This window comes from Pedobacter miscanthi (assembly GCF_003315595.1).
Taxonomy (GTDB): Bacteria; Bacteroidota; Bacteroidia; order Sphingobacteriales; family Sphingobacteriaceae; genus Pedobacter; species Pedobacter miscanthi.
In genome coordinates this window covers 346029-399662 of record NZ_QNQU01000003.1, presented here as the reverse complement: position 1 = coordinate 399662, position 53634 = coordinate 346029, and the positions used below count along the sequence as shown (strand labels likewise).

Here is a 53634-nt window from a genome sequence, read left to right as displayed (position 1 = left end):
TCCAAAGCCACTTGAAAAGAGTTTTATTCATAGGAGGTTTAAGGTGGATAGGGCTGTTGTTACGATTAATGGCTTTGGGATAATGCCAGAACAGCCCCTTGTAAATAAACCCGACAGAGCGGGTAGCCCGCATCCCGATTTTTCATCGGGAGAGGACTACAAGCGATGGCGGGACTGCAGGCCCCTATGAAAAGCGGCACGCAAATTTTCCAAAAGAAGAAATTCATTCTAACTGCTTTAGTATCCCAAAGTCTGCCCGTATACCTACGCTTTTAAACTTCGTAGGCTACATACGAATAATATATATAAATACTATAGAATTAATATATTTTAATAATTTTGCAGCGTCTTAACTTATTTTCATGAAGAAATCTATTGCCAGCATAGTTGCTGAGGCAAACGAGAGTGGCGAAGGAACCTTAAAAAGAACTTTAGGCCCCATAAACCTTATTTTAATCGGTGTTGGCCTAACACTTGGCGCGGGTTTATTTTCCATTACGGGTTTGGCAGCAGCCAACCATTCGGGCCCTGCAGTAACCTTATCTTTTGTAATTGCGGCTTTAGGCTGTGGTTTTGCAGCACTGTGTTATGCAGAATTTGCATCGATGATTCCGGTTGCGGGTAGTGCCTATACCTATTCGTATGCTACCATGGGCGAACTTTTTGCATGGATTATCGGCTGGGATCTGGTTTTGGAATATTCTGTTGGCTGCGCTACTGTAGCCATCAGCTGGTCGCAATATTTAACCAAATTTTTAGCCAGTTTACACATTTACCTCCCTCCGCAGTTAACCTTATCCCCTTTCGAAACCGCTAAACTGGCCGATGGCTCTACCATTCATGGTATCATCAATATTCCGGCAGCGCTTGTGGTGGTACTAATGACGGCGATATTGATCCGTGGTACAAAAGGATCGGCCATTGTAAACGGGATTATTGTATTTCTGAAAGTTGGCGTAGTATTGGTTTTTATTGCTTTAGGCTGGCAATATATTGATCCGGCAAATTATCATCCCTATATCCCCGAAAATACCGGAACCTTTGGTCAGTTTGGATGGAGCGGTGTATTACGTGGTGCAGGATTGGTATTTTTTGTATTTATCGGTTTTGATGCTGTTGCGGCATCTGCGCAGGAAACCAAAAAACCAGCCCGGGATTTACCTATTGGTATTATCGGCTCTTTAGTGGTTTGTACTGTTTTATTTGGACTTTTTGGCCACGTGATGACAGGTTTGGCCAATTATAAAGAATTTGCCAACAGCGGTGCCCCGGTAGCCATAGCCATCGAAAAAACACCTTATGCATGGCTAAGTCAGGCGATTATTTTAGCCATTTTAATTGGTTATACATCAGTAATTTTAATTGATTTAATGGCACAATCGAGGATGTTTTACTCGATTAGTAAAGATGGTTTATTGCCTAAAATGTTTTCTGACGTACACACTAAATTTAAAACACCCTACAAATCGAATATCATTCTTTGTTTATTCATTGGTCTTTTCGCGGCTTTTGTACCCATGAATGTGGTTGGCGAAATGACCAGTATCGGAACTTTACTGGCATTTTTAATGGTATGTGTAGGCATCCTGATTTTAAGAAAAACCGATCCCGAAGCGAAACGTCCTTTCAGGGTTCCATTGGTGCCATTAATCCCGATTCTGGGAATTTTAACCTGTATTGCCATGATGGTATTTTTACCCTGGGAAACCTGGTTAAGACTTGCCGTATGGTTAATTATCGGTTTGGCCATTTATTTTTGGTACGGCAAAAAGAACAGTAAACTCAGGGAAAAAGAAATGGCAGGACACAACGAGTAAAATCAACCATTGTATACCAGGGGTGATCAAGTTGTATTGAATATCAAACAACCTGATCACCCTTTTTATTTACCGTCAGTATTTTACAACCGTATAAATATCAATTAATTAAGAAAAAATATAAGTTATTAACAATTTAACATTTTTCCTGGTTTTTGGCCTGGGATTTGTCTTAGAAAAACTGACCCTATTAAAACATTATCCCATGATTATTAAATTAGACACATCGGTTTTCAGGCTTACCAAGCACAAAACAGAAACGGTAAAAAAAGTTGCAGTACCACTTACCAGAGAACAATGGATTACCGCCGATAGAATTGTAATAATTGCCATGTTTATTGCTACAATTGCTGGTGCAATTTTATTTTAAATTTCCGATGGTTAATCAAAAATCTTCAGAAATTAATTCCTTATTGATCATCACTGCAGCCATGGTTCCAGACGCTGTAATAATAGATAACGACCTGAATAAGGTTGTACAATCTCCTGCGGCATAAACGCCTTTGGCAGTGGTTTGCTGCTGCTCATTTACTTTTATTATTTTCAGATCGGTTAATTCAAAACCTAATTGTTTATCAAAGTTTAAATGCTGTGTGATTTCGGGTTTAACATAAATTGCTTTTAGGGCTAATTTTTTTCCATTTTTAAAAACAACATTTTCAAGGTAACCATCCCGATGTTCGAATTCAACCACTTCATCTTCAACAATGGTTATCGATTTAGATCTTAATTTTTCGGTCTGCACATCCGTTAATTCCGATTTCCCGTTGGTTAAAATGGTTAAATCTTTATTCAGCAGCTGTATATTTTTCGACATTTCGAATGCATGCTCTCCATTCATCAATAAAGCTACTTTTTCATTTTTCACTTCAAAACCATGGCAATAAGGGCAGTGTATGGCAGAAATGGCCCAACATGCAGCTAAACCTTTAATATCAGGCAATGTATCTTTTAAACCTGTGGCCAATAATAATTTTCGGGAGGTAAAATGCTCGCTATTTTCCAAATCTACACTAAACCCCTGCTCTGTTTGTTTTGCTGAGATAGCTTTTCCTTCTACAAACTTTACGGTTGGGTATTTTAAAACTTCGGCTTTTGCAGCAGCCGAAATATCGGCAGGCCTATCGCCGTCGTGTGTTAAAAAATTATGAGAATGTGGGGTTTGTTTATTGCAGGGTTCGCTGGCATCGATTACCAGAACATTCCTGGTTGAGCGACCCAAAGTTAAAGCAGCCGATAAACCTGCGTAGCTGCCACCAATTATAATTACATCAAAATCCATATCCTTATTTTTTAAAACAAAGATCTGAATTCAATTTTTAAATGCAACATAGATGCATTAAATGAATGTCATTTTATTTTTTGAAAATAAAAGCTTTAATGAAACTTCCATAATACGACCGTGCTTCGATTATCTTATAATCATTTTTTAAGAAATACGGAACCATATCAATCAGGTGATTCGCCTCTACCATACCTAAAATCTTAAAAAAACTGTACATCGATTGGAGTAACACCCATTTCCACCATTTTCCGTTTTTTTTATTTAGAGAAAAATCGACCAGAAACCATAATCCATCTTTTTTCAGGTAGCGGTTTAATTGTTCAAAAACTTTAGCTGCCTGCTCTTCAACGAAGTTATCAAAAAGGAAAGGAGTTAAAATTACATCAAAGTTTTTGTCAGTTTTGAAATCCTCAATGCCCAGGTTTATAAAATCGACATGGTTGCCCTGATAATTTCGTTTTTGGGAAAGTGCGATCATTTTAGCTGAAATCTCAACATAAACAATCTTCAATCCGCTTACATGAACCTTAGCTAATTCTTCTAAAATCCAACCCGTACCTCCACCAGCAATTAAAACTGTACTATTTTCGGGAATATACCCAAGCTGGTTCACCTGCGCATTAACCTGCGACCTAAAAAACACCAGGCGACTTAACGTATCGTAATGATTGGCTATTTTATCGTAGTTGTTGTTCATTTTTGGTTAATCGGTTAATTGTTGAAATTGGTTAATTGAACCGTGCCATTGTCTGGTTAATTGGTTAACTGTACAAATTGGTTAATCGTACCGTGCAAGAGCTTAAAATGGTTAATCGGTTAACTGTTTAAATTGGTTAATTAAACATAGTCATCAATTAACCAGTTAACCGATTTAAACAATTAACCAATATAGTTTAAACAATTAACCAATATAGTTTAAACAGTTAACCCCTAATGCACAAACTGCATTCCTATAATTCCACATATTGCCTTAAATAATATCAATCCATCAATAACCATCAGGTAGTAGAGGATGTTTTTTCTCCGGTGCATGGAATAAGCAATATAAATGGTCATTATAAACGGAAGTACATTAAATAAAACCTGAGGTAAACCAAAACCTTTGTAGCTGGCAAATATTCCCAGGGAAATTAAACCAATAATTAACAAAGGGATTAGTATGCTAAAAATTGTTTTACGTAAGCCATATCGTACCACGAATGTCCGCAGGTGTTTATTGGCATCGGTCGGGTAGTCTTTAATATCGAAAATGATGGCATTTACGGTACAGAACATCCAGTTTTTAATAAATAACCACGTCCATAATACCGAATCATGATAGCCTACACCAGTTTCAATTTTAAGCATAATCAGCGGGAGCACGTTGGCACAACAGGCCCATACAAAACCGATTACAAAAGCCTTTAGCCAGCCGGTGTTGCGGAGATTAAATTTTAAAAAAGACCTGGGGAGTAAACCATAATACAAGCCGCCTGCTACAATAATAATTACTATGGCAATCCAATAAGTTAAAGGAAGTGCCAGAATATGCTGATAGTTCTGCCATAGCAGATTAACAGCCAGCAGCATGCAGGTAATAAAAAGTAATGCCTGACTCCAGTTAATAAATGTTTTGTGTTTAAAATACCACTGGTTGCGTGGATTAGTGCTGGAAGGTGCAGTAGAAACTTTATTGTATGCGTAAGTGTAATAAATGGTTGGTGCCAAAAACAACAGCAGGTAGTAATTTAAGGAGTTAAAAGGCAACCTCAACTGAAAGGTGGCTTCGAGGGTTAAAGCCACCGCCAGAATGCCCACAAAGTAGTTTCCAAAGAAAATAAACCTGATTATTTTATTGAGCATTCGCTACCGTTTTTCAGCAGGCAATTTCGGATATATAATTGAATATGATAAATAATAAAACCGATTTTCTGCTATCTTAGGGTCAGCAATAAATTGACCAATAAAATTATAATCCTAAAAATAACAACGATATGGAAGATTCAAAAAACTTAACTCCAGATACAGATATTACACCAAAGGTGACTGGTATAGGAGGTATTTTCTTTTTTTCAGACAACCCGAAAGAGACAAAAGATTGGTATGCCAAAAATTTAGGGGTTGAAGTTAACGCATGGGGTTCGGTGAGTTTCGACTCTCGGAATATCAATAACCCTGATGAAGTTGAAACACTTCAATGGAGCCCGTTTAAAAAAGGTGATGAATATTTTTCTCCATCAAAAAAGGAATTCATGATCAATTACCGCGTTCAAAACCTGGAAGCACTATTGGAGAAACTAAGAGAAAACGGGGTAACCATTCTTGACGAAATTGCCACTTATGATTTTGGTAAGTTTATCCATATTATGGATGCAGAAGGCAATAAAATTGAGTTATGGGAGCCAAAATAGTTTTTTTGATTGATAAAAGGCTGTCATCCTTAGCTCAGCGAAGGATCTTTATAAGTAAACTTATTCGTGCGTCACCCTGAATTCATTTCAGGGTCTTTATAGCATAAAAGATGCTGAAATAAATTCAGCATGACGATCGCATTGTAGCACGAGCCTAAATACTTATTCTGGTTATTATTTGAATTTGTCCTATAAACAAAAAAGCCTTCCAGTAAACTGAAAGGCTTTAAGTATGGGAAATGATCCCGATCAGAATCGGGACGATCCCGGTGTAAACAAAATACGATAATTCAGCTATCCAATTAATTTTTCTATCATCGTTCTGCTTTTCCAGTTTTTAATTTGCTTTTCCCTAAGTATTGCATCTTTTTTAGTTTCAAAAAGCTGAAACCAAACTATACACCAATCGCCCGTGTGTCCGGTAAAACCAGCATGATTTGTATTGTGTTTTTTTAACCGTTCTTTTAAGTTAATAGTGGATCCGATATAATATTTGTCACGGATTTTCGAATATAAAATGTAGGTGTAAAACATCTCGAACAATTGTTAATTATTGTGGGACGTTTTATTTTTTTAGAAATCTAATTTGCATAGCGATTTCTGTATCAAAGGGTATGCTTGGTGTAAACCAAATACCTCTAATTATCTATATCAAGATAGTTATTTTATTTGACAGAACAAATAGTATTGCAAAAACTTTTTAAGACAAATGCTTTGGAAACGATCCCGATCAGAATCGGGACGACCCCCTGGTGTAAACGAGTCCTACTTAAATTTCAACCATAAAAAAAGCCTTCCAGTAAACTGAAAGGCTTTAGTGGGAAATGATCCCGATCTAAATCGGGACGCCCCCCGGTGTAAACGAGGCATACTTAAATTTCAACCATAAAAAAAGCCTCTCAAGTAAACTGAAAGGCTTTAGTGGGAAATGATCCCGATCTAAATCGGGACGACCCCGGTGTAAACGAGGCCTACTTAAATTTCAACCATAAAAAAGCCTTCCAGTAAACTGAAAGGCTTTAGTGGGAAATGATCCCGATCTAAATCGGGCCGCCCCCCGGTGTAAACGAGGCATACGTAAATTTCAACCATAAAAAAAGCCTCTCAAGTACACTGAAAGGCTTTAGTGGGAAATGATCCCGATCTAAATCGGGACGCCCCCCCGGTGTAAACGAGGCCTACTTAAATTTCAACCATAAAAAAAGCCTTCCAGTAAACTGAAAGGCTTTAAGTGTGGGAAATGATCCCAATCAGAATCAGGACGCCCCCCGGTGTAAACGAGGCCCACTTAAATTTCAACCATAAAAAAAGCCTTCCAGTAAACTGAAAGGCTTTAAGTGTGGGAAATGATCCCGATCTAAATCGGGACGACCCTCTGTGTAAACGAGGCCTACTTAAATTTCAACCATAAAAAAAAAGCCTTACAGTAAACTGAAAGGCTTTAGATGTGGGAAATGAGGGGTTCGAACCCCCGACCCCCTCGGTGTAAACGAGGTGCTCTGAACCAGCTGAGCTAATTTCCCTATTGTTATGTTTTAAAAAGTTTGATAAAAAAGCCTTCCAGTAAACTGAAAGGCTTTGGTGGGAAATGAGGGGTTCGAACCCCCGACCCCCTCGGTGTAAACGAGGTGCTCTGAACCAGCTGAGCTAATTTCCCTATTGTTATGTTTTAAAAAGTTTGATAAAAAAGCCTTCCAGTAAACTGAAAGGCTTTGGTGGGAAATGAGGGGTTCGAACCCCCGACCCCCTCGGTGTAAACGAGGTGCTCTGAACCAGCTGAGCTAATTTCCCTTTATCTTTTAAGTAATCAACTCACTTTTTCGATCCGACCCTCCCGACTGTAATGTCGGGATGCTCTGAACCAGCTGAGCTAATTTCCCTTTTATATTTTGTCAAACTTAATGCCCCATCCTCCGTTTGGGAATGCAAATATAGCGCTATAAAACTGTTCTGCAAATCTTTTTTTCTTTTTTTTCAACTTAACAAAGTTTCAAGGATTTTATGTGATTGCACCACCCCAAACGAAGCTGTATGTAAGGTATAGAAAACCAATACCTTATCTAACAGAAAGCGTCGCTGCGTATTGTTTAATTTTATTTCAGAAATTTTTTCGAGGGGGGATTCAAAAAGTGAAATAAAGCCAAGGGCATCATCCAGGTTAAGGTAATTGGGATGGATTGGTACACGTGAACTAAATTCTCCTTCCTGCAAATCGAAATAAATCTGATCGTTCCGTCTTTTACCGTTTGGCGAAAAGCCTAAAAAGCGTGTCAATTTTAACAAAAAGGATAAATGAAAGTTGGGATTGATCTCTTCTACTTCATCAAACCAGGCTATGGAGTTAAAAATATAATCGAATAAACTTTCATCAGCCGATTGCTGCCTGATGCTTTTATACAAAACCTCGTTTAAAAAAATAACTATACTGGTTTTGATTACATCGTATGGGATACTTTTAAAAACCGGTGTTTGCCGTACCTCGGATATCCGCTGAATATTCGTATTTGCCTTATGATAAACCACCATATCAAGCAAATGGAGCGATTGCAGCATGTTCATTTTAATTTTGGCTTTCGGCTTCTTAACTCCATTAATCAGATAAGATTGCATTCCGAATTTATCGGTAAGTACCTGTACCACCACACTGCTTTCGCTATAATCGGTGGTCTTTAAAACAATGCCCCTCACTTTATGCAACATACTGTTAAAACAATTTTTTCAAAAGTATGTTATTTGTGCAAATTTAATTGTGCAAAAAGTAATCGCGTTTTACAAATAAGATTAGTTTTGCCATTAAAATTATTATTAAACTAAGCTGCACATGTGGGTTAAGCTATCGAGATTTATTCTTCAGAACCGTATCGCAATCATCGTATTTTTTGTTTTAGGAACCATTTTTATGGCTTATCAGGCCAAAAATGTTAAACTCTCCTATACGGGGAGCAAAATCCTGCCCGTTACCGATAGCGCATTTGTAAAATATAACCTCTTTAAAAAGACTTTCGGCGAAGATGGAAGTGTGATGGTAGTAGGAATCCAGTCGCCTGATATTTTTAAAAAAGAGATTTATAATCAATGGGTTCAGCTTTCTAACGAAATCCAGAAATTAAAGGGAATTAAGCAGGTTTTATCTTCCGGACGGATTTTTCAGCTGGAAAAAGATACCGTGAACCAAAAATTTGTTTTAAAGCCGTTACCAGGCGGTTTGGTTAAAACTGATGCCGAAATGGACTCAATTAAGAATACCATTTATGGCAATCCATTTTTCGAAGGATTAGTCTATAACCGTCAGAATGCTACTTTAATGGCCATTACTTTCGATACCAAAATCTTAAACACAGCAGAACGTAATCCGATACTAAAAGAAATCGAAGCCAAGGCAAAAGCTTTCCAGGCATCTAGTAAAATTCAGGTACATATTTCGGGCCTGCCTTATATCCGCACCGCCGTAAGTAAACTGGTTAGCAACGAGTTTGTACTCTTTTTAGGTTTATCGATACTGGTTTCAGCACTAATTTTATTGTTTTTCTTCAAGAAATTTTACGCGGTGTTCTTCCCTATTCTTGTAGTGGTAATGGGCGTAATCTGGAGTATCGGCACATTGGTGTTATTTGGTTTTGAACTGACCATTTTAACAGGACTAATTCCACCGCTTATTGTAATTATTGGTATCCCTAACAGTATTTTATTGTTGAACAAATACCAGAATGAACTTAGAAAAGACGGCGATAAACAGCGTGCCTTAAGCGTAACCATAGAAAGAATTGCCATCACCACGCTAATTGCGAATATTACTGCAGCTATCGGATTCGGGGTATTGTATTTTACCGGAAGTGAACTTTTAATGCAATTTGGCAGCGTAGCTTCCATTAACGTAATGGTTACCTGGTTAATGTGTTTATGTTTAATCCCGATTATCTTTAGCTACCTGCCAGCGCCAAAACTTAAACCGCAAACACATATAGACGAAGGTTTTCTGCATAAATTATTGGTTAAAACCGATACGCTTGTACAACATAAAAGTGGATTGATTTATATCGGAACAATCATTATCTCCATCATTGCTTTTATTGGGGTAATGAAGATTAACGTTAACGGATACGTGGTTGACGACCTTCCGAAAAACTCTGAAATTTTAACGGATTTAAAGTTCTTTGAGAAAAATTTTGAAGGCATTTTACCGCTGGAAGTTAGTGTTGATACCAAGAAAAAGAACGGCGTTTTCAATTTAACCAATCTGAAAAGAATGGAAAAACTGGAGAAAATGATTTCGGCCTATCCTGAGTTCTCGCGCTCCATTTCGGTAAACATGGGATTGAAATATGCTACCCAAGCCTTTTATAACAATGATTCTACATTTTTCCGTTTGCCGGATAATTTAGAAAAGAATTTTATTCTGGCATACATTGCCAACGGCGGAAAAGGAAATGCCAGTTTGTTAACCAATTTTATCAGTAAGGGCAACCAGAGTACAAGGATCAGTTTTCAAATGGCTGACGTTGGCTCTAAACGTTTGGATGCAATTATGCTCGAGTTAAAACCGCGTATCGATAGTATTTTGCCTCCATCTAAGTTTGATGTAGAACTGACCGGATCGAGCATTATCTTTTCGAAGGGGACAGACTATATGTTAAAACACCTGGTAGAAAGTATTGCATTGGCCATTATTTTAATTTCATTATTAAGGTTAATGCAGTTTAAAAGCCTGGGCATTATGTTTATTTCTCTATTGCCCAACATTGTGCCGTTAATCATTACGGCAGGAATTATGGGTTATTTCGGTATTTCATTAAAACCTTCTACCATCTTAATTTTCACCATTGCCTTTGGATTGGCATCCGATCAGACGATCTATTTCCTCACCAGATATCAGCAGGAATTAAACCTGACCAATTTTAGCGTTCCGAAGGTAATTACAGATACGATTACCGAAACAGGGGTAAGTATGACACATATTGCGCTTATTCTATTTTTTGGCTTCGGGATTTTTACCGCTTCTACTTTCGGCGGAACAGTAGTACTGGGATTGCTCCTATCGATCACTTTATTGGTGGCTTTGATTTTCAATCTTACATTATTGCCGGCATTGGTATTGTGGTTAGATAAAAAGAAAGTAAGAAAAATAATTTCTGATGAGGAATCGGCGAAAAATGCCGGGGAGTTTGACCATTAATTGAGTTGGGAGTTTTAGACGCAAAAACTAAATGCGATATGATTTATAGCCTTGGGTTTAAACCCAAGGCTATTTTTACAAAACAACCAATCCTACATTCCAACCTATCCAGCCTGTATACCTCGGATCTTTAAAGGTAAAATCGCGGTGTTTTTCCTGCAACAATCCAAAATCACCGATTTTGGTGTTTTGTTTGGTGTGATACACATTAACAGAGGGACCGCCCTGAATGGCCAGCCACTTATTTAATCTGATGTTTACCGGAAGTTCGAACTTACCCAACAGATTAATATAATTCCAATCGCCCTGATATACCCACTGAGTGCTGATTTCAGGATTTAGGGAAATTTTTCTAAAAAAGCTGATTTCCTTTCCAAAACCTAACCCACCAGTATACATTTTTTCTGAAGATTTTGTGTTCATACCAAACATCAACATATTATATAAACGTTTGCTGCCACCTTTATAAGCCATATTATAAGTTGTGCTTTCGTTCGTACCAAAACTGAATTTATGATAACCTTTTAGAGCCACGTTGATCAAACCAATTGAATAGCCATCGTTTTGATTTGAAATATTAAAAACCCCAAGCTGTACCCCCTTTAAATTTTTAGCATAATTAATTGCACCAATTTGTAGTCCACTAGCAGTTAGCCCGGTAAAATTTGTGAGCACTGCAAGATTTACGCCGCTGCTTTCTTTATCGATATTGGCAATGCCACCAATCTGTATTCCGCTTGTTCTACCACGTACTATGTTTCCCCCAATTCCAATCTGAACACCTTTAGTGTCTTTATTAACAAGATTCAAGGCACCTGTTTGAAAACCCTTTAAGGTTCCGCCTATTGTATTGAGCCCTAATGAAAGTTGAAGACCTTTCACATCCTGATTAACGTTATTATAAATTCCACCTACTTGCAAACCCTCGAAACCCTTGCCTGCCCGATTATAAGCCAAGGCAATCTGTACAGCCCGGACATCCCCAATTACATAATTGAAAAAACCACCTATTTGTGCTCCACGGACATTACCGCCCACCAGATTGAAACCGCCGGCAAACTGAAAATATTGCACATCGCTTTTATCGATATTGAAACCGAAACCGATTTCGGCCCCATCTACGCCGGCACTGTAAGCCCCAACTACATTAAGCGAAAATTTATTTACTACCTGTCCGCTTAATGAGCCATGTGAATTTAATCTGGGAATAAGTGAAAACTGGAATGGTGCCTTCGAAATAAATCCACCGATATTAATTGATTGAATTTTTTGTTGTGCAGTAACCAGGGCATTGCCCAACCAGGTTTTTTCTACATCATCCAAATTACCAGTAATAAATTGCTCACTAGTACTTTCTTTTTTAGGTGTAATGTTTACTTCGGCCAAAAAGTGGGTAATCGTTGATTTATAATTTTCTTTGCTTACGGTTAGTGAAATGGGTTGCGTAATATCTTTTAAACGCATAGAAAAGTAACCGTTCCCATCAGATATTTCGGAAACCAGCAGATTTTTCTCATAAATACTGGCATCCTGTATCGGTTTATTGGTTTGTTTATCTATAACCTGACCCGTAATGGTATAAAGTTCGGGATTGCCAACCGATTCATTAACGAGCAGAACCAGCTCGAGCGGCGCATAACGGATAATCACAAAATTACCCGACTGGCGGTATTCGAACCGGTGTTTTAATAATTTATCGAGGGTTTCGGCGATGTTCAGGTTATTTTCATGAATACTCACCAAACTATCAACTGGTAATATATTACTGTTATACGAAAACCTGAAACCGCCTTTTTCTTCTATCGTGGCCAATACCGAATCTAATTTCTGCTGATCGATATTGAGGGAAATATTTCTGGATAAGATAGACTGCGCTTTAACCAAACTATTTGAAAATAAGAGGAATAGAACAATAATTTTGAGCGTACGCATAGTCTTTATTTAAGTTTGATTATACCTTGCCCGTACTCTACTCTTATTTTAAAAGTTTCTGCAATCACATTCAGAATTTCTTTAAGCGATTCATTTTTAAAAGTAGTACTGATCGGAAGTGCCTTTAATGCAGGGGTTGTGATCACAATATTCGACTTAAATTTCTCGTTAAGCACGGCAACCAGTTCAGCAAGAGGGGTTCCATCACAAACCAGTTTGTTGGTATAATAATAATTGTACAGTTTACCCTGATTTTCACTCTTGGTTAAGTGTGCCTGATTCTGAGCAACATCTACTTTTTCGCCAGCAGTTAAACGCACACTATCACTTTGATTATTTACCTTAACGATACCGCTTTCTACAATTACAGTTGTTCTTTTACCATCACCTTTTACATTAAAAGCAGTACCTACCACGGTTACCCGCACATCGTTAATACTGATGATAAAAGGCTTTGATTTATCGGCACTAACCTTAAAAAAAGCTTCTCCTTTTAGTTTAACATCGCGGGTTTTATTAAAAAATCCACCTACAAAAGATATAGAAGATTGTTTGTTCAATATCGCGGTAGAACCATCAGGCAAAATCTGGGTCAAAGTTTCATTACCACTGTTCAAATTGGTTTTATTGCCAATTAAATTGTTATAGAAAAATAAGCCTGCACTAAAAATGATAGCGATTATAGCTACCCAGCGCAGCACAAATTTATAACCGATGGTTTTGGTTTCTTTCTGCAAGCGAATATTTAACCGCTCCAGAGCATGATGTTCATTTATCGAATGATCGATCTGAAGTTTACTTTTCTCCAGTATCGTCCTGAAATCGTCCAGCTGCTTACGGTGATCCGGATTTGATGCTACCCAGGCCTCCACCTGCTCAATTTCGGCTACAGAAGCCTCTCCAAGCAGGTATTTTGCAAGTACATCATCGTTAATATTTGTATAATTTTTATCCATAAGCTTATTTCAATAATATAAAAATGAGGATCAGGAAATCGACTACTTTAAGCCGTAAAATTTTTAAGGCTTTACCCATCTGGTTTTCTACCGTTTTGATAGAAATGTTTAACGCATCGGCAATTTCCTGATATTTCATCTGGTCGAACCTGCTCAGCTGAAATACATTCCTGCATTTTTCGGGCAGTTCGTTTATTGCCGAATGGATATTTTTCTCCAGCTCTGTTGCCATAATTTCTGTATTTAAATTTCCGGTGTCGTTTTTCACAACATCGGCATAATGGATATTAAAATTCGATCTCACTTTTTGATGTTTCAGGTAATTTAAGCTTTCGTTATGCACCGAACGGTATAAGAATGATTTTAAAAAACCATCCTCTTTAAGCTGATCCCTTTTTGTCCAGATACGTACAAACACATTCTGAACAATCTCTTCAGCATCATCTTTCTCCCTAATGATGGTAAAAGCATAGGCATGCAGACTTTTAAAGTATTTTAAAAATACTTCGTCGAAAGCCTGTTTATTACCGCTTTTAATTAATCCGATAAGGTGGGTATCGTTATTTTCCATAAGCTAAACCTGCAAGGTTTTAAAAACCTTACAGGTTTCGGGTTTAAATTATTCCGTTAAAATCGATTTCAATTTACGCCTAATAATGATTTCTTTTAAAAAGCCCGGGATAATTTTATCGAGCACGAGTAAAAAGCGGTTGGCAAAACCCGGGATAATTTCTTTTTTTCCTTTCAACATACCATCCATAGCTGTTCTGGCCACATAATCAGCTTCTAAAATGGTGGCTTTTGCAAAACCTCTGAGTTCATTGTTCATTACCAGCAATTCGGGCTTGGTATTAATGCCACCAGGGCTCAACAAACTGATGTGCACATTTGTGCCGCTTAGTTCGAGCTGCAGGCAACGGGTAAAATAACCAATAAAAGACTTGGTTGCACCATAAACCTGTTTTTTTGGAACGATAAAATGTCCGCCCAAACTGCCCACATTTAAAATATAACTTGCCGTTCTTTTATCGATATGGTTTAAAAATAAACGGGTAAGCAGCACGGTATTGGTAATGTTAAGGTCGATCTGGGTTCGGTAAAACTCTACATTTTTATCTTCGAACCAGCTCCAGTTTCCTAAACCAGCATTATTGATCAAAACGTTAACTTTGATGTTCTGCTCCCTTAATTTTTCGAATATTTCGCTTGCAGCATTGTTGTTGGTCAGGTCTGTTTCAATGCAATGCACTTTGCTGTTAAAGTTTATGCGGAGATAATTTGCTAAGTGCTCCAATCCGCTGTTGGGTAACGAAACCAAAACCAGTGCGAGTCCGCGTTTGGCCGCTTCGATGGCGAAAGACTTACCCAAACCCTCGCTCGCCCCTGTAATCAATGCTGTTAACTGTTTCATTTTATGTTTATTAATTCTTAACCACAGATTTACACAGATAAACACAGATCGTTAGGATCCAATTGTTAAAATTCTATCTGTGTGCATCCTTTTCATCCGTGGTTAATAAATTGTTTTATGCTTAAAGTGATTAATGGTTTTTCCTAATCCCACCGCAAAAGGCGTAATCCGGTAATTTAATTCGGTAATGGCTTTGTTACTCGAATACTGTTGATTGCATTTTAACCTATCGGCAAATTCTGGCAGAAAAAACGGTGTAAGATTAAAGAGTTTCGACTTTAGCGATTCCAGCAAACTATATGCTTTAATAATACCTACCGGGATTTTATATAAACTCCGTTGTTTACCTGTAAGCTGTTTTAAGGTATTGAAAAAACCATTAAATGAAACGTCAACCCCGCCTAATATATAACGTTCGCCGTTTCTTCCATTATTCATGGCCGCGATATGTCCATCTACTACATCATCAACAAAAGCATAATTGGCAATCGCTTTTCCGTCGCCGGGAATAAAATGCCAGGTACCATTAATGTAACCTGTAACCATTTTACTCACCGTATTGCTATCGGTAATCGGCCCATCGCCATATACCCTCGAAGGATTTACAATCACCACTTCCAAACCTTTCTTCACAAATGCCTTCACTTCCAGCTCGGCCAGGTATTTTGTGCGTTCGTAACTGATCGGAAAACCGACTGCCCTCGGATCATTCTCCGAAACCGGTAAATTCAATGTCGGTCCCCATACGCCACAGGTTGAGGTATGCACTACCCGCTCTACTCCTGTTTTTAATGCAGCGTTAAGCACATTTCTTGTTCCGATTACATTTACATCATAAAAATCCTGCTCATTTTTACACCACATTTTGGCCATTGCCGCGGTATGGTATACCTGATAACAGTCTTTTATGGCATTTTCCAAACTTTCAGTATCCAAAACATCACCTTTTACAAACTGGATATTCCGGTGTTTAATCAAAAACGGATGATTTACATTTCTGCAAAGTGCAATTACATCGTAACCCATCTCTGCAAGGGCAAAGCATAATTTTCGACCGATAAAACCCGAAGCCCCGGTAACCAAAACCCGCAGGTATTTATTTGCAACGGCTTCCATATTAAACCCTTTCCATTCTGATGGTGTACAATGAATGATTTACAATAACGAGTTTACAGATCCCGTTTTCGAAATGGTAATCGTTATAATTTCCATCAGGCAGATTAATGCGATACTGATGTGCACCATTTTTTTGAATGGGGATAAAGCACTGGAAATTATCAGAATATATTTCGGAAATATTAACCGGCTCTCTGGTGTACAATAACATCATATTGTAATTGATGGGTTGGTTGAGCGTACTCGTTTTATCGCCGCTTTTAAGCTGATAAACATTATTGAGCCAGTTTGTTTTTTTAGCTTCTTTGGCATTGCCATTTACAATCCTGTTTACATTTGAAGTGAGTAATCTGCCATTTTTAAAATGCGCCTGATCTTCGGTTTCTACTTTGATTTTAAACAAAAACCGGGTTTGCACTTTAGATGTTATGGTTAAATAAGTATTGTCACCATCCTCTTTTTGCTGAAAATACATCTGCCCTATAATCTCGCCATTACGTTTGATGTTAAACCTGCTCTGCTGCGCAAAAGCCGATGACAATGAGCAGATGAGAAAAAGTACTGTGGCAACAATTTTCGGATTAACCGGATTTTGGGAAGAGAATTTTTTGTAGGTTTTTGGAGCAAAATATTTCTTGCATACCCAAATAATAATTGCAGGAATCATAGTATCTCTATTTGTTAATTTAGAGCTATTACAACTCATAAAGGATTTACCCCTACGCGGAAAATTATTTTTTTATTTGCCTTGTGTTTAAACCCAAGGCGATGATGCAAAGGAATATTAAAATAGAATGGGCTTGTAAGGTCTTCTTTATTTCTTACACCAGCCTAAGTAATATAATCCTGATGGAAGTGGCCCCGATTTTTCATCGGGGTAAGCGAACAGCAGGACGAACGTTAAATGGAATACAGGTATTGCTTTTCAAAAACCTTTTAAACCATATAAGACATTTGAGAACACGTAAGCTCAAAGAGAGACAATCTCGTTGGTTTAAGAAGGTTTACGTAGGTTTATTCAGTTGCAGTTTTTTCCTCTTCCTCATCTTCCGGAACCTCAATCGTTGGGTCGGTAATGATTTCGGCATTGCCATCACTATCTTTTTTGGCAAACAGAATCGGGTAAAGCAACCAAAGCGCACCAATTATCATCAGTACACCGGCCAGCATCTGGAGATAAATGCTTCCTTTAACATGGTTGGCATTTAAAATTTTATAGGCGATAAAAGAAAGTATGCCTGCAATGAGCACAAAAACAGCTTTCTGCAATTTCAATAGCTTAATCATGGATTCTTTCTTTTAAGTGTAACAATATGTACTAAAACAAAGATAAGCCCAATTAGTTCGAGCAGGCCGCAGAAATAAAATGCGTAAAGTACAAAATCGCGGTTTGCCGGACTAATTACCGCAACAATTGGCAGGGCAATTACGGCCACAATCATCAGTGCAAGCCCGATATTAAATAATTTCACATTAAAAGTATTTACACCAAAACTACCAAAATTCAGTCAATTCTGTTAACTTTGCAACCTTTAATTTTTTGAGGTACTTGATTGATGTATAGCGAATTTAAACAATTGGAACTTGCCAAAATAGGGCAGGAAATACTGGATTTTTGGAAAAAGGAAAATATCTTTGAAAAAAGCATTTCATCCCGTCCTAAATCTAATCCGTTTACTTTTTACGAAGGACCACCGTCGGCCAATGGCATGCCGGGCATCCACCACGTAATGGCCCGTGCTATTAAAGATATTTTTTGCCGCTATAAAACAATCAAGGGTTATCAGGTTAAAAGAAAAGCTGGTTGGGATACCCATGGTTTGCCTGTTGAGCTTGGCACCGAAAAGGAGTTAGGAATTACCAAAGAAGATATTGGTAGAACCATTTCTATTGAAGACTATAACGAGGCCTGTAAAAAAACAGTAATGCGTTACACTGATGTGTGGAACGACCTGACTGAAAAAATGGGCTACTGGGTAGATATGGATGATCCATATATTACCTATAAGTCTAAGTATATGGAATCGGTATGGTGGCTTTTAAAACAGATTTACGATAAAGGATTAATCTATAAAGGTTACACAATCCAACCCTATTCTCCAAAAGCCGGAACAGGATTAAGTTCGCATGAGGTAAATCAACCCGGCGCTTACCGCGATGTTACCGATACCACAATTGTTGCTCAATTTAAGGCCCTGGCTGATACACTACCGGCTTTTTTACAAGCTTTTGGCGATATTTACCTGATGGCATGGACAACTACGCCATGGACTTTACCATCAAACACGGCTTTAACGGTTGGACCAAAAATCGACTATGTTTTAGTCAAAACTTTTAACCAATATACTTTCTTGCCAACCAATGTAATTTTGGCAAAAAACCTGGTTGGAAAGCAGTTCAGTAAAATTTTCTTCGAAAGCAATGAAGCTGAAGATTTTACAAATTTTAAAGCTGGCGACAAAAAAATCCCTTATCAGATACTTGCCGAATGCAAAGGAAGTGAATTGGTTGGAATTAGATATGAACAACTTTTAACTTACACGCTGCCGTATCAAAATGCTGAAAATGCATTCAGGGTAATTTCAGGAGATTTCGTAACTACCGAAGATGGTACCGGTATTGTGCACACCTCCCCAACTTTTGGTGCAGATGATGCTAAAGTAGCCAAAGAAGCTATTCCGGAAGTACCGCCAATGCTGGTATTAGACGAAAATGATACTCCCGTTCCTTTAGTCGATTTACAGGGTAAATTTACCAAACATGTTGGTCCTTTTGGCGGCAAATATGTTAAGAACGAATATTATGATGCAGGCACTGCTCCCGAAAAATCGGTTGATGTAGAAATCGCTATTTTATTAAAAGAAGAAAATAAAGCTTTTAAAGTAGAAAAATATGTTCACAGTTACCCACACAGCTGGCGTACTGATGAGCCGCTTTTGTATTACCCGCTAGATTCGTGGTTTATTAAAGTTACAGATGTTAAAGACAGAATGTTCGACCTTAATGAAACCATTAACTGGAAACCAAAATCGACCGGAGAGGGTCGTTTTGGAAACTGGTTAAAAAATGCGAATGACTGGAATTTATCACGTTCGAGATATTGGGGAATTCCTCTACCTATCTGGAGAACCGAAGATAAAAAAGAAGAAGTATTAATTGGTTCTGTTGAAGAACTTTATAATGCTATTGAAAAATCTATAGCAGCTGGTTTCCAGAAAGAAAATCCTTTTAAAGGATTCGAAATCGGAAACATGTCTGAAGAGAACTATGACCTGATCGATTTACATAAAAATGTAGTGGATCAGATCATTTTAGTATCTCCGTCAGGTAAACCAATGAACCGCGAAAGCGACTTAATTGATGTTTGGTTCGACTCTGGTGCTATGCCTTATGCACAATGGCACTATCCTTTTGAAAACAAAGAAACCATTGATGGAAATGAAGATTTCCCAGCTGATTTTATTGCCGAAGGTGTAGATCAGACCCGTGGCTGGTTTTATACCCTGCATGCGATCTCTACATTGGTTTTTGATAAAGTAGCGTATAAGAATGTAGTTTCGAACGGACTGGTACTGGACAAAAACGGACAAAAAATGTCTAAACGTTTGGGCAATGCCGCCGATCCGTTCCAAACCATTAACGAATATGGTGCCGATGCAACGCGTTGGTACATGATTTCTAATGCAAATCCGTGGGATAACCTAAAATTCGACATTGATGGAATTGCCGAGGTACGCCGTAAATTCTTCGGAACCCTTTATAACACTTATTCTTTCTTTGCTTTATATGCCAACATCGATAAATTCGAAATCGACAAAAACAATTTAAGCAAGGTAGAAGACAGAACAGAGTTAGACCGCTGGATTTTATCGTTATTGCAAACCCTGATCAACGAAGTTGATGAAAGTTATAACACGTACGAGCCAACCAAAGCTACGCGTGCTATCCAGGCTTTTGTTGATGAGCATTTAAGTAACTGGTACATCAGGTTAAGCCGTCGCCGTTTCTGGAAAGGCGAAATGACCGACGATAAACGCGCTGCTTACGAAACATTATACACCTGTTTAGAAACCCTGGCACAACTGATGAGTCCGGTAGCGCCTTTCTTTGCCGATTGGTTATACAGAAACCTCACCATTACCGATGCTTATGCAGAGCAGTCTGTTCACTTAACTTTATGGAAAGAGGCCGATCAAAGTTTAATCGATAATGCCCTTAACGAAAGAATGCTTTATGCCCAGGATATTTCATCAATGGTTTTATCATTGCGTAAAAAATCAGGCATCAATGTACGTCAGCCATTAGAGAAAATCTTAATTCCATCATTAAGTGGCGATTTCGAGCAAAAAATCTCGAAAGTGGCAGATTATATCCTTTCTGAAACCAATGTGAAGCAAATCGAATTCATTACCGATACACTGGGCATCGTAAAGAAAAAGCTTAAGCCAAACTTTAAATCGTTGGGTAAAAAGGTTGGAAAAGATATGAGCCTGGTTAAAGCAGCTTTAGAATATTCGAATCAGGATGATATCCAGCGTTTAGAAAATGATGGCTTCATCATCGTAATTGGAAGTAATGGTGAAGAATTTACCATCAATTTAAATGATGATGTTGAGGTTTTTGCAGAAGATATTCCAGGATGGCAGGTAACCAACCTGGGCAGCTTAACCGTTGCTTTAGATGTTACCATTACCGAAGAGCTGAAACAGGAAGGTATTTCGCGCGAACTGGTTAACCGCATCCAGAATTTAAGGAAAGAATTGAACTTTGAGGTGACCGATAGGATTAAAGTTTCGTTACAAAATGATAACTTGGTGGCCGGTGCAGTTGCAAAAAACAAGGGTTACATTTGCGCGGAAATACTGGCCGATGAATTTGAATTAACAGATACTGTAAATAATGCAAACAAAATCGTGATTGATGATGTTGAGTTAAGCATTTCAGTAACTAAAATATAAATCCATATATTAGAAAACTAAATTAAAAACATGGAAAACAGTAATAAAACACGCTACTCAGACAGTGAACTTCAGGAATTCAAAGAATTGATCCAAGATAAATTGCGCATGGCGAAAGAAGAACTTAATTCGCTTACCGCATCTTTAAGTAATCCTAATGCTAACGGAACCGAAGATACTTCAGGTGCTTACAAAACACTCGAAGATGGTTCGGCAACAATGGAAAAAGAGCAGATCAATCAATTGGCTGCCCGTCAACGTAAATTTATAGATAACCTGGAAAATGCTTTGGTGCGTATCGAGAACAAAACTTATGGTATTTGCCGCGAAACCGGTAAACTGATCCAAAAAGAACGTTTACGCGCTGTACCTCATGCAACTTTAAGCATGGAAGCTAAATTAAAGCAGAGTTAATGAAAGGCTATACAAAACCTTTAATTGTAATCTTTTTGGTTTTACTGGCCGATCAGCTGGTTAAAACCTGGGTTAAAACCCACATGTACATACAGCAGGAGTTCCACATCATTGGTAAATGGTTTATTATCCATTTTACCGAAAATAACGGGATGGCCTTTGGTATGGAGTTTGGCGGCGAATTTGGTAAACTGGCCTTATCTCTCTTCCGCATTGCAGCGGTTGCAGGTATTGGCTATGGTTTGCACTATTTAATCAAACATAAATATCACCGCGGTTTAATTTTAAACGTTGCCCTTATCTTTTCAGGTGCATTGGGTAATATCATCGATTCCGTTTTTTACGGTAAAATTTATGGCTACGAAAGCTGGTTCCACGGCCGTGTGGTAGATATGTTCTACTTCCCGATTGCCGAAGGACATTTTCCTACCTGGTTCCCAATTTGGGGAGGCGAAGAGTTTGTTTTCTTCAGGCCTGTTTTTAACCTTGCAGATGCAGCCATTTCTGTTGGGGTGATATTGATCCTCATCTTCCAGAAAAACTACTTCAAAGAAGATGTAAAAGATGAAGTAAGCATCAACAGTGAGATTGTGGAAGATTAATCTAATAAATTGTCATTCTGAGCCTGTAGAAGAATAACTCAATATCACATAAAACATTGCCCATTTCTTAACGGAGATGGGCTTTTTTCGTTTATTGGTTGGTGTCACACCAACCAACGAGAATGAGCCAGAGCCAAAACATAAATCAAATTCTTTTGGAAAGCAGGTACAGAAGCAAATATTTAAGTCTGTTCCCGCTATCCTTACTGCCAATGGGGTCTGTGCTTTTCCTTTTTGCCTGGCATTAAACCAACCAACCAGATAAAAATCACAACAATGCTAAAATACATTGGCATTCATTCTATCGGGTTTATTAACTTTGGATACTGCAGGGAACAAATAGCCAGGTATTTATCTGGCATATTGAACAGCCAGGTCGTCATCCTGAATTTATTTCAGAATCTTTCCTGCAATTAAAATAAAACCTAATTTATTGTTTGGTGTCGTACTACCAATCAGGACTAACTGTTTAATGATCTATATAAGAAACAATGATCAATTTCCCCGATATCTCATACCTCCAGTCAGGAAACGAAAAGCAGGTGAAAGTTTACCAGGTTTTAACAGATCATCAGGTTTTAGAAAAACTCCTACCCTATCAACCCATTTTAGTCGGGACCATTCCGATTAATATTGATATTGAAAGCAGTGATTTAGACATCATCTGCGAAATATCCGACCAAAACGAATTCATCAGTGCATTAAAAAAGCAGTTCAGACAGGAAAAAGAATTCACAATTTCTAAAAGTCCAAAATTCGAAGCCATTAAAGCCAATTTTATCATTGATGGATTTGAGATAGAAATCTTTGGGCAAAAGATTCCCACAACGCAGCAAAATGCTTACCGCCACATGTTAATTGAACACAAAATACTTCTGGAAAAAGGTGAAGCATTCAGGCAGGAAATTATCAATTTAAGAAAGCAAGGGTACAAAACAGAACCTGCCTTTGCCAAATTACTCAGAATTGAGGGGGATGCTTATGAGGAGTTACTAAACTTAGAAATCTAACTAATACTCCCATCTGCGGGCCGTCATCTCGACCGCAGTGGAGAGATCTATAAGTAGGGTAACTATAGATTTCTCCATTCCGTTTCACTCCAGTCGAAATGACGGTCGTTTATTAAATTAGCATCATGAACGGAGTCGAAGAACCTCCATCTTATTGCACCACATCACCTCAGAACACAATCACTACCTTATTCCGATTTTTTAAAATATATTTGGGAAAACCAAATATCATGAAATTACATTACATCCTTTTACTGCTCATCACATTGAGCACTTCGGCTTTTGCTCAAAAAAGTCTTTTTAACGGAAAAAACCTAAATGGCTGGCACGTAGATGTACCGGCGATGGATAAAAAGCCAGATACCATTAACCCATTTATCGTGCGGAACGGCCTTTTGGTAAGTTTAGGTACGCCTGGTGGACATTTAATAACCGATAAGATTTATAAAAATTACCAGTTAACCGTTCAATACCGTTTTGCTGGTAAACCGGGCAATTGCGGTGTGCTCGTTCACGCATCAACACCGAGGGCGCTGTATGGTATGTTCCCAAAATCGCTGGAAGTACAGATGCAGCATAAAGATGCGGGCGATTTCTGGTGCATTGAAGAAGATATTACCGTACCCGATATGCTTGCCCGCCGCGGCCCAAAGGAAAACTGGGGTGTAAATGGCGACAAACTCCGCCGGATTAAAAACCTGACCGATGATAGCGAAAAACCTGTTGGCGAATGGAATACCATGGTAATACAATGTCTGAATAACGAAGTAAAAGTTTGGGTAAACGGTACACTGGTAAACTATGGCACAAACTGTACGGCAAGCAGCGGCCAGATTGCTTTACAGGCTGAGGGCAGCGAAGTAGAGTTTAAACAACTTGATTTGAAGCAGATTAAAGAGTTGTCTAAATAAAATTTTGCTCCATTGCACATAATTTTGTTAATAGCTTTAAATAAAATGGTCGTCATCTCGACCGAAGCATAGTGGAGTGGAGAGATCTATCTCGAGACAGATTTCTCGGCTGCGTTGCACTTCGCTCGAAATGACGACCACTTGAGCAAAAAAAAAGAAGTCAAGTTTTAAAAACTTGACTTCTTTCTAAATATGTAAAGTTCCCTTTAGGGGATTTAGGGGTTAAACGCCTAAAAGCAATCTAGCCGGATCTTCTAACAGTTGTTTCACACGAACCAGGAAGCCAACCGACTCACGTCCGTCGATAATCCTGTGATCATAAGATAATGCAACATACATCATCGGACGGATTACTACTTCACCTTTTTCAGCTACCGGGCGCTCAACAATGTTGTGCATACCTAAAATGGCTGATTGTGGGGCATTGATAATTGGTGTCGACATCATCGAACCAAATACACCTCCGTTAGTAATGGTGAATGTTCCACCAGTCATTTCTTCGATGGTTAATTTGCTATCGCGAGCTTTTAAAGCCAGTTCTAAAACAGATTTTTCGATCTGTGCCAAAGTCATGCTTTCTGCATTACGGATTACCGGAACCACCAAACCTTTTGGAGCAGAAACCGCAATAGAAATATCAGCGAAATCATTATAAACCAATTCTTCGCCTTCAATGCGACCATTAACCGCAGGGAAATCTTTTAAAGCTTCGGTAACGGCTTTGGTAAAAAAGCTCATAAAACCTAAACCAACTCCAAATTTCTCTTTAAACTGGTCTTTATATTTTCCGCGTAAATCCATAATAGGCTTCATGTTAACTTCGTTAAAAGTGGTTAACATTGCGGTTTCATTTTTAACAGCAACCAAACGTTTTGCAACTGTTCTGCGCAGAGGCGACATTTTCTCACGACGCTCGCCACGGCTACCAGCAGGAGCAGCAGCAGCTACCGGTGCACTGGCTTTTGGTGCTTCTGGTTTTTTACCAGCTTCAGCTTTAACAGCATCATCCTTGGTAATACGGCCATCAACACCAGTACCTTTTACTGCAGCGGCATCAATTCCTTTTTCTGCAAGGATTTTACCGGCAGCAGGTGACGGAGTTCCTGTGGCATAAGAGTCCTTAGTCGATAGTCCAGAGTCTTGAGTCTTCGGTGCTTCGGCAACAGCAGCTGGTGCCTGAGCATCAGACTTAGGGCTTGGGGCTTCAGACTTAGGACTAGCAACTGCACCGCCATCTTCAATTTTACAAACTACTGCACCAATGGCTAAAGTATCGCCTTCGGCTGCTATGGTTTTTAAAGTTCCTGCCTGTTCTGCGGTTAATTCGAATGTAGCTTTATCCGATTCTAACTCGGCTATTACTTCATCCATTTCAACAACATCGCCATCGTTTTTTATCCAACGTGATAAAACAACTTCGGTTATCGACTCACCTACAGGTGGAACTTTTATCTCTAAACTCATTTTTGTAATGTTATGTTTTTATCGTTAAAGGTTGAAATGTTGTAAAGTTCGATGTTCCGGGTACTTAACCCTAAACCTCAAACCTTACACTTTAAACCTATCTTATTAATCATCAAAACGCCAAACGCTCAGCGCTCAACGCTAGTCTATCTGAACCAGTTTTTTTGTTGCCTTTTTAGCAATATCCTTTACATCTTCTGTAACTGATACTTCTAAAGCTTTAGCTAAAATATAAGCCTGTTGGTTAGCATGTTGTTTTGCAAAACCGGTTGCTGTACTGCTGCTTTCTCTTCTCGAAATTACATCAATGCCTTTCAATGCGGTTTTATACAATCTTCGGAATAGATATGGCCATGCGCCCATGTTTTCTGGCTCTTCCTGTACCCAGAAAATTTCTTTGGCATTTTTATATTTTTTCTGAATAGCTTCCATCTGATCAACCGGAGTTGGATACAACTGCTCTACACGAACCAAAGCTACATGTTTGATTTTATCAGCCTGTTGTTTCTCCAGCAATTCGTAATAGATTTTACCACTACAGAAAACAACACGGGTTACCTCAGCAACTTTAGCATTTACATCATCAATCACTTCTTTAAATCCTCCTTCAGTAAATTCTTCTAATGGAGAAACACAGGCCGGATGGCGTAATAAACTTTTTGGCGTAAATACCACTAAAGGTTTACGGAAATCGCGTTTAAACTGACGGCGTAATACGTGGAAGAAGTTTGCCGGAGTAGTACAGTTTGTTACCTGCATGTTATAATCAGCGCAAAGCTCCATAAAACGCTCAATACGTGCTGATGAGTGCTCTGGTCCCTGGCCTTCGTAACCGTGAGGCAATAACATTACCAAACCATTTTCGCGCTGCCATTTGGTTTCGGCACTTGCAATATATTGATCTACTACAATCTGTGCGCCGTTAAAGAAATCACCAAACTGTGCTTCCCAGATGGTTAGCGCATTCGGGTTTGCCATAGCATAACCATATTCGAAACCTAAAACACCATACTCTGATAAGTGTGAGTTGTAAATATCAAACGGTGCCTGCTGGTCTGAAATGTTTGCCAACGGTACATATTCTTCCTCACTATCTTCAAGCGTTAATACGGCATGGCGGTGAGAGAAAGTACCACGTTCAACATCCTGACCGCTTAAACGAACACGTTTACCTTCTGATAACAAGGTACCATAAGCCAGCTGCTCGCCCATTGCCCAGTCGAAAACATGTGTTTCGTTAACCATTTTGGTGCGCTCAAGAAATAATTTTTCAATTTTCTTGAAGAATTTTTTATTAGATGGTAAAGCAGTAATGCGTTTACCGATTTCAAGCAAAGTAGATTTTTTAACTGCGGTAACCGGCGAAGTTTCGAAATCTTTAGGCGTTGCCATACGTAAATCTGCCCATGCACCACCGAATTTAACTTCAGCATTACCGGCAACAAATTCTTTGGCTTCGTTTAAACGTTCCTGCAAAATACCACGGAAATCTTTTTCCATTTCTTTTGCCAAACCAGCTTCCAGTTTACCTTCTTTAGTTAACTGCTCAATATAAATTTCCCTTGGATTAGGGTGTTTTTCGATGGTTTTATATAACAACGGCTGCGTGAATTTAGGTTCATCAGACTCATTGTGGCCAAAACGACGGTAACAAAGAATATCGATAAATACATCATTTTTGTATTTCTGACGGTATTCCATTGCTAAATTAATCGCATAAACCAAAGCTTCAGGATCATCACCATTGACGTGAAAAACCGGAGATAAAGTCACTTTTGCAATATCAGTACAATAGGTACTGGTACGTGCATCTTTATAATTTGTGGTAAAACCGATCTGGTTATTGATTACCAGGTGGATGGTTCCACCGGTTTTATAACCTTCAAGGCCTGCCATCTGGATCACTTCATAAACAATACCCTGTCCGGCAACTGAAGCATCACCGTGGATCAAAATTGGTGCTAAACGACTGTTATCGCCACCATATTTGAAATCGATTTTCGAACGGCTCATGCCTTCTACCACGCCATCCACTGTTTCGAGGTGAGATGGATTTGGGCAAAGACTCAGGTGAACACTTTTACCTGCATTGGTAGTTACATCGGTTGAGTAACCTAAGTGATATTTTACGTCGCCGCCAAATGGAGTATCAGGATTATAACTTTTACCTTCAAACTCTGCAAAAATATCTTTGTAGGTTTTTTGCATGATGTTGGCCAACACGTTTAAACGACCGCGGTGGGCCATACCGATTACAAATTCTTCGATACCTAATTCAGCACCTTTTTCGATAACCGAATCCAATGCCGGGATTAAAGCCTCAGCGCCCTCTAAAGAGAAACGTTTTTGACCCAAAAATTTTGTTCCAAGAAAATTTTCGAAACTTACTGCTTCGTTTAATTTCCGCAGAATGCGTTTTTTCTCTTCAATAGAGAAATTTGGTGTATTACGTGCACTTTCCATTTTTTGCTGAATCCAGTTCAACACTTCTGGTGTACGTAAAAATTTAAATTCTGCACCGATAGAGTGTGCGTATGTCTGTTTTAAAAAGGCTACAATATCTTTCAATTTTGCGGCACCGATACCAATCTCCACACCAGAATTGAAAACCGTTTCCAGGTCTGCGTCAGATAATCCAAAATTGGCAAGATCCAAAGTTGGTAAATGTTTACGTCTTTCGCGCACCGGATTGGTATGCGTAAACAAGTGACCGCGGCTGCGATAGCCATCAATCAGGTTTAAAACATTAACCTCTTTTAAAAAATGTTCAGGAGTTTCAGCTGTTACTGACGGGGCTTCAGATCCTCTTCCAAAATCAAAACCCTCAAAAAACTTTTGCCAACCAAATTCAACTGATTCAGGATCTTGTTGATACGACTGATATAAAGAATCTATGTATTCGGCATTTGCGCCGTTAAGATAAGATAAACTATCCATTATTTACTGTTTACTATAAGCACTACAAAATTAGAATTTTACCTTATATAAAAGGCAAAAATCTCGATTAAAATAAGATTTATTGAATGAGGAAATGATCGGATGATTGAATGGTAAAAATATAACTTAAACTGATTGAAAAATCTGCAAATTCAATCCTTCAAAATTTAGTCATTCAATCATTGAATAATCATTCATTCAATCAGTACAACTATGATGCCCAAGTTAAAGCATAATTGCCTTTTGGATCGAGATTTTTAATATTTTTGTCCAGATCGAAAACGCTCTTCAGTTTCTGATCGTTTCCTACCCCTGCCATATTGGCCCAATTGCCCCAGTTGCTCGCAGGGTTATAATCAATCAGTTTTTCTTCAAAATAAGCTGCACCGAAAATCCAGCTCACTTCCAGGTTATTAATCAGGTATAAAGCAGCAGTTTGCCGGGCAATATTCGAGATAAAACCCGTTTGGTTTAACTCCGTCATTACCGCATCAACCACAGCGAAACCGGTTTGGCCATTTTTCCATTTTTGAAAATTATCCTGCTCATTTTCTATATCAACCGGCCCCTGACTTCCAAATCCGTCCGGATTAAAAAATGTATTGCCGTATTTTTTAAACATAAAACGGAAATAATCCCTCCAAAGTAAGCCTAATAAAATATGGTTAAACATGGCTTTGGTGTTTGGCACACCTTCCATTTTTTTAATTTCCCAGTATACTTTGCGTGGAGATAAACTTCCCATTGCCAACCAGGCAGATAATTTTGAGGCAAGGATTAAATTTTTGGTTGTAGCAGCCTGCTGCATGGCAACAATCACTTTTTGCAAATGTGCTAAACCTTCTCCCTCGCCACCGGTAAATTCGAAATCAGAACGCTGGTCTTTCTGTTGCGCTGAAAGATCAAGATCTTCTAAAGATGATAAAGTTCCCCAATCGATTACTTCAGCCACGTTAATGCGATCTGGCGCGGCAAAACAGGGTTTAATGATCGAATCGCGTTCGATTTTCTTTTTAAACTGGTTAAACGCGTCTGGTATATCCTTAATCGGGAAAGGTAAATCTTCTTTATTGTAAAGGGTATGACCGATAAAATGTTTGAGGTTGATGCGCAATTTCCAAAGGGCATTTTCAACAAGGGTAGAAACATGCGTTTCTTCGCGGGCCACTTCGCGGTGATGGTATACTTCGGTAATTTCGTATTCCTGTACCAATTGCGGAATAATATCTTCGGGATTACCTTCTGCAATAAGCAGGTTACCGCCAATCTGTTTTAAAGCGTTTCGTAAACCTAAAACGCTCTGTAAAATAAACTGCGCTCTAATGTTGCCGGTTTTTAACGTACCATACTTGGTTTCGCCAAAAGAACGGCGATCGAGAATGTAAACGGGCAAAATCGAATCAGATTTAGCAATTGCCTCCACCAGCATTTCGTTATCATGCAAACGGAGATCATTTCTAAACCAGACTAAAATTTTTTTGGACATCTTTTATCGGAAAGGGTGTAAGAACGCTTTACAAATTTATCTTATTTTTCGGCTCCATCAAACCCCTAAATAATTCTTTACAAATAGGTAACAAAAGAATTAGAACCCGATTAACATCTTTTTTAAGGTCCATCAAAAAAACCCTTTCGTATCTTTAGTGTTTTAAAAATATGGCAAAGAAGATTCTGATTACCGGGGCTACCGGACTTGTGGGCACTGAGCTAAAAAAACATTTACTAAACAAAGGTTATACGGTTAATACACTTTCAAGAAAAAAGGGTAAGGATCCAAACAGTTTTGTATGGGATGTTTATAAAGGTACCATTGATGCCAATTGCCTTAACGGTGTAGATGCGGTTATCCATTTAGCAGGAGAGCCTGTAGCCGATAAAAAATGGACAGATGAACGAAAGAAGCAGATTATAGACAGTCGCGTAAAATCGACCGAACTGCTTCTTAAAACCATTAAATCAAAGCCCGAACATCAGATTAAAACTTTTGTTTCTTCATCGGCTGTAGGTTTTTACGGCGATTGCGGAGACGAAATTTTAACGGAAGAGAGCCCTAACGGTTATGGTTTTTTGGCCGAATGCTGCAAACTTTGGGAAGATGCGGTAGATCAGGGCAAAAAACTCAGTTTAAGGATCGTAAAACTGCGTACAGGGATTGTTTTAAGTACCAAAGGTGGTGCATTGCCGCAATTGGCCCAACCCGTTAAATTATTTGCTGGTGCAGCTTTAGGTACAGGCAAACAATGGACACCGTGGTTACATATTGATGATATGGTAGAAATGTATATCGAAGCCATTGAAAACCTTAAAATGGAAAATTGCTACAATGCCTGTGCACCTTTTCCGGTAACCAATACAGCATTAACCAAAGCTATTGCAAAACAACTGCATCGCCCGGTATGGCCATTTAACGTACCGAAAAAAGTTTTGGCTTTGTTGTTGGGAGAGCGTGTGGAAGCCGTTTTAATGAGTAACAATACTTCTGCCCAGAAAATTTTAGATGCCGGATATAAATTTAAATTTACACATTTGGAAGATGCTTTGAAGGATTTGTATCAATAGGTTAAATGTTTAAATTGGTTAATTGATGTAAAGCGTTTTATTGTTAAATTGCTTAATTGTTAAATTGCTAACTGAGAACTGCAAACTGCATGATCGGTTAATTGTTTAAATTGGCTAATCGCGCCAAACGCTTAACGCCAAACCGGATTAATTGGTAAACCAACGCAGAACGCTTATCACCAAACGCCATCCCATCCTTAAAACAAATTATTATTATACGATGACCTCAATTTCCATTCACTGGTTCCGCCGCGATTTACGTTTAGCAGATAATGCAGCTTTGTACCATGCTTTAAAAAGTGAATATCCGGTTTTGCCACTTTTTATTTTTGACAAAAACATATTAGATAAACTACCAAAAGATGATGCCCGGGTAACTTTCATTTACCAGACCATTGAGGATTTAAAAAAAGAGCTCCAGCAACACGGATCGGATTTATTGATAAAATATGGAGAACCCGAGAAAATATGGCCCGAAATTTTAAAGGAATACGAGGTGAAGGAAGTATACACCAATCATGATTATGAGCCTTATGCACGCGAACGGGATGATAATATGGCAGAGTTTTTAACCAGCGAAAAAATAGCCTTTAAAACATATAAAGACCAGGTTATTTTTGAGAAAAACGAAATTTTAAAAGCAGACAAAACACCTTACACCGTTTTTACACCTTTTTATAAACAATGGCATGCCAAACTGAACGATTTTTATGTAAAAGCTTATCCAACAAAAAAATACTTCAAAAATCTGTTAAAAACAAAACATCTCCCAATCCCTACATTAAAGGAAATGGGATTTGAAAAAAGTAAACTGGAGCTCCCAAAAATCAGTTATAAAAACAAACTTGATAATTATGCCAGGGAACGCGATTTTCCTGCAATGGAAGGCACCACACATATTGGTTTACATCTCCGTTTCGGTACTTTAAGCATCAGAAAAGCTGCAAAGGATGCCATTGAAGCAAAATCACTCGTCTGGCTTTCCGAACTGGCCTGGCGGGAGTTTTACATGACCATACTCTGGCATTTCCCCTACTCTGCTTCCGACTCGTTTAAAAAGCAATACGATAAAATTAAATGGCGCAATAAAGAGGATGAGTTTAAGGCCTGGTGCGAAGGCAATACCGGTTACCCTATTGTAGATGCCGGCATGCGACAACTAAACCAAACAGGTTGGATGCATAACCGTGTAAGGATGATTGTAGGCAGTTTTTTAACCAAACATCTACTGATCGACTGGCGCTGGGGCGAAACCTATTTTGCCGAAAAGTTACTGGATTACGAAATGGCCAGTAATGTTGGCGGCTGGCAATGGGCAGCAGGATCGGGAAATGATGCTGCTCCATATTTTAGGGTATTTAATCCCGAATTGCAGACCAAAAAGTTTGATCCTAAATTCGAATACATTAAAAAGTGGGTACCGGAATTTGGAACAAAAAAATATGCCCAACCAATAGTTGAGCATACTTTTGCAAGGGAAAGGGTTTTAAAAGTTTTTAAAGAGGCGTTAAATTAAATTGTTAATTAATTAACATTAAAAGAAGGTGCATTGGGTACGCCGCCGGTAAAAAAGCGACCAGTGCCCGAAATCCATTGGGCAAACCCTTTTGTTACCCCTAAATCAATAATTATAGGTCCTGTTGCATTACCAACACTATAACTTACTAGACTAAAATTAATTGTTGGTGGGTTTAATATTGGAGGTTGATTATATCCATAATTATAATTCAGATTACTAAAGTAATAATCTGTCTCATTTGTTCTCCAGCCACCAAATGTCTTTTTTAGTTCCTGGCGCGAAGAAAAATAATATCTAAAACTAGCACTACTTGATCCTGATACAGGTGTACTTTCTAGCCATAGATCAACAAACAGCCTTCTTTTGCTATCCTCGTTATAGTATAATTCAGATTTTATGGCCGATGTAGTAGTTTCGGTTGATGCCTGATTGTTTCCTGAAATCGACTTCCCAGTCGAAATATTAGTAACAAATATTCCGTTTGTTAAATCCGTTCGGCTAATCTGATTAACTTCTAAATCACTCTTGTGTTTACCTGAATAAGATATCATTCTCTGATCTTTTGTGTAAACAGTGGTAATATCACCAATTTTAACTTCACCTTTCAAATTGGTAAATAATGCTGAAAGTGGGGTTCTGGATTTGTATGTTAATGAACTATCAGACTTTATATCAACTATTTTGGCATATTTATTCTTAAATTCATTGAAGGCTTGAACATTATTAAGTTTTTTATATTCCTTCGCTATTTCTAAGTAAACATCTCTGTAAGATTTGAAATCTTGAAATTCTTTAGGTTTTGAATTAAAATTTTCAGGTTTTACTAAAACGCTTAATAAAGAGTCAAAAGCTTTTTGATCTCTAAATTTCAGATATCCGTTTTCAATACTCACAGCATTGGTTAAAAGTTTTTCATCCTGATTTCCAACACTGGCATCCTTTTTACACGAACTGATTGAGATAACACCTAACATAAGTAGTATTAGGCAGCGTAAATTGATTTTGTTTTTCATATATTAATTGTATGTTTTCCCTTACACAACAAACATACAACTAAAAATTAAGTTAAAAAACTTATTACTTAAAAAAGTATAAAATGTAAAAAAACATATCATTAAAAAAAATGCTCAACTAATAGTTGAGCATTTTTTTTAATGAATAACATTTATCCTAATTTGTAACACTTACAATTTCAATATCAAAGTCTAAAACCGCATTAGGAGGAATGGCACCATTTCCTCCAGTTCCATATCCTAAATCTGAAGGAATAAACATTCTAAATTTAGAACCAACCCTAAATTTTGGTATTAAGATCTGCCAACCTTGGATTAGCCCTTTTAAAGTCGTTGAGAAAGTTCCATCAGTTGAAGAATCGAAACTTGTTCCATCCAAAAGTCTACCTGTATACTTAATCACAACTGTACTTTCAATATCATTAACGGGATCACCTGTACCTGCTGTATTAACAATATAGTAAATTCTACTAGGATCCTTAGTTGTGCTAGCGGTTAAGCCTTTAGCAGTTAAAAAATTCTTTATTTTATCGTCATCAAGTAACCATTGTTTACGGTATGGGTAAGTTTTGATTATAAAATCAAGATTCTCGTTAGAGGGAATTGGACCAATACCATTCTTGCCAAAACCTAAATAAGATGGTAATAAAACCCTAGCGGTTCCACCTGGTTTAAGTCCCAAAACTGCAGTTCTGAGTGCCGGAATATTAAATGTAATAGATGTTGATAATGAAGATTGGAAAAAATTATTTAAGTAACCCACATAAGTACCCAAATTACCATTGGTTGGAGATTGCAGATAAGTACCACCAGTTTCCATCGACTTCACAGTAACATCATAAAATACTGAATCCGGATTTAAAAAAAATGTTCCGTCAGTAGGATTAGTAACTTGATAATAAAACCCGGTTTTATCAGCATCAGGTTTCATTTCAGTGAGATTATTTTTTGATATATATGATTTTATTGCTGTTTCATCTATACTTTCAATAGACTCGTAATCCTTTTTACAAGAGCTGAAAATCACAGTAGCCAGTAGAAGTGTAAACAGGCCAAGTTTAGTAAATTTGTTCATTTATTATTGTACGTCTGTAAGTGTTATAGTAAAATCGAGCACTGAATTTGCAGGAACTGAGCTTGATGGTGATTGTCTTCCATAAGCGTAGTAAGATGGTATAATTAACCTGATCTTACCACCTTTTTGTATTTTCTGAATGCCGAATTGCCAACCTAAAATCACATTTCCCAAAAGAAAAGAAGCCGGTGTACCTTTGGTACTATCGAAAATCGTACCGTTCAGTAATCTGCCTTCATAATCTGCGGTGATCTTGGTAGAAGTGTAATAAGTTAAATTACCTGATCCAGGTTCTATAATCTGATAAAAAATACCGTTTGGATCTTTTATCCCGGTAATGGCATTGTTTTTAACAAAAGCACTTATTGCAGCTGTATCCGCCTTAAACTGAGGAGTAGGATCGTAGCCATCATCAACAGGGGTATCTTTTTTACAGGCTGCGAAACATCCTGCCAAGCACACCAATAGAATTATATATCTAAACTTAACCATCATCCGCAAAAATAAGCTTTTAATACGGATGCTACAATTTTTAACCTATTTTAACAATTTTAAAGCGTTTAGGTAAAGGTAAAAATACCAGGAACTTAATTAAAAATTGACAATATAAATTTTCAGCTTCGGTATTCTTCTTTAGTCTTATTGAGTATTAGAAAGCTGAATGGTAAAATCCAACACCGAATTTCCCGGAATTGAACCTACAGCACCACTTCCATAACCCAAACCCGGTGGAATGATCAACCTGATTTCGCCACCTTTCTGGATTTTGGGGATGCCAATCTGCCAGCCTTGTATCAGTCCAGCAAGGTCGAATGTCTGCTCTTTTCCACCTCCGTTGTCGAATACACTGCCATTTAGCAACCTACCTTCATATTTGATGGTGATTTTGGTATTGGCCGGATAGGTAAAAGAACCAGAACCCGGTTTAATAATCTGATAATATAAACCAGATGCATCCCTAACCGCATTGATATTGTTCTGCTGGATAAAATCGGTAATCTGTTTTTTAGGATCTTCATCTTTTTTACAGGATGAAACCGCAACTACACATAAAAAGAGTATTGTAAGAAATCTAAACTTAATCATGCCGCGAAAATAAGCTTTTAATATTATAAAGCTAAAGGTTACGATTTTTTTGGGAACACAGTTTCATCAATTGCAGATGCTTCGTACCTCAGCATGACAGCAGAAAAACAAAAAAGGGTTTAATGCTCGAATTTTCACTCAAGCCTTAAACCCTCAACCCATTAACCTTCTAACTTAAAAAATATATTTATTCGCTTCTATAAGCTGTTGCGCAACTCTTTGGCGTGCATCTTTAACGTTAAATGGTTCTACTTTTGTAAAACGACGTAAACCTACCAACATCATGCGTTGCTCATCACCTTCGGCAAAAGCCCAAAGCGCCTCTTTACCTGCTTTGGCAATACCATCTACTGCTTCTACCAGGTAAATCCTTAATAAATCCAACTGACCTGCAGATGCTTCTTCACCGCGGGTATTAACCAGTTTTTCAGTCCGTAATAAAGCAGATTCCAGTACATAAACGTAACCTGCCATATCGGCAATGTTCATCAATATTTCCTGTTCTTTGCTTAAAGTCATCATTAACTTTTGAACCGCAGCACCAGCTACCATTAAAGTTGCTTTTTTCAAATTCGAAAGTACTTTTTTCTCTGCCGCAAATAAGCTGGTATCTTCTTCGCCAAAATCCGGAATGCTCATCAATTCGGCTGCAACCGCTGTGGCCGGTGTCATTAAATCCAGTTCTCCTTTCATGGCACGTTTCAACATCATATCAACAGTTAATAAACGGTTAATTTCGTTTGTACCTTCAAAAATCCGGTTGATACGGGCATCGCGGTAAGCCCTGTCCATTGGCGCATCAGCAGAGAAACCCATACCGCCATAAATCTGAACACCCTCATCAACAGCGTAATCTAATGCTTCAGATCCCCAAACTTTCAGGATGGCACACTCTACAGCAAATTGTTCAACAGATTTTAATCTTGCTTTACCCGATTCCATTCCACCAGCAACCAATTGATCGTAAGTATCATCAATATTCTGTCCGGCACGGTAATTCGCCGCATCTACTGCATAAAGTTTAGAAGCAATTTCCGCAATTTTGAACCGGATGGCCCCATATTTCGAAATCGGACGACCAAACTGGATCCGCTCATTCGAATAATTAATGGCTGTATTTAAAGTTGCTTTTGAAGCACCGATCGCTGCAGCCGATAATTTGATCCGGCCGATATTTAAAATGTTTACAGCGATTTTGAAACCGTTTTCGCGTTCGCTTAACATATTTTCGACCGGTACAGGGCAATCGTTAAAGAAAACCTGACGTGTTGAAGAACCTTTGATACCCATTTTATGTTCTTCAGGATTCATGGTAATGCCACCAAATTCCTTTTCAACAATAAATGCAGTTAGGTTTTTATCATCATCTATTTTGGCAAACACGATAAATATATCGGCAAAACCACCGTTGGTAATCCACATTTTCTGCCCATTGATGATATAATGTTTACCATCTTCGCTTAATTTGGCTTTTGTTTTTCCAGAATTTGCATCCGATCCTGAATTTGGCTCAGTTAAACAATATGCTGCTTTCCATTCGCCCGAACCCAGTTTTGGGATATATTTTGCTTTTTGTTCCTCATTACCGTAATATAAAATCGGCAAAGTTCCAATTCCTGTATGTGCAGAAAGTGCTACGGCAAAAGAGTGTCCTGCGCCCACCACATCGGCAACCAACATGGATGTATTGAAGTTCTTCCCGAAACCACCGTATTCTTCAGGCACCGAAACCCCCAGGATACCCAGTTCGCCAGCTTTGGTTAAAAGTGTTGGCATGAGTTCGGGATCTTCCTGTTTATCGATTTTATCTAAATTGGGATAAACTTCCGAAGCTAAAAAATCGCGACAGGTCTGTGCAATCATCTGCTGCTCTTCATCAAATTCTTCAGGGATAAATACTTCCTGATAAGTGGTATCTTTAATTAAGAATTCGCCACCTTTAATTGTCTTTTTTTCAGTTGTTTCCATTGTTTTATTATCTAGTAGCAAGTATCAAGATTTGAGTATCAAGATATCAGTAGTAAGTATCAAGATTTGAGTATCAAGACATCAGTAGCAAGTATCAAGATGAAGTTTGTATCAAAAAAATCCCTATCATGTTATACAATTTTGATACTTGATACTCACATCTTGACTCCTAATACCTACATCAAATTAATCTTTTTTCCAGGGCATAAATCATTTTTTGAACTTCAGTAGTTTTTTCAATCAGATCATTGGTAAGCGGATCTTCTAATAACCCTAATCTATTTGAAATAATTACCTGGGTTTCCAATTCAAAAGCAGAGCCCTGGCTTATGGTTAAAAAATATTTAAACTGAGCACTAGTTCCCCTACCGGCCCCTTCAGCAATATTGGAGGGTATGGAAACCGAGCACCTTTTCATTTGAGAAATTAAACCGTATCTCTCATCAACAGGTAAAAACGAACTAGCTTTATAAACTTCAACAGCTAATTCAATTGATTTTTGCCAAACTTTTAACTCTTTAAAATTGTGCATATATATTAGTATTAGTGACTGAGTAATATGTCGGGATGATTTATAAATCGGTTATTCACCTGCTATTAAATCTTGATACTACATACTCATATCTCGATACTAATTAAAGCAACTCAAAAATTCCTGCGGCCCCCTGTCCTGTTCCCACACACATGGTTACCATTCCATATTTTTTGTTCTGCCTTTTTAATTCATTCATAATCTGCACGGTTAACTTAGCACCTGTACAGCCCAGTGGGTGGCCTAATGCTATTGCACCACCGTTAACGTTAATCACATCCGGGTTTAAATCCAACGTTCTGATTACCGCCAAAGATTGAGAGGCAAAGGCCTCGTTCAGTTCGATTAAATCGATATCTTCTTTTTTCAAACCGGCCTGTTTTAGCGCTTTCGGGATTGCCTCAATCGGACCGATACCCATAATGCGTGGCGGAACACCAGCAATACCGTAACTCACTAATCTTGCAATTGGTTCGGCGTTTAATTCTTTCATTTTCTTTTCAGAAACCACCAGTACAAATGCAGCACCATCGGATGTTTGCGAAGAATTACCGGCAGTTACACTTCCAACAGCATCAAATACCGGTTTCAGTTTCGCCAGTTTATCCAATGTGGTATCTGCACGCGGACCTTCATCAGTATCTACCACATAAGAACGGGTTTTCTTTTTCAAATTGGCGTCCAGATAATTTTCATTAACGGTGATGGGTAAAATACCATCTTTTAAATGACCGTTTTTAATGGCATGAATGGCTTTCTCGTGAGATTTTAACGAAAAAGCATCTTGATCTTCGCGGCTTACGTTATATTCTTTGGCTACAGCCTCAGCAGTTAAACCCATACCCCAATACCAATCAGGATTGTTTTTGGCTACCTCAGCATTTGGAACGAGTTTCCATCCGCCAAAAGGCATTCCGCTCATTACCTCTACCCCACCGGCAATTATACAATCGGCCATGCCGGCTTTAATTTTCGCAACTGCCGTCGCAATGGTATCTAAACCCGATGCACAGTAACGGTTTACAGTAACCCCGGGAACTTTATCGGTATCCAGGCCCATCAGCGAAATCATACGACCGATATTTAAGCCCTGTTCAGCCTCCGGAGTAGCATTACCTACAATTACATCATCAATCTGTTCGTTATCTAAATTCGGAACCGATGCCACTAAAGCCCTGATTACCTCTGCAGCCAAATCATCAGCTCTTGTAAAACGGAATACGCCGCGTGGTGCTTTACCCACTGCTGTGCGATATCCGGCTATAATATATGCTTCCATTTTTTTTAGTATCTAATAGCAAAGGATCAAGTATATAGTATCAAGTATATAGTATCAAGTATATAGTATCAAGACTTAATCCTTGCATTATTTTATTTGTTAATTAATATAATTAAGACTTTATTCGATATTCACATCTTGATACTTGATACTCATATCTCAATATTTAAAGCTCTAATTCCTCAACGGCTTACCTTTTGTAATAATACTCTGGATCCGCTCTAAACTCTTCCGTTCGCCTGCAAGTGATAAAAATGCTTCTCTTTCCAGATCTAATAAATATTGCTCGGTTACTTCTGTTGGAGAAGATAAATCGCCACCACACATTACATAACCTAATTTTTCGGAGATTTTTTTATCGTGTTCAGAAATGAAATGCCCTGCGTACATGCTATTTGCACCTGCATAAACAATCCCTAAACCCTGCTTTCCTAATACCTTGATATCATTGCGTTGAACAGGTTTGGTATATCCGGCATCGGCCAGTTCTATCGCTTTCGCTTTTGCATCAGCCAGTAAACGGTTGCGGTTCATCGAGATCGAGAATTTATCTTTCTGCAGATAGCCTAATTCGTAAGCTTCGTAACCCGAAGTAGAAACTTTGGCCATTCCGATAGTCAAGAAACGATCTTTCAGGGCATTCTGCACAATCTGATCATCTTTATATTCATCAGAGGCACGCAAGGCGAATTCTTTTGTTCCGCCTCCACCCGGGATAACGCCCACGCCAAACTCTACCAAACCCATATAGGTTTCGGCAGAAAGCTGTACGTGATCTGCATGTAAACTAAATTCGCAACCACCGCCCAGGGTTAAATTATGCGGTGCTACCACAACCGGAATAGAAGAATAACGGATACGCATTGAAGTATTCTGGAACATTTTAATGGCCATATTCAATTCGTCCCACTCCTGCTCTACTGCCATCATAAAGATCATCCCTACGTTTGCACCGGCAGAAAAATTTGCACCATCATTGCCGATTACCAAACCACGGTAGTCTTTTTCGGCCATATCAATAGCTTTGTTAATGCCAGAAATTACATCACCGCCAATGGTATTCATCTTGGTGTGGAATTCTACATTCAAAATGCCATCACCCAGATCAATGATCGAAACACCCGAGTTTTTCCAAAGGGTTTTATTTTCGCGGAGGTTATCCAAAATGATAAACTCATCGGTACCCGGTAAAGCCTTGTAAGATTTAGAAGGGATATCGTAATATTTTTTAACGCCGTTTTCTATTTTATAGAAAGAAGTATTACCGGCATCGAGCATTTCGTGTACCCAGGCCGCAGCTTTATTACCATATTGCTCCATGCCCTCAATGGCTTCTTTTACGCCAACAGCGTCCCAAAGTTCGAACGGTCCCAATTCCCAACCGAAACCTGCACGCATGGCATCGTCGATACGGTAAAGTTCGTCAGAAATTTCAGGAATGCGATCGGATACATATTCGAATAAACCGAATGAAGAATGACGGAACAGTTCGCCAGCCTTATCTTTTCCCTTGGCAAAAATCTTCATGCGCTCACGAAGGTTTTCGACCGGTTTGGTCATTTCTAAGGTCGCCGATTTTACTTTTTGCTGAGGTTTGTATTCTAATGTTTTTAAATCAAGGGCAAGGATTTCCGTTTTACCTTCTGCAGTTTTAGTCTTTTTATAAAAACCCTGTTTGGTTTTATCGCCAAGCCACTTGTTTTCTTCCATTTTCTGCACGTAAGCAGGAAGTTTAAACAGTTCGTGTGCTTTATCATCCGGGCAGTTATCATACAAGCCTTTGGCCACTTTAATCATGGTATCTAAACCCACCACATCCGAAGTACGGAAAGTAGCCGATTTTGGTCTGCCCAATGCCGGACCGGTAAATTTATCAACCTCTTCTACAGTTAAATCCAGTTTTTCAACCAAATGCAGCAATGCCATAATAGAATAAACACCCACACGGTTGGCAATAAATGCCGGGGTATCTTTACACAAAACAGTTGTTTTACCTAAAAATTTATCACCGTATTGCATCAGGAAATCAACAATTTCAGGCTGTGTATGCGGTGTAGGGATAATCTCTAATAATTTTAAATAGCGTGGCGGGTTAAAAAAGTGCGTTCCGCAGAAATGCGCTTTAAAATCTTCGCTTCTTCCTTCAGCCATTAAATGGATTGGAATACCCGAGGTATTAGAAGTAATGAGGGTTCCCGGTTTGCGGAATTGCTCTACCTGTTCGAAAACTTTTTTCTTGATATCGAGATTTTCGACCACTACTTCAATTACCCAATCGTAACCTGCAATTTTCGACATATCATCGTCGAAATTTCCGGTTTTGATTTTATTTAATGCTTTTTTGGTATAAACCGGTGATGGATTCGTTTTTACAGCGGTTTGCAAAGCCGTATTTACAATCCGGTTTTTTACCGCTGGGTTATCCAGCGCTAATCCTTTTGCCTGCTCTTCGGGGCTCAGTTCTTTAGGGACAATATCCAGCAGTAAAACCTCTACACCAATATTGGCGAAGTGGCATGCAATACGCGATCCCATAATACCCGAACCTAAAACAGCAACTTTATTAATGCTTCGTTTCATTGTTATCTATTTGCTTTTCAGTAGTCATGATAGAACCTGTTTAGCATATTTACCAAACAGGCTGATTATTATACCTGGTTTAATCAACAGTATAAGCTACTGTGATCTCATTTAATTTTATAAGTAAACTGATAAAGGTTTCTTTCTCCTTTTTGGTGAAATGCTCGTCGAGGTATTCGTTAAATTTCCGGACAACCCCCTTGGCCAGTTGTTTTTTTTCTTTTCCAAAATCAGTAAGGAAAACTTTTACCGAACGTTTATCACCTGCCGAAGTTTCGCGGTAAATCAGGTTGGCTTCTTCCATATTGTTCAGCATGCGCGAAAGACTGGTGGCTTTAACACCAAGCAAGGCAGCTAAATTTGAAACGGCAGTCCCATCAGTGTCGTCAATGTTAATCAGCATATATCCAATGGCCTGCGTAATCCCGAAACTGGATGCCATCTGATTATACTTATTAAACATATTTTGCCATGCAAACTTCACATGGTAATCTATGGTTTGTTGTTGTTTCATTTTTGTTAATTTATTATGCTTGCATAACAAAGCTAATGAATGTATTTTGTTAATGCAATAGAAAAATTCAAAATAATTGTCAAAATTTTCTTAATATAGTTGTGCACAAAATGAAAACAATGAATATGTTAAAAGTAAAGGGAATATTCCTTTTCGGCCTGCTTACGTTGTGGGCTACCATCTGCAAAAGTCAGGTTTCTTATTTCGGAGCTGCCCTCGCCAACAGTCCGAAATTAGAGATTTTTAAAAAAACAACCACGCTATTTACTTTGCAGTATAGCGATTATGCGGAATTGCAAAAATTTGACGAGGCGATTAAAAAAACCTGGACAATTACACCCTATAAAATTATCAAACCCCAAGAGCTGTCGCGTTATGACACACTAGCCAATTATTCTTTTTTCTATTTCGATGGCTATGCAGAAAAACTTGATAGCTCAACTAATGTAAATGTGGTTTATGCCTTGAAACTGATAACACCATCTAAAAAACCCAAGGTAAAAGAAGAAAGTATACTGGCTACCGTTACACTTTTCGCAGATCGGAGAACCAATTTATTACTTGAAACACAGGATGAGCAATATGGCACAAAAAGGAGCATAAAAAATAACCTTTTATCAAACCTCTACAATAAATCTGATTTTTTAAACTGGTCGCCCGGCTTTTTAACGGGTTATTTAAAGCAGATCAACGATGGCTTAGTATCCGGGCAAAACTGCGCTATAGATTTTCAGTTTTATAATAAAGTACGCCTGCCCGAACTGGCAAAAGAAACACTTTACATTCCTGAATATATTAAACAGGTTTTTTCATCAAGATTGGCCCTTTTACCAAAATCGGGAGTTGTATTGGAACCCTATAATTATAAACTCAAGTTCGTATCCTATGATGAGCTTGACAGCCTGGTTTTAAATAAAGAAACCCCGATAAAATATGTGGTTTACACGCAGCGTTCAAACGATAAGATAATCAGTGTTTACGATAGTAAAGATAATAAGATTATTTATCAGCGGTTTTACCCTCAAACACTAAATTTTGAGATGAATGATTTAAGTGAAATTAAAAAGGTAATTGTGGAGCTTAAGTAAAGAATGTGCGTGAACATCAAATAAAAAAAAGTCGTCATTGCGACTGAACGAAACGGAATGGAGATCCTTCGACTACGCTCAGGATGACAATTCCACAAAAGGATCGTCATCTCGACCGAAACGCAGTGGAACGGAGAGATCTATCTTGCATTAAAGACCCTGAAATAAATTCAGGGTGACGATACGCATGCAAAATATAGCTTAATAAATTTTTCGACTACGTTACTGATGTAAAATTGATACAAGTTGCACTCCGCTCGAAATAATGATAGGGGTACATAAACCAAAAAAGTCCCGATTTGCATCGGGACTTTTTTATGCGGTACTAAAACCAGACTAGTAAAGGGTAAACTCTACACGACGGTTTTGTTGACGACCAGCTGCTGTTTTATTGGTAGCAATTGGTTGACCCATGCCATAACCTGTAGCCTCAATACGTGATGCATTAGCACCTTGAGAAACTAAATAAGCTTTTACAGATTCGGCTCTTTCTTTCGACAAACGTAAGTTCAATTCTTTAGAACCTGTGTTATCAGTGTGACCTGCTAATTTTAAGCTAAAGTTTTTCTGGATCAATAATGCTGCAACCCTGTTTAGTGAAGCAAAAGATTTAGAGCGGATAGTTGCTTTACCTAAATCGAATTCAAGGTTTTTAATCGCCTCATTAACCACTTTACGGTCTTCTTCAGTTACGATTACTTTTTCAACGACTTTTTCAGGAGTTTTTAACGGACAACCTGAACCATCTACTACAGTACCTGCAGGTGTATCAGGGCATTTATCCAGTTTATCGGCAACACCATCACCATCAGTATCTTTCAGGATATCATTAAGTTCTGAACGTAATTTTGCATTGTCGGCTTTTTGTGCATTTAACTCCGATTTTAAACCTTCGGCAGTTTGTTTTGCTTTTACAGCTTCATCATAAGTTAAAGCTACAGGATTGTGGAAAGCCAATTGTTTTCCGCTACCCAACGCAAATTCCAAACCAGCATAAGCGTAGTTATATTTATCATTTCCGTTTTTGTAGTAACCGTCAAGGTTATCGCCATCAACAAAGTTGATAGTCCAGCCTAAATCTAAATTAACAGCATCTGATAGCTTAAATTTAGCACCTAAACCTACCGGAATAATTAATTCATTGATGTTATCACCACCACCAAATTCAGACGTTCCTGAAGCAGTTGTAATCGTTGGTTTATAACCTGCAAATCCGGCACCAACTGAAGCAAAAAGTTGCAAAGTGTTCTCTTTTTTAAACATATCGATATTGAACATGTTTACAACAGCATTTAAACTTCCTGAATACGATAATTCTGTATCAAAAGCCCTAACAGGCGAATTGTTTACCAAACCACTTTCGTAAGGCTCAGTGTTATCGCCTTTTAATTTACCACGAACTCCGTCTAACCGTAAAGAGAAATAAGGTGTAAATTGCTTTTTGATGTAAAGTCCGTAACCAAAATTAGATCTGTTGTTACTGAAATCGTTTTTGCCTCCTAGTGGCGACAATGGCGTAAGCACACCTGCATTAACACCGATAGACCATGTTCTGAAGGTTGTTGTGCTAGTTGCCGGAGTTTGAGCCGAAGCAGCCGTTCCGAGTAATAAACCAGCGAGTGCGACTGGTAAGGTTTTAAATAGCTGTAGTTTCATAATTTTCTGTATAACGTTGAATAGCGTTTCCATACCCTTACAATTGCTATACCAAAAATACAGGCATGTAAAAATAATTATCAACTTGTTAACAATTATTTTTCAATCAGCATTCCGTTATGAAGTATAAAAACCTTCTGAAAAACCCAGATATTAAATTAAACCGGCAACAGTTTTGCTTCACATAATTGTTAATCGCAGCGCTTTTAATCCGCTTAGTCCCTGCAGATCTTCTAGGTCAAGATCTTCGGTTTCGGACGAAAATACATTTGTTTCCTGCAGGTATTTTACAAATGGGACGTAATCTTCAATATCTCTTTTATTGAAATAAATCAGTGCCAGTTTATCGGGATGGGTTAACCTTTCCTGTGAATTCCGGATGAGTACTTTGTCGATTCTTTTTTTGATCATCTGATACCTGATATTGTAAGCCCCCTCAACATCGAATTTTCGTTCATCAATGCGGAAACTGATATCTATAGGATGGTTATGAATAAAAATTAATTGTGTAGTGGCCAGTTTAACAGGCATTTCGGGTTCCAATTGTTTTACAAGCCTGGTGATGGCGGCCATCGACGAAAGTTGCAATAAACGCAGGTTTTTAAGGTGAAAATGATTAAAAACGCGGTCGGGAGCAATAGATTGCCCAATATAAATGTCGTATTCAACGCCATCTGTCCTGAATTTTTCGAAATAACAAGGGTAAGACTCCTGCAGTTTTTCACGTTCTGCTTCAAAATAACTATTAATAGAAGTGTTGATCAGCTGCATGGATGTTTCTAAAGCCTGCCGATGTTTGTAAACTTCGCCATGATTTTCGGAAATGGTTTCCAGATATCCGCCGATTATTTTTTGGGTATCGGGATGTGACTGGGCAATGAGTTTTAAATAATCGCTGGTTTCTTCTTTCAAAAAAATATTCAGGCTGTTTTCATCAGTGGTGTTTAACTCGTCGCCCTGCAAAATCTTATTCCATTTGCTGCAGTTAAAAATAATTTCCAGCAATAAGGCATCACTATAACTTTTACTAAGTGCTTCGAGGGTTTTGTTGAGCATATTTAGGTGAAGGCCCAGATCGGCTTTGCTGGCAATATTCCGTTCGGTAGTTGAGTTTCTGATATCTATTGCACCATAAAAGGGATAAACATCCGCAAAACTGATGTCATCGTTACTTACAGCCAAATTCTTTTTCCTGCTGTAAAGGTGATGCCAGGCCGCTTCGTTAAATTTCCATTGCACGGCAGGCTGTATAGAGGTATATTTTTCTTTGATGATATTTTCAATCTCCAGGTTAAATTCATCAATATAAACCTGCAATAACTGCGCAATAGGTGCCAGTACGGGATCGAGCAAAGTAATTTTCTTTTCATCAAAGGTTTCGCCTATCCAGGTATGCATCCCCAACACGCCAACCAATATATGGTTATGAAATACGGGTATAAGTGCCATTGATTTTACATTCAATTCCCTAAACCTATCTAACCAGGGGAACATTTCCCTGCTTTCGGCCCAGATATCGGGCGAATAAAACGAATTGGGATTAGCAGCATAACCTTCGGCAATCTGTTGAAAAGCCTCCGGACTGAGGGTTTCCTCACCCCATACCGAGAAAAGCAATCCACTACCACCTTTTACATAGCCATAAACCATTTTGTTATTTACCCTTACAAAAGGAAAAAGATCAAACTGGATGTTGGCATTCTGAACCAGAACTTTAAGCGACTGAATAACCTCTTCGTAAGCGGCGCCCTCGCTGCCGGGAATACGACTTAACCTTACATCTTTTATATTCTCGACAGCTTGTTTTGCTGTAACATCTGTAATGGTTAGCACAGAAATGCCCCGCAGCTCAAAAAGATCTAAAGGTAGTACCTCCTGGAGTTTATCCAGGCCAGACTCTTCGCTCAAATATTGCTGCAATTCGCGGTAACTAAGTTCGGGCAAAGGCTGTTTGGCTTTTACTTCTATAAAACTTGGATTTACACCAATATGGAAATAAGCAGGCAGGCCGGTATCGGCATTAAGGGCTGAATGATATTTTTCTTTTAAGGGCGAATGGAATGTATATAGCTTGTTTAGGATGAAGGAATAAATAAAATGCAGGCGATCGTGATGGTGTGCTCAAGCGTTTTTGATCCAACAAAACTGTTCTGATCTTTTTTCTCGTGTTCAAGCAATTCGTACATCAGCTCCGTACCATAAAAAGTTAAGGGCTGCATTGGAGCACATAAGCCCCAGGCCTGATGATTTTCTGTTAAAAGTGTTGGCGAAAGGCAAGCATACATATACTCCAGCAATAATTCATGCTGGTAAATGTCGTCGAGCGGAATCACCTGATCATCGATTCCCCGTTTTTTAAATTCTTTTAGGGCATTACTGTACAGGGTCGACTTTACGGTTTGCTCCTCTTCAATTTTTCTTTGCAGGTATTTAACAAAAGGGCCGAAAGAGATGGCCGAATCTACCAAAGGTAAATTTGGATAGTTTTGGGCAATATTGAATATGTGCTTCTTCATCTCTATGCTAAGATAAAAAATAGAAGCGATAATCTGCTACCAGCCAATGGCTTTATCGTCGCCACGCGGATCGGCACCGCCCTGATAATTGCCCCACTTGGTTTTTAAAATGGCATCAACTCTGCCAATTGCTCCCCTGGGCACAATTTTGTAACCCTTGGCTTTCAGTTTTTCTGTCGACAGGCTATCAATCGCATCTTTTTCTACATATACTTCATCGGGCAGCCATTGGTGATGAAATTTCTTGGCTGCAACAGCCGATTGCATCGACATATCAAAATCGATAACATTAATAATGGTTTGAAATACTGAAGTTATAATGGTCGATCCGCCTGGTGTACCTACTACCATAAACAGGTTGCCATCTTTTTCTACAATACTTGGCGTCATGGAGCTAAGCATTCTTTTATTTGGTGCAATGGCATTGGCTTCGCCACCAACTAAACCATACATATTGGGAGCGCCGGGTTTAACAGAAAAATCGTCCATTTCGTTATTGAGCAAAAAACCTGCTCCTTTTACAGCCACTAATGAACCATAAGAGCCGTTCAAGGTTGTAGTGATAGAAACCGCATTACCATCGCGGTCTACAATAGAAAAATGTGTGGTTTCTTCATGTTCAGCTCCTTTTACTTCGCCAGCCAATACCTCACTGCTAGGTGTTGCCGCTGCCCAGTTAAAGTTTGCCATGCGGTTTTTGTTGTAATCGGCATTTAAAAGCTGTTGTTGTGGTACAGCATAAAAATCAGGATCGCCCAAATGTGTAGCACGATCGGCATATACCCTTCTTTCAGCTTCAACAATTACCTGCACGGTAGAATCGGCATTATGGCCCCATTTTTTCAGGGGAAATTTTTCTACACTCTGCAACAGCTGGATCAGGGCAATACCACCGCTCGAAGTTGGCGGCATGGTAATAATTTTATAGCCCCTGTAATTCCCGGTGATGGGTTTACGCCAGGCTGAATGATAATTTTTAAGATCTTCTTTGGTGATCAGGCCTTTTCCGCGCTGCATTTCTGCCACAAGCGAATCGGCCACAGCACCTTCATAAAAACCTGCCCTTCCTTTCTCCTGGATCAGCTTTAAAGTATTGGCCAGTTCTTTCTGAACAAGTACATCATTTTCCTGCCAGGTGCTTTCTAAATTAACAAAAGCCGTTCCACCAGGGTTAAAATCCATAAATTTACGGTGCAGGCTGTTCAGCTCTCCTGCCTGGCGCTTGGTAATTTTGAAACCATGCTGCGCCAAATCGATTGCCGGCTGTATTACTTCTGACCACGAAAGCTTTCCATATTTTTTGTGCGCCTCTACCATACCATCAACCGATCCGGGAACACCAGCAGCTAAATGGCCGTAAAGACTTTTATCAACAATTGGGTTGCCGGCGGCATCGAGGTACATATCCCTGCTTGCTGATGCAGCAGCCTTTTCCCGAAAATCCAAAGCGTTAATTTCGCCGTTTGCACCACGGTAAACCATAAAACCACCGCCACCAATATTGCCCGCATTGGGATAAACCACGGCAAGGGCAAACTGTACGGCAACGGCCGCATCAATGGCATTTCCTCCTTTTTTTAAAATATCTATTCCAACCTGCGATGCTTCGGGATGGGCAGAAACCACCATTCCGTTTTTGTACTCACCGCTGTTGTTTTTTCCTAATTGTCCGGTTACGCAACCGGCCAGCAAAAACGCAACAGTTAGGAAAGTTAGTGCATTTTTTAAATTAATGAGGGGCTTTATAGTTTTCTGCATCCTTGTATATTTTTTCGATTACCTCGGTGTTTTTCTCGGTAATTACTTTTCTTTTTAAGCTTAATTTCGGGGTAAATTCGCCCCCATCAATACTCCATTCTTTTGGCAATAATGCAAATCTTTTTACCTGTTCCCACTTACCAAAACCCGCATTTGCTGCTTCTATTACCTCATTGTATTTGGCAAGCACCTGTTCATTTTTAATAATTTCTTCGTTCGTGGTAAAAGTAATCCCTTTTCTGCCTGCCCATGTTTTTAAGGTTTCGAAATTTGGAACAATTAAAGCTGAAGGGAATTTCCTGTTTTCGCCCAATACCATAATCTGTTCTATAAATATCGATTCTTTATATTTGTTTTCCAACATTTGTGGCGCTACATATTTGCCTCCGGCTGTTTTAAACATTTCCTTTTTACGGTCGGTAATTTTTAAGAAACGGCCATCAACCAATTCGCCTATATCACCCGTATGAAACCAACCATCTTTATCTACAGCCTCTTCGGTTAAATCTGGCCGGTTGTAATAACCTTTCATTACCTGGTGTCCGCGGGTTAACACCTCGCCATCTTCTGCAATTTTAACTTCAACTCCTTTAATTACCTCACCAACGGTCCCGAACATTGTTCCGCCGAAATGGTTAACGGTAATTACCGGCGAGGTTTCTGTTAAGCCATAGCCTTCGAAAACGGGCATATCTGCTGCCCAGAAAATCCTGGCAAGGCGTGGATTTAATGCTGCTCCGCCCGAAACAATTACCACAATCTCACCTCCAAGCGCTTCCTGCCATTTTTTAAAAACCAGTTTGCGGGCAATGCCGAGTTTAAAATTATACCAGGCACCGGCATTTACAGTATATTTTTCGGCCAAAGCCACCGACCAGAAGAAAATCCCCCTTTTGACGCCAGTTAATGCTTTACCCTTTTCCATAATCTTATCGTACACCTTTTCGAGCAGGCGTGGAACGGTAGAAAACGCATTTGGTTTTACATGCTGAATATCTGCCACAATGGTATCCATACTTTCGGCATAATAGATAGCGGTGTAGTTGAACAGATAAAGATAAATGATCATCCGTTCGAAAATGTGCGACAAGGGCAAAAAGCTCAGGCCTTTTTTAACACCTTCGGGCATTACCACGGCAGAGTTTACAAAGTTTGCCACTAAATTATCGTGCGTTAACATTACCCCTTTTGGCGTACCTGTAGTTCCTGAAGTATAAATTAAGGTTAAAATATCTTCGGGAGCTACTTTTGAGCGATATTCTTCCAAGTCGATATCTGTGCTGTTTTTACCCGCTTCGATCAATACGCTCCAGTTTTCGGTTTCGCTGATTTCGTTAAAGCTGTAAATTTTAATAGCAGGATTTATGGCCTCGGCACAGGGTTTTATTTTTTTATACAGTTCTTCGTCGGCCACGAAAATGATCGAAATCTCTGCATCCTTTAATATAAATTCGATATCATGCTCGGCAAGGGTTGGATATAAGGGAATCTGATAAGCACCGATCTGGTTTGCTGCGAAATCAGCAATATTCCATTCGGGCCTGTTGTGCGACATTACGGCCACCCTACCGCCTTTTGTAATGCCCTGTTTGATCAAACCACGGCTCAGGTTATCTACAGCGGCACAAAAATCGGCTGTACTATAATTTATCCATTTTCCATTAATTTTCCCGCTGATGAATTCCTGCGTTGGATTTTCGAGGCTGTATTTCAAAAGATCAAAAACCCGTTTAATTTCTGCCGCCATATTGAATCGTATAATATTTGGTTAAGTTAAAAATTCAATCTCAAAGATTGATACCTATATGCCTTTTTAATAAAAATAATACCCTGCAATTAAGAAACCGCTGTATTTACATCAACTAAAAATATATTTAAATAAACTTAGTGATTACAAAATTACTATGCAAGCATTGTTTTTATCATTTTAGATTTTGACCCAAAAAACATAAACGGCACTAAAGTTGTTAGGCTGGTAATTATTTTACAAAACATTTAAATTATGAAAAAGTTATTTACAATTTTAGGATGCATTGCATTATTTGCCTTCAGTACAACGAACGTTAAAGCTCAAAGCTATAAAACCGGATTAGGTTTGGGTATTGATTTCGGTGACGGATCTACTTTAGTTGGTCCTTCAATCAGACATCATTTTAGCAGAAACGGTGCTTTACAAGGTGAGGTTCTTTTTGGTGGAAGTGCTACTTTTATACAAGGTTTTATTCAGTATAATTCTGCCATACCAGGTGCAAAAGGTCTTGATTGGTTTGCCGGTGGTGGTCCATCTGTTGGTTTTGGAAATGGAAGCTCAGCATTTTATTTGGTACCAATGGCGGGTTTAGATTATAAATTTGACGGTGTACCTTTGGCATTGGCGTTAGACTGGAGACCAAGGATTTATATCGGTGATAACAACAGCGGTAGCTTACCAGGAAGATTTGGTTTAGGATTTAGATATACTTTTTAGCGAAGGGTTTAGCGCTAAGCGCATGGCGTTAGGCGCTGAAAGACAAAGTTCGAAAGCATAAACATAAAAATCCCGTAAGAAATCATCTTACGGGATTTTTTTATGCCTGAACCCATAGGCTCAAGACTGAGGACTCTGGACTAAACGCCCGTCCATTTTTTTAACACCGCTTTCTGTGCTGGTGTTGCATTTTCGCTAACGGTTGCTTTTAAGCGTACGTTCGGGTTTTCTTTTAAGGTTAAAGAAATTTCTTTTTCAAGGCCATCGCGTTTAACTTTTAATTTCAATATATCGCCAATATTCTTTTTACCAACCAAAGGAATTACATCCAAAGAAATCAGCGGGCTTTTTAACCTCACGGTTGATAATGCATCGCTCAATGATGTATCGTCCAAACTCAAGATGATATCGTTCACGTTTAATCCACTAGTCCAGGCTGCAGAATTTCTTGTTGTCGAAGTAATCACTAAACCATCATTGGTTAACTGTCCGGAAGCTCCTGTAACCGGTTTGCCTGGCGTAGCATTTTCTGTAGCAACATCTACCCCTGCATAACCAAAGTATTTTACATATTCAACATCATCTACACCATTAACATATTTTGCCCAGAAACCTGTAAAACTGATACCCGATATTTTCTCAACCATTGCTTTAAACTCCGCATCGGTATAGCCACGTTTCAACGTTTTGCATTGCAAATACATGGCTTTCATTACATCATCCAAACTTTTAGCACCTTTTGTGGCGTTAATAATTTCTAAATCCATTAAAATACCAATTACCTCACCTTTATTGTAGTATGAGATCGAATTGTTTTTTGAATTCTCGTTCGGACGATAGCCGATAATCCATGCATCGTAACTTGATGAAGCTGCCGATTGATATTTGGCACCAGGTGTATTTAAAACGGTACCTACACCGTTGGCAAGATCTTTCAAAAACTCATTTACATCCGTAAAACCGGCCCTGTGGATGTATTTATTCTCGTAGTACGAAGTAAATCCTTCAGCTACCCAAAGATTGGTGGTATAATTCTCATTATCATAATCAAATGGACCTAATGCTACCGGGCGTAAACGTTTAACATTCCAAAGGTGATGATATTCATGCGCCACCAGGCTCAAAAAGCCCTTATAACCTTCGGCTGTATTGTAAGCATTTCTGCTTGCGCCCAAAGTAGTAGAGTTTAAGTGTTCTAAACCGCCGCCGCCTTTTAAAAAGTTATGTACAATAAAAACATAATGTTTATTTGGGTTTTCACCATAAACTTCAGTTTCTTTTTCTACAATTTTGGCCATATCTACCTTAAGTTTTTCCTTATCGTAGTTACCACCACCATACATGGCTACTTCGTGACGAACGCCTGCCGCGTTAAATTCGAAAACATCCTGGTTACCTACCTCGATAGGGCTGTCATATAAAATATCGAAATCGGTAGCTTTATAGGTAAACTGTTCTCCCGCAACCGGCGTTAAACCGGTTGAAACTTTGCTCCAGGTATTAAAAGGAATAATTTTTACGGTACTTGGCGATTTGATCATACCATCAGGGTGCATAAAAATGCCTGTTGGTGATAAAAATGCATGCGACTCATCAATAAACGGCGTACGCACCGAAATTTCGAATGCATAAACACGGTAATTGATCT

Annotated in this window: 45 protein-coding genes and 3 tRNA genes (1 of these 48 cut by a window edge); 14 read left to right on the top strand and 34 right to left on the bottom strand. The window is 38.7% G+C overall.

The window, feature by feature from the left end; all coding sequences use genetic code 11:
* The 3 genes from DRW42_RS29055 to DRW42_RS29000 form a co-directional block, all read left to right on the top strand.
* Nucleotides 1-190: hypothetical protein (locus DRW42_RS29055; protein ID WP_208643503.1), on the top strand; the 190-nt coding region annotated here is incomplete at its 5' end.
* A gap of 172 nt (nt 191-362) precedes the next feature.
* Nucleotides 363-1817: an amino acid permease gene (locus DRW42_RS05380; RefSeq protein WP_113947791.1), complete on the top strand. Its 1455-nt coding sequence runs from the start codon at nt 363-365 to the stop codon at nt 1815-1817.
* A 205-nt stretch (nt 1818-2022) separates the two neighbouring features.
* Nucleotides 2023-2187, top strand: coding sequence for a hypothetical protein (locus tag DRW42_RS29000; protein WP_167437790.1), 165 nt, complete (start codon nt 2023-2025; stop codon nt 2185-2187).
* A gap of 15 nt (nt 2188-2202) precedes the next feature.
* On the opposite strand, the gene DRW42_RS05375 is transcribed toward DRW42_RS29000, so the two are convergent.
* The 3 genes from DRW42_RS05375 to DRW42_RS05365 all read right to left on the bottom strand — a co-directional run bounded on the left by DRW42_RS05375 (nt 2203) and on the right by DRW42_RS05365 (nt 4944).
* On the bottom strand, nt 2203-3099 hold the full coding sequence (locus DRW42_RS05375; protein ID WP_113947790.1) for an NAD(P)/FAD-dependent oxidoreductase: 897 nt from the start codon (nt 3097-3099) through the stop codon (nt 2203-2205).
* Nucleotides 3100-3172: 73 nt separating this feature from the next.
* Nucleotides 3173-3799: a class I SAM-dependent methyltransferase gene (locus DRW42_RS05370; protein WP_113947789.1), complete on the bottom strand. Its 627-nt coding sequence runs from the start codon at nt 3797-3799 to the stop codon at nt 3173-3175.
* 233 nt (nt 3800-4032) lie between these two features.
* Entirely contained in the window at nt 4033-4944 is a 912-nt protein-coding gene (locus tag DRW42_RS05365) for a UbiA prenyltransferase family protein (RefSeq protein WP_113947788.1), read from the bottom strand.
* Nucleotides 4945-5075: 131 nt separating this feature from the next.
* On the opposite strand from DRW42_RS05365, the gene DRW42_RS05360 reads away from it, so the two are divergent.
* Nucleotides 5076-5492 carry a VOC family protein gene (locus tag DRW42_RS05360; protein ID WP_113947787.1) on the top strand — a complete coding sequence of 139 codons (417 nt, stop codon included), beginning with the start codon at nt 5076-5078 and terminating at the stop codon, nt 5490-5492.
* Between the two features lie 294 nt (nt 5493-5786).
* Here the strand turns inward: DRW42_RS05360 and DRW42_RS05355 are convergent, their stop codons facing one another.
* The 5 genes from DRW42_RS05355 to recO all read right to left on the bottom strand — a co-directional run bounded on the left by DRW42_RS05355 (nt 5787) and on the right by recO (nt 8192).
* A complete protein-coding gene (locus DRW42_RS05355; RefSeq protein WP_113947786.1) occupies nt 5787-6026 on the bottom strand; it encodes a GIY-YIG nuclease family protein in 240 nt (79 codons plus the stop codon).
* Between the two features lie 914 nt (nt 6027-6940).
* Nucleotides 6941-7015 (bottom strand) — tRNA-Val (locus DRW42_RS05350).
* A gap of 56 nt (nt 7016-7071) precedes the next feature.
* A tRNA-Val gene (locus DRW42_RS05345) sits at nt 7072-7149 on the bottom strand.
* Between the two features lie 56 nt (nt 7150-7205).
* Nucleotides 7206-7283: transfer RNA gene (locus DRW42_RS05340), tRNA-Val, on the bottom strand.
* A 183-nt stretch (nt 7284-7466) separates the two neighbouring features.
* Nucleotides 7467-8192 carry a DNA repair protein RecO gene (recO, locus tag DRW42_RS05335; RefSeq protein ID WP_113947785.1) on the bottom strand — a complete coding sequence of 242 codons (726 nt, stop codon included), beginning with the start codon at nt 8190-8192 and terminating at the stop codon, nt 7467-7469.
* A 121-nt stretch (nt 8193-8313) separates the two neighbouring features.
* Here recO and DRW42_RS05330 point away from each other — a divergent pair, with 121 nt between their 5' ends.
* Nucleotides 8314-10665: an efflux RND transporter permease subunit gene (locus tag DRW42_RS05330; RefSeq protein ID WP_244215191.1), complete on the top strand. Its 2352-nt coding sequence runs from the start codon at nt 8314-8316 to the stop codon at nt 10663-10665.
* A 75-nt stretch (nt 10666-10740) separates the two neighbouring features.
* Here the strand turns inward: DRW42_RS05330 and DRW42_RS05325 are convergent, their stop codons facing one another.
* From DRW42_RS05325 to DRW42_RS05290, 8 genes are all read right to left on the bottom strand, one after another.
* Nucleotides 10741-12597, bottom strand: a complete 1857-nt coding sequence (locus DRW42_RS05325; RefSeq protein ID WP_147243668.1) for an STN and carboxypeptidase regulatory-like domain-containing protein — start codon at nt 12595-12597, stop codon at nt 10741-10743.
* Nucleotides 12598-12602: 5 nt separating this feature from the next.
* A complete protein-coding gene (locus DRW42_RS05320; protein WP_113947783.1) occupies nt 12603-13553 on the bottom strand; it encodes a FecR family protein in 951 nt (316 codons plus the stop codon).
* A gap of 4 nt (nt 13554-13557) precedes the next feature.
* Nucleotides 13558-14124, bottom strand: a complete 567-nt coding sequence (locus DRW42_RS05315; RefSeq protein ID WP_113947782.1) for an RNA polymerase sigma-70 factor — start codon at nt 14122-14124, stop codon at nt 13558-13560.
* Nucleotides 14125-14172: 48 nt separating this feature from the next.
* The gene (locus DRW42_RS05310) at nt 14173-14964 is read right to left on the bottom strand and encodes an SDR family NAD(P)-dependent oxidoreductase (protein WP_113947781.1); all 792 of its coding nucleotides are present in this window, start codon (nt 14962-14964) and stop codon (nt 14173-14175) included.
* A gap of 102 nt (nt 14965-15066) precedes the next feature.
* On the bottom strand, nt 15067-16080 hold the full coding sequence (locus DRW42_RS05305) for an SDR family NAD(P)-dependent oxidoreductase (RefSeq protein WP_113947780.1): 1014 nt from the start codon (nt 16078-16080) through the stop codon (nt 15067-15069).
* A gap of 1 nt (nt 16081) precedes the next feature.
* Nucleotides 16082-16747: a DUF6134 family protein gene (locus DRW42_RS05300; RefSeq protein WP_113947779.1), complete on the bottom strand. Its 666-nt coding sequence runs from the start codon at nt 16745-16747 to the stop codon at nt 16082-16084.
* 347 nt (nt 16748-17094) lie between these two features.
* A complete protein-coding gene (locus tag DRW42_RS05295; protein WP_208643502.1) occupies nt 17095-17367 on the bottom strand; it encodes an isoleucyl-tRNA synthetase in 273 nt (90 codons plus the stop codon).
* A complete protein-coding gene (locus DRW42_RS05290; RefSeq protein ID WP_113947778.1) occupies nt 17364-17552 on the bottom strand; it encodes a hypothetical protein in 189 nt (62 codons plus the stop codon). The genes DRW42_RS05295 and DRW42_RS05290 overlap by 4 nt, the downstream gene beginning before the upstream one ends.
* An 84-nt stretch (nt 17553-17636) precedes the next feature.
* On the opposite strand from DRW42_RS05290, the gene ileS reads away from it, so the two are divergent.
* From ileS to DRW42_RS05260, 5 genes are all read left to right on the top strand, one after another.
* Nucleotides 17637-21038, top strand: coding sequence for an isoleucine--tRNA ligase (gene ileS, locus DRW42_RS05285; protein ID WP_113947777.1), 3402 nt, complete (start codon nt 17637-17639; stop codon nt 21036-21038).
* Between the two features lie 30 nt (nt 21039-21068).
* On the top strand, nt 21069-21452 hold the full coding sequence (locus tag DRW42_RS05280) for a TraR/DksA family transcriptional regulator (RefSeq protein ID WP_113947776.1): 384 nt from the start codon (nt 21069-21071) through the stop codon (nt 21450-21452).
* A complete protein-coding gene (locus DRW42_RS05275; protein ID WP_113947775.1) occupies nt 21452-22054 on the top strand; it encodes a lipoprotein signal peptidase in 603 nt (200 codons plus the stop codon). The genes DRW42_RS05280 and DRW42_RS05275 overlap by 1 nt, the downstream gene beginning before the upstream one ends.
* A gap of 491 nt (nt 22055-22545) precedes the next feature.
* Complete coding sequence (locus DRW42_RS05265; protein ID WP_113947773.1) at nt 22546-23064, top strand: DUF4269 domain-containing protein; 519 nt, start codon at nt 22546-22548, stop codon at nt 23062-23064.
* A 230-nt stretch (nt 23065-23294) separates the two neighbouring features.
* A complete protein-coding gene (locus tag DRW42_RS05260; RefSeq protein WP_113947772.1) occupies nt 23295-23975 on the top strand; it encodes a 3-keto-disaccharide hydrolase in 681 nt (226 codons plus the stop codon).
* A 222-nt stretch (nt 23976-24197) separates the two neighbouring features.
* Here the strand turns inward: DRW42_RS05260 and odhB are convergent, their stop codons facing one another.
* The 3 genes from odhB to DRW42_RS05245 all read right to left on the bottom strand — a co-directional run bounded on the left by odhB (nt 24198) and on the right by DRW42_RS05245 (nt 29862).
* The gene (odhB, locus tag DRW42_RS05255; RefSeq protein WP_113947771.1) at nt 24198-25439 is read right to left on the bottom strand and encodes a 2-oxoglutarate dehydrogenase complex dihydrolipoyllysine-residue succinyltransferase; all 1242 of its coding nucleotides are present in this window, start codon (nt 25437-25439) and stop codon (nt 24198-24200) included.
* Nucleotides 25440-25580: 141 nt separating this feature from the next.
* Nucleotides 25581-28376, bottom strand: a complete 2796-nt coding sequence (locus tag DRW42_RS05250) for a 2-oxoglutarate dehydrogenase E1 component (protein WP_113947770.1) — start codon at nt 28374-28376, stop codon at nt 25581-25583.
* 211 nt (nt 28377-28587) lie between these two features.
* Nucleotides 28588-29862 (bottom strand): DASH family cryptochrome, encoded by a 1275-nt coding sequence (locus DRW42_RS05245; protein ID WP_113947769.1) that lies wholly within the window; start codon nt 29860-29862, stop codon nt 28588-28590.
* 170 nt (nt 29863-30032) lie between these two features.
* Here DRW42_RS05245 and DRW42_RS05240 point away from each other — a divergent pair, with 170 nt between their 5' ends.
* Together DRW42_RS05240 and DRW42_RS05235 are read left to right on the top strand one after the other, a co-directional pair.
* Complete coding sequence (locus tag DRW42_RS05240; protein WP_113947768.1) at nt 30033-30935, top strand: TIGR01777 family oxidoreductase; 903 nt, start codon at nt 30033-30035, stop codon at nt 30933-30935.
* Nucleotides 30936-31155: 220 nt separating this feature from the next.
* Complete coding sequence (locus tag DRW42_RS05235; protein ID WP_113947811.1) at nt 31156-32451, top strand: cryptochrome/photolyase family protein; 1296 nt, start codon at nt 31156-31158, stop codon at nt 32449-32451.
* An 8-nt stretch (nt 32452-32459) separates the two neighbouring features.
* On the opposite strand, the gene DRW42_RS05230 is transcribed toward DRW42_RS05235, so the two are convergent.
* The 9 genes from DRW42_RS05230 to DRW42_RS05190 all read right to left on the bottom strand — a co-directional run bounded on the left by DRW42_RS05230 (nt 32460) and on the right by DRW42_RS05190 (nt 42501).
* Nucleotides 32460-33467, bottom strand: coding sequence for a hypothetical protein (locus tag DRW42_RS05230; protein WP_147243667.1), 1008 nt, complete (start codon nt 33465-33467; stop codon nt 32460-32462).
* A gap of 157 nt (nt 33468-33624) precedes the next feature.
* Nucleotides 33625-34542, bottom strand: coding sequence for an FKBP-type peptidyl-prolyl cis-trans isomerase (locus DRW42_RS05225; protein WP_113947766.1), 918 nt, complete (start codon nt 34540-34542; stop codon nt 33625-33627).
* A gap of 3 nt (nt 34543-34545) precedes the next feature.
* A complete protein-coding gene (locus DRW42_RS05220; RefSeq protein WP_244215197.1) occupies nt 34546-35004 on the bottom strand; it encodes an FKBP-type peptidyl-prolyl cis-trans isomerase in 459 nt (152 codons plus the stop codon).
* 177 nt (nt 35005-35181) lie between these two features.
* Complete coding sequence (locus DRW42_RS05215) at nt 35182-35628, bottom strand: FKBP-type peptidyl-prolyl cis-trans isomerase (RefSeq protein ID WP_113947765.1); 447 nt, start codon at nt 35626-35628, stop codon at nt 35182-35184.
* Between the two features lie 174 nt (nt 35629-35802).
* A complete protein-coding gene (locus DRW42_RS05210) occupies nt 35803-37596 on the bottom strand; it encodes an acyl-CoA dehydrogenase family protein (RefSeq protein WP_113947764.1) in 1794 nt (597 codons plus the stop codon).
* Between the two features lie 181 nt (nt 37597-37777).
* On the bottom strand, nt 37778-38128 hold the full coding sequence (locus DRW42_RS05205; RefSeq protein ID WP_113947763.1) for a four helix bundle protein: 351 nt from the start codon (nt 38126-38128) through the stop codon (nt 37778-37780).
* Between the two features lie 103 nt (nt 38129-38231).
* Entirely contained in the window at nt 38232-39407 is a 1176-nt protein-coding gene (locus DRW42_RS05200) for an acetyl-CoA C-acyltransferase (RefSeq protein WP_086547852.1), read from the bottom strand.
* Nucleotides 39408-39581: 174 nt separating this feature from the next.
* On the bottom strand, nt 39582-41987 hold the full coding sequence (locus DRW42_RS05195) for a 3-hydroxyacyl-CoA dehydrogenase/enoyl-CoA hydratase family protein (protein ID WP_113947762.1): 2406 nt from the start codon (nt 41985-41987) through the stop codon (nt 39582-39584).
* Nucleotides 41988-42066: 79 nt separating this feature from the next.
* Entirely contained in the window at nt 42067-42501 is a 435-nt protein-coding gene (locus DRW42_RS05190) for a MarR family winged helix-turn-helix transcriptional regulator (RefSeq protein ID WP_113947761.1), read from the bottom strand.
* Between the two features lie 110 nt (nt 42502-42611).
* Here DRW42_RS05190 and DRW42_RS05185 point away from each other — a divergent pair, with 110 nt between their 5' ends.
* Complete coding sequence (locus tag DRW42_RS05185; RefSeq protein WP_113947760.1) at nt 42612-43589, top strand: hypothetical protein; 978 nt, start codon at nt 42612-42614, stop codon at nt 43587-43589.
* A gap of 336 nt (nt 43590-43925) precedes the next feature.
* Here the strand turns inward: DRW42_RS05185 and DRW42_RS05180 are convergent, their stop codons facing one another.
* From DRW42_RS05180 to DRW42_RS05165, 5 genes are all read right to left on the bottom strand, one after another.
* Complete coding sequence (locus tag DRW42_RS05180) at nt 43926-45245, bottom strand: DUF6089 family protein (protein WP_113947809.1); 1320 nt, start codon at nt 45243-45245, stop codon at nt 43926-43928.
* A 180-nt stretch (nt 45246-45425) separates the two neighbouring features.
* Nucleotides 45426-47189 (bottom strand): GAF domain-containing protein, encoded by a 1764-nt coding sequence (locus DRW42_RS05175; RefSeq protein WP_208643501.1) that lies wholly within the window; start codon nt 47187-47189, stop codon nt 45426-45428.
* A 131-nt stretch (nt 47190-47320) separates the two neighbouring features.
* Nucleotides 47321-47761, bottom strand: coding sequence for a hypothetical protein (locus DRW42_RS29050; protein ID WP_208643500.1), 441 nt, complete (start codon nt 47759-47761; stop codon nt 47321-47323).
* Nucleotides 47762-47797: 36 nt separating this feature from the next.
* Nucleotides 47798-49519 (bottom strand): gamma-glutamyltransferase, encoded by a 1722-nt coding sequence (gene ggt, locus DRW42_RS05170; protein WP_113947759.1) that lies wholly within the window; start codon nt 49517-49519, stop codon nt 47798-47800.
* Nucleotides 49491-51266, bottom strand: coding sequence for an AMP-dependent synthetase/ligase (locus tag DRW42_RS05165; protein ID WP_113947758.1), 1776 nt, complete (start codon nt 51264-51266; stop codon nt 49491-49493). Before DRW42_RS05165 ends, ggt begins: the two co-directional genes overlap by 29 nt.
* Before the next feature lie 255 nt (nt 51267-51521).
* Between DRW42_RS05165 and DRW42_RS05160 the strand changes: the two genes are divergently transcribed.
* Nucleotides 51522-51986 carry a hypothetical protein gene (locus DRW42_RS05160; RefSeq protein WP_113947757.1) on the top strand — a complete coding sequence of 155 codons (465 nt, stop codon included), beginning with the start codon at nt 51522-51524 and terminating at the stop codon, nt 51984-51986.
* A gap of 140 nt (nt 51987-52126) precedes the next feature.
* Here the strand turns inward: DRW42_RS05160 and DRW42_RS05155 are convergent, their stop codons facing one another.
* Nucleotides 52127-53634 carry the 3' portion of a M61 family metallopeptidase gene (locus DRW42_RS05155; protein WP_113947756.1) on the bottom strand. 322 nt of this gene lie beyond the right edge of the window, so the window shows 1508 of its 1830 coding nt (coding positions 323-1830); its start codon lies off the right edge, out of view; it ends in the stop codon at nt 52127-52129.

Coding starts and splice junctions, on each gene's coding strand:
- odhB (WP_113947771.1), bottom strand. CDS start 25,439: ATGAGTTTAGAGATAAAAGTTCCACCTGTAGGTGAGTCGATAACCGAA.
- recO (WP_113947785.1), bottom strand. CDS start 8,192: ATGTTGCATAAAGTGAGGGGCATTGTTTTAAAGACCACCGATTATAGC.
- DRW42_RS05190 (WP_113947761.1), bottom strand. CDS start 42,501: ATGAAACAACAACAAACCATAGATTACCATGTGAAGTTTGCATGGCAA.
- DRW42_RS05325 (WP_147243668.1), bottom strand. CDS start 12,597: ATGCGTACGCTCAAAATTATTGTTCTATTCCTCTTATTTTCAAATAGT.
- DRW42_RS05200 (WP_086547852.1), bottom strand. CDS start 39,407: ATGGAAGCATATATTATAGCCGGATATCGCACAGCAGTGGGTAAAGCA.
- DRW42_RS05275 (WP_113947775.1), top strand. CDS start 21,452: ATGAAAGGCTATACAAAACCTTTAATTGTAATCTTTTTGGTTTTACTG.
- DRW42_RS05300 (WP_113947779.1), bottom strand. CDS start 16,747: ATGATTCCTGCAATTATTATTTGGGTATGCAAGAAATATTTTGCTCCA.
- DRW42_RS05310 (WP_113947781.1), bottom strand. CDS start 14,964: ATGAAACAGTTAACAGCATTGATTACAGGGGCGAGCGAGGGTTTGGGT.
- DRW42_RS05250 (WP_113947770.1), bottom strand. CDS start 28,376: ATGGATAGTTTATCTTATCTTAACGGCGCAAATGCCGAATACATAGAT.
- DRW42_RS05245 (WP_113947769.1), bottom strand. CDS start 29,862: ATGTCCAAAAAAATTTTAGTCTGGTTTAGAAATGATCTCCGTTTGCAT.
- DRW42_RS05360 (WP_113947787.1), top strand. CDS start 5,076: ATGGAAGATTCAAAAAACTTAACTCCAGATACAGATATTACACCAAAG.
- DRW42_RS29050 (WP_208643500.1), bottom strand. CDS start 47,761: ATGAAGAAGCACATATTCAATATTGCCCAAAACTATCCAAATTTACCT.
- DRW42_RS29000 (WP_167437790.1), top strand. CDS start 2,023: ATGATTATTAAATTAGACACATCGGTTTTCAGGCTTACCAAGCACAAA.
- DRW42_RS05355 (WP_113947786.1), bottom strand. CDS start 6,026: ATGTTTTACACCTACATTTTATATTCGAAAATCCGTGACAAATATTAT.
- DRW42_RS05180 (WP_113947809.1), bottom strand. CDS start 45,245: ATGAAACTACAGCTATTTAAAACCTTACCAGTCGCACTCGCTGGTTTA.
- DRW42_RS05240 (WP_113947768.1), top strand. CDS start 30,033: ATGGCAAAGAAGATTCTGATTACCGGGGCTACCGGACTTGTGGGCACT.
- DRW42_RS05225 (WP_113947766.1), bottom strand. CDS start 34,542: ATGAACAAATTTACTAAACTTGGCCTGTTTACACTTCTACTGGCTACT.
- DRW42_RS05235 (WP_113947811.1), top strand. CDS start 31,156: ATGACCTCAATTTCCATTCACTGGTTCCGCCGCGATTTACGTTTAGCA.
- DRW42_RS05315 (WP_113947782.1), bottom strand. CDS start 14,124: ATGGAAAATAACGATACCCACCTTATCGGATTAATTAAAAGCGGTAAT.
- DRW42_RS05305 (WP_113947780.1), bottom strand. CDS start 16,080: ATGGAAGCCGTTGCAAATAAATACCTGCGGGTTTTGGTTACCGGGGCT.
- DRW42_RS05320 (WP_113947783.1), bottom strand. CDS start 13,553: ATGGATAAAAATTATACAAATATTAACGATGATGTACTTGCAAAATAC.
- DRW42_RS05265 (WP_113947773.1), top strand. CDS start 22,546: ATGATCAATTTCCCCGATATCTCATACCTCCAGTCAGGAAACGAAAAG.
- DRW42_RS05215 (WP_113947765.1), bottom strand. CDS start 35,628: ATGATTAAGTTTAGATTTCTTACAATACTCTTTTTATGTGTAGTTGCG.
- DRW42_RS05295 (WP_208643502.1), bottom strand. CDS start 17,367: ATGATTAAGCTATTGAAATTGCAGAAAGCTGTTTTTGTGCTCATTGCA.
- DRW42_RS05230 (WP_147243667.1), bottom strand. CDS start 33,467: ATGAAAAACAAAATCAATTTACGCTGCCTAATACTACTTATGTTAGGT.
- DRW42_RS05160 (WP_113947757.1), top strand. CDS start 51,522: ATGAAAAAGTTATTTACAATTTTAGGATGCATTGCATTATTTGCCTTC.
- DRW42_RS05375 (WP_113947790.1), bottom strand. CDS start 3,099: ATGGATTTTGATGTAATTATAATTGGTGGCAGCTACGCAGGTTTATCG.
- DRW42_RS05260 (WP_113947772.1), top strand. CDS start 23,295: ATGAAATTACATTACATCCTTTTACTGCTCATCACATTGAGCACTTCG.
- DRW42_RS05195 (WP_113947762.1), bottom strand. CDS start 41,987: ATGAAACGAAGCATTAATAAAGTTGCTGTTTTAGGTTCGGGTATTATG.
- ggt (WP_113947759.1), bottom strand. CDS start 49,519: ATGCAGAAAACTATAAAGCCCCTCATTAATTTAAAAAATGCACTAACT.
- DRW42_RS05330 (WP_244215191.1), top strand. CDS start 8,314: ATGTGGGTTAAGCTATCGAGATTTATTCTTCAGAACCGTATCGCAATC.
- DRW42_RS05185 (WP_113947760.1), top strand. CDS start 42,612: ATGAAAACAATGAATATGTTAAAAGTAAAGGGAATATTCCTTTTCGGC.
- ileS (WP_113947777.1), top strand. CDS start 17,637: ATGTATAGCGAATTTAAACAATTGGAACTTGCCAAAATAGGGCAGGAA.
- DRW42_RS05380 (WP_113947791.1), top strand. CDS start 363: ATGAAGAAATCTATTGCCAGCATAGTTGCTGAGGCAAACGAGAGTGGC.
- DRW42_RS05280 (WP_113947776.1), top strand. CDS start 21,069: ATGGAAAACAGTAATAAAACACGCTACTCAGACAGTGAACTTCAGGAA.
- DRW42_RS05205 (WP_113947763.1), bottom strand. CDS start 38,128: ATGCACAATTTTAAAGAGTTAAAAGTTTGGCAAAAATCAATTGAATTA.
- DRW42_RS05210 (WP_113947764.1), bottom strand. CDS start 37,596: ATGGAAACAACTGAAAAAAAGACAATTAAAGGTGGCGAATTCTTAATT.
- DRW42_RS05365 (WP_113947788.1), bottom strand. CDS start 4,944: ATGCTCAATAAAATAATCAGGTTTATTTTCTTTGGAAACTACTTTGTG.
- DRW42_RS05370 (WP_113947789.1), bottom strand. CDS start 3,799: ATGAACAACAACTACGATAAAATAGCCAATCATTACGATACGTTAAGT.
- DRW42_RS05165 (WP_113947758.1), bottom strand. CDS start 51,266: ATGGCGGCAGAAATTAAACGGGTTTTTGATCTTTTGAAATACAGCCTC.